The sequence below is a fragment of the Blautia sp. 210820-DFI.6.14 genome, assembly GCF_020558815.1.
GTDB classification, from domain to species: domain Bacteria; phylum Bacillota; class Clostridia; order Lachnospirales; family Lachnospiraceae; genus Blautia_A; species Blautia_A obeum.
Window position 1 is genome coordinate 57,672 of record NZ_JAJCKS010000007.1, and the last position, 57,671, is coordinate 115,342.

Annotated in this window: 58 protein-coding genes and 2 pseudogenes (2 of these 60 cut by a window edge); 10 read left to right on the plus strand and 50 right to left on the minus strand. The window is 40.0% G+C overall.

The features are described from left to right. The 14 genes from LI112_RS07655 to LI112_RS07715 form a co-directional block, all read right to left on the minus strand. On the minus strand, nucleotides 1-171 hold the 5' portion of the coding sequence (locus tag LI112_RS07655; RefSeq protein ID WP_227190479.1) for a helix-turn-helix domain-containing protein. The gene continues 186 nt to the left of window position 1, outside the view; 171 of the gene's 357 nt are visible here — the first part of the coding sequence; it begins with the start codon at nucleotides 169-171; its stop codon lies beyond the left edge, outside the window. Nucleotides 172-281: 110 nt separating this feature from the next. Beyond that, a complete protein-coding gene (locus tag LI112_RS07660; RefSeq protein WP_227190480.1) occupies nucleotides 282-620 on the minus strand; it encodes a DUF6050 family protein in 339 nt (112 codons plus the stop codon). 6 nt (nucleotides 621-626) lie between these two features. After that, nucleotides 627-1,802 (minus strand): DUF6017 domain-containing protein, encoded by a 1,176-nt coding sequence (locus tag LI112_RS07665; RefSeq protein WP_227190481.1) that lies wholly within the window; start codon nucleotides 1,800-1,802, stop codon nucleotides 627-629. Next, entirely contained in the window at nucleotides 1,783-2,688 is a 906-nt protein-coding gene (locus LI112_RS07670) for a ParB/RepB/Spo0J family partition protein (protein WP_002594290.1), read from the minus strand. Before LI112_RS07670 ends, LI112_RS07665 begins: the two co-directional genes overlap by 20 nt. Next, nucleotides 2,681-3,457 (minus strand): ParA family protein, encoded by a 777-nt coding sequence (locus LI112_RS07675; protein WP_226845024.1) that lies wholly within the window; start codon nucleotides 3,455-3,457, stop codon nucleotides 2,681-2,683. The genes LI112_RS07670 and LI112_RS07675 overlap by 8 nt, the downstream gene beginning before the upstream one ends. A 15-nt stretch (nucleotides 3,458-3,472) precedes the next feature. Then, nucleotides 3,473-3,637, minus strand: a complete 165-nt coding sequence (locus LI112_RS07680) for a hypothetical protein (protein ID WP_002594292.1) — start codon at nucleotides 3,635-3,637, stop codon at nucleotides 3,473-3,475. After that, nucleotides 3,624-4,091: a DUF6075 family protein gene (locus LI112_RS07685; protein ID WP_002594293.1), complete on the minus strand. Its 468-nt coding sequence runs from the start codon at nucleotides 4,089-4,091 to the stop codon at nucleotides 3,624-3,626. Before LI112_RS07685 ends, LI112_RS07680 begins: the two co-directional genes overlap by 14 nt. Nucleotides 4,092-4,377: 286 nt before the next feature. Next, nucleotides 4,378-5,745, minus strand: a complete 1,368-nt coding sequence (gene rlmD, locus LI112_RS07690; protein ID WP_227190482.1) for a 23S rRNA (uracil(1939)-C(5))-methyltransferase RlmD — start codon at nucleotides 5,743-5,745, stop codon at nucleotides 4,378-4,380. A 5-nt stretch (nucleotides 5,746-5,750) separates the two neighbouring features. Further along, complete coding sequence (locus LI112_RS07695) at nucleotides 5,751-6,698, minus strand: 3'-5' exoribonuclease YhaM family protein (RefSeq protein ID WP_055056663.1); 948 nt, start codon at nucleotides 6,696-6,698, stop codon at nucleotides 5,751-5,753. A gap of 20 nt (nucleotides 6,699-6,718) precedes the next feature. Beyond that, nucleotides 6,719-8,011 (minus strand): S1C family serine protease, encoded by a 1,293-nt coding sequence (locus LI112_RS07700; protein ID WP_138344483.1) that lies wholly within the window; start codon nucleotides 8,009-8,011, stop codon nucleotides 6,719-6,721. Nucleotides 8,012-8,265: 254 nt separating this feature from the next. Continuing rightward, nucleotides 8,266-8,388, minus strand: a complete 123-nt coding sequence (locus LI112_RS18160; RefSeq protein ID WP_255646912.1) for a hypothetical protein — start codon at nucleotides 8,386-8,388, stop codon at nucleotides 8,266-8,268. A gap of 130 nt (nucleotides 8,389-8,518) precedes the next feature. After that, on the minus strand, nucleotides 8,519-9,319 hold the full coding sequence (locus tag LI112_RS07705; RefSeq protein ID WP_138344482.1) for an AraC family transcriptional regulator: 801 nt from the start codon (nucleotides 9,317-9,319) through the stop codon (nucleotides 8,519-8,521). 351 nt (nucleotides 9,320-9,670) lie between these two features. Beyond that, nucleotides 9,671-11,068: an MFS transporter gene (locus tag LI112_RS07710; protein ID WP_118393364.1), complete on the minus strand. Its 1,398-nt coding sequence runs from the start codon at nucleotides 11,066-11,068 to the stop codon at nucleotides 9,671-9,673. A gap of 167 nt (nucleotides 11,069-11,235) precedes the next feature. Next, nucleotides 11,236-14,274, minus strand: a complete 3,039-nt coding sequence (locus LI112_RS07715) for a glycoside hydrolase family 2 TIM barrel-domain containing protein (RefSeq protein WP_227190484.1) — start codon at nucleotides 14,272-14,274, stop codon at nucleotides 11,236-11,238. 200 nt (nucleotides 14,275-14,474) lie between these two features. On the opposite strand from LI112_RS07715, the gene LI112_RS07720 reads away from it, so the two are divergent. Next, nucleotides 14,475-15,338: an AraC family transcriptional regulator gene (locus tag LI112_RS07720; protein ID WP_015559873.1), complete on the plus strand. Its 864-nt coding sequence runs from the start codon at nucleotides 14,475-14,477 to the stop codon at nucleotides 15,336-15,338. Between the two features lie 102 nt (nucleotides 15,339-15,440). Here LI112_RS07720 and LI112_RS18500 read toward each other — a convergent pair. After that, nucleotides 15,441-15,605 (minus strand): annotated as a pseudogene (locus LI112_RS18500) (nucleotidyltransferase domain-containing protein); the annotation flags it as partial. Between the two features lie 204 nt (nucleotides 15,606-15,809). Here LI112_RS18500 and LI112_RS07730 point away from each other — a divergent pair. Genes LI112_RS07730 through LI112_RS07740 form a run of 3 tightly spaced genes read left to right on the plus strand, consistent with a single transcriptional unit; the run spans nucleotide 15,810 to nucleotide 20,315 of the window. After that, a complete protein-coding gene (locus LI112_RS07730) occupies nucleotides 15,810-18,191 on the plus strand; it encodes an endonuclease MutS2 (RefSeq protein WP_227190485.1) in 2,382 nt (793 codons plus the stop codon). A 16-nt stretch (nucleotides 18,192-18,207) separates the two neighbouring features. Then, nucleotides 18,208-18,909, plus strand: coding sequence for a response regulator transcription factor (locus LI112_RS07735; RefSeq protein WP_005427317.1), 702 nt, complete (start codon nucleotides 18,208-18,210; stop codon nucleotides 18,907-18,909). Continuing rightward, nucleotides 18,906-20,315, plus strand: coding sequence for a cell wall metabolism sensor histidine kinase WalK (locus LI112_RS07740; RefSeq protein WP_227190486.1), 1,410 nt, complete (start codon nucleotides 18,906-18,908; stop codon nucleotides 20,313-20,315). The genes LI112_RS07735 and LI112_RS07740 overlap by 4 nt, the downstream gene beginning before the upstream one ends. A gap of 40 nt (nucleotides 20,316-20,355) precedes the next feature. On the opposite strand, the gene trmL is transcribed toward LI112_RS07740, so the two are convergent. From trmL to LI112_RS07765, 5 genes are all read right to left on the minus strand, one after another. After that, entirely contained in the window at nucleotides 20,356-20,856 is a 501-nt protein-coding gene (trmL, locus tag LI112_RS07745) for a tRNA (uridine(34)/cytosine(34)/5-carboxymethylaminomethyluridine(34)-2'-O)-methyltransferase TrmL (RefSeq protein WP_005427313.1), read from the minus strand. Beyond that, a complete protein-coding gene (locus tag LI112_RS07750) occupies nucleotides 20,843-21,457 on the minus strand; it encodes an AIR synthase-related protein (protein WP_173900050.1) in 615 nt (204 codons plus the stop codon). Before LI112_RS07750 ends, trmL begins: the two co-directional genes overlap by 14 nt. A gap of 255 nt (nucleotides 21,458-21,712) precedes the next feature. Continuing rightward, on the minus strand, nucleotides 21,713-23,359 hold the full coding sequence (locus tag LI112_RS07755) for a B12-binding domain-containing radical SAM protein (protein WP_055056660.1): 1,647 nt from the start codon (nucleotides 23,357-23,359) through the stop codon (nucleotides 21,713-21,715). A gap of 24 nt (nucleotides 23,360-23,383) precedes the next feature. Beyond that, on the minus strand, nucleotides 23,384-23,686 hold the full coding sequence (gene trxA, locus LI112_RS07760; protein WP_005427296.1) for a thioredoxin: 303 nt from the start codon (nucleotides 23,684-23,686) through the stop codon (nucleotides 23,384-23,386). Between the two features lie 72 nt (nucleotides 23,687-23,758). Further along, entirely contained in the window at nucleotides 23,759-24,664 is a 906-nt protein-coding gene (locus LI112_RS07765; RefSeq protein WP_022388935.1) for an NAD(P)/FAD-dependent oxidoreductase, read from the minus strand. Nucleotides 24,665-24,921: 257 nt separating this feature from the next. Here LI112_RS07765 and LI112_RS07770 point away from each other — a divergent pair, with 257 nt between their 5' ends. After that, nucleotides 24,922-26,106, plus strand: a complete 1,185-nt coding sequence (locus LI112_RS07770; RefSeq protein ID WP_227190488.1) for an iron-containing alcohol dehydrogenase — start codon at nucleotides 24,922-24,924, stop codon at nucleotides 26,104-26,106. Nucleotides 26,107-26,179: 73 nt separating this feature from the next. Here the strand turns inward: LI112_RS07770 and LI112_RS07775 are convergent, their stop codons facing one another. The 12 genes and pseudogenes from LI112_RS07775 to LI112_RS07830 form a co-directional block, all read right to left on the minus strand. After that, the gene (locus tag LI112_RS07775; RefSeq protein WP_227190489.1) at nucleotides 26,180-27,250 is read right to left on the minus strand and encodes a 3D domain-containing protein; all 1,071 of its coding nucleotides are present in this window, start codon (nucleotides 27,248-27,250) and stop codon (nucleotides 26,180-26,182) included. Nucleotides 27,251-27,523: 273 nt separating this feature from the next. Continuing rightward, nucleotides 27,524-27,703, minus strand: a pseudogene (locus LI112_RS07780) (tyrosine-type recombinase/integrase); the annotation flags it as partial. 127 nt (nucleotides 27,704-27,830) lie between these two features. Further along, nucleotides 27,831-29,402: a recombinase family protein gene (locus LI112_RS07785; protein WP_227190490.1), complete on the minus strand. Its 1,572-nt coding sequence runs from the start codon at nucleotides 29,400-29,402 to the stop codon at nucleotides 27,831-27,833. Then, complete coding sequence (locus tag LI112_RS07790; protein ID WP_026648814.1) at nucleotides 29,399-31,090, minus strand: recombinase family protein; 1,692 nt, start codon at nucleotides 31,088-31,090, stop codon at nucleotides 29,399-29,401. The genes LI112_RS07785 and LI112_RS07790 overlap by 4 nt, the downstream gene beginning before the upstream one ends. A gap of 1 nt (nucleotide 31,091) precedes the next feature. Next, nucleotides 31,092-32,783 carry a recombinase family protein gene (locus LI112_RS07795; protein WP_015568865.1) on the minus strand — a complete coding sequence of 564 codons (1,692 nt, stop codon included), beginning with the start codon at nucleotides 32,781-32,783 and terminating at the stop codon, nucleotides 31,092-31,094. 108 nt (nucleotides 32,784-32,891) lie between these two features. Further along, nucleotides 32,892-33,140, minus strand: coding sequence for a DUF6870 family protein (locus LI112_RS07800; RefSeq protein WP_015568866.1), 249 nt, complete (start codon nucleotides 33,138-33,140; stop codon nucleotides 32,892-32,894). Next, on the minus strand, nucleotides 33,121-33,501 hold the full coding sequence (locus tag LI112_RS07805) for a type II toxin-antitoxin system PemK/MazF family toxin (RefSeq protein WP_015568867.1): 381 nt from the start codon (nucleotides 33,499-33,501) through the stop codon (nucleotides 33,121-33,123). Before LI112_RS07805 ends, LI112_RS07800 begins: the two co-directional genes overlap by 20 nt. A 153-nt stretch (nucleotides 33,502-33,654) precedes the next feature. After that, nucleotides 33,655-33,828, minus strand: coding sequence for a hypothetical protein (locus tag LI112_RS07810; RefSeq protein WP_227190491.1), 174 nt, complete (start codon nucleotides 33,826-33,828; stop codon nucleotides 33,655-33,657). A gap of 253 nt (nucleotides 33,829-34,081) precedes the next feature. Next, the gene (locus tag LI112_RS07815) at nucleotides 34,082-34,555 is read right to left on the minus strand and encodes a sigma factor-like helix-turn-helix DNA-binding protein (protein ID WP_172677211.1); all 474 of its coding nucleotides are present in this window, start codon (nucleotides 34,553-34,555) and stop codon (nucleotides 34,082-34,084) included. Between the two features lie 326 nt (nucleotides 34,556-34,881). After that, a complete protein-coding gene (locus LI112_RS07820; protein ID WP_227190492.1) occupies nucleotides 34,882-35,313 on the minus strand; it encodes a hypothetical protein in 432 nt (143 codons plus the stop codon). Between the two features lie 4 nt (nucleotides 35,314-35,317). Next, nucleotides 35,318-35,530, minus strand: a complete 213-nt coding sequence (locus LI112_RS07825) for a sporulation initiation factor Spo0A C-terminal domain-containing protein (RefSeq protein ID WP_029732086.1) — start codon at nucleotides 35,528-35,530, stop codon at nucleotides 35,318-35,320. Nucleotides 35,531-35,680: 150 nt separating this feature from the next. After that, the gene (locus LI112_RS07830; protein WP_055282712.1) at nucleotides 35,681-35,998 is read right to left on the minus strand and encodes a helix-turn-helix domain-containing protein; all 318 of its coding nucleotides are present in this window, start codon (nucleotides 35,996-35,998) and stop codon (nucleotides 35,681-35,683) included. Between the two features lie 179 nt (nucleotides 35,999-36,177). Here LI112_RS07830 and LI112_RS07835 point away from each other — a divergent pair, with 179 nt between their 5' ends. Beyond that, on the plus strand, nucleotides 36,178-36,384 hold the full coding sequence (locus LI112_RS07835; RefSeq protein WP_008688150.1) for a DUF6219 family protein: 207 nt from the start codon (nucleotides 36,178-36,180) through the stop codon (nucleotides 36,382-36,384). A 76-nt stretch (nucleotides 36,385-36,460) separates the two neighbouring features. Here LI112_RS07835 and LI112_RS07840 read toward each other — a convergent pair whose 3' ends face one another. The 5 genes from LI112_RS07840 to dinB all read right to left on the minus strand — a co-directional run bounded on the left by LI112_RS07840 (nucleotide 36,461) and on the right by dinB (nucleotide 39,391). Continuing rightward, nucleotides 36,461-36,832 carry a hypothetical protein gene (locus LI112_RS07840; RefSeq protein ID WP_054356898.1) on the minus strand — a complete coding sequence of 124 codons (372 nt, stop codon included), beginning with the start codon at nucleotides 36,830-36,832 and terminating at the stop codon, nucleotides 36,461-36,463. Between the two features lie 9 nt (nucleotides 36,833-36,841). Next, nucleotides 36,842-37,414 (minus strand): hypothetical protein, encoded by a 573-nt coding sequence (locus LI112_RS07845; protein ID WP_008688147.1) that lies wholly within the window; start codon nucleotides 37,412-37,414, stop codon nucleotides 36,842-36,844. Nucleotides 37,415-37,664: 250 nt separating this feature from the next. Beyond that, entirely contained in the window at nucleotides 37,665-37,904 is a 240-nt protein-coding gene (locus LI112_RS07850; RefSeq protein ID WP_005344271.1) for a hypothetical protein, read from the minus strand. Nucleotides 37,905-37,916: 12 nt separating this feature from the next. Next, nucleotides 37,917-38,129, minus strand: coding sequence for a DNA-binding protein (locus LI112_RS07855; protein WP_024720752.1), 213 nt, complete (start codon nucleotides 38,127-38,129; stop codon nucleotides 37,917-37,919). Between the two features lie 14 nt (nucleotides 38,130-38,143). Further along, nucleotides 38,144-39,391 carry a DNA polymerase IV gene (gene dinB, locus LI112_RS07860; RefSeq protein WP_024728258.1) on the minus strand — a complete coding sequence of 416 codons (1,248 nt, stop codon included), beginning with the start codon at nucleotides 39,389-39,391 and terminating at the stop codon, nucleotides 38,144-38,146. Between the two features lie 194 nt (nucleotides 39,392-39,585). On the opposite strand from dinB, the gene LI112_RS07865 reads away from it, so the two are divergent. Further along, a complete protein-coding gene (locus tag LI112_RS07865) occupies nucleotides 39,586-40,317 on the plus strand; it encodes an XRE family transcriptional regulator (RefSeq protein ID WP_008688138.1) in 732 nt (243 codons plus the stop codon). 56 nt (nucleotides 40,318-40,373) lie between these two features. Beyond that, nucleotides 40,374-40,574, plus strand: a complete 201-nt coding sequence (locus tag LI112_RS07870) for a helix-turn-helix transcriptional regulator (protein WP_005344265.1) — start codon at nucleotides 40,374-40,376, stop codon at nucleotides 40,572-40,574. 102 nt (nucleotides 40,575-40,676) lie between these two features. On the opposite strand, the gene LI112_RS07875 is transcribed toward LI112_RS07870, so the two are convergent. Continuing rightward, entirely contained in the window at nucleotides 40,677-41,051 is a 375-nt protein-coding gene (locus LI112_RS07875) for an MmcQ/YjbR family DNA-binding protein (protein ID WP_054356897.1), read from the minus strand. A gap of 249 nt (nucleotides 41,052-41,300) precedes the next feature. On the opposite strand from LI112_RS07875, the gene LI112_RS07880 reads away from it, so the two are divergent. Together LI112_RS07880 and LI112_RS07885 are read left to right on the plus strand one after the other, a co-directional pair. Further along, entirely contained in the window at nucleotides 41,301-41,624 is a 324-nt protein-coding gene (locus LI112_RS07880; protein WP_015528451.1) for a MobC family plasmid mobilization relaxosome protein, read from the plus strand. Then, nucleotides 41,591-42,970, plus strand: coding sequence for a relaxase/mobilization nuclease domain-containing protein (locus LI112_RS07885; protein WP_015568876.1), 1,380 nt, complete (start codon nucleotides 41,591-41,593; stop codon nucleotides 42,968-42,970). Before LI112_RS07880 ends, LI112_RS07885 begins: the two co-directional genes overlap by 34 nt. Nucleotides 42,971-42,985: 15 nt before the next feature. On the opposite strand, the gene LI112_RS07890 is transcribed toward LI112_RS07885, so the two are convergent. From LI112_RS07890 to LI112_RS07945, 12 genes are all read right to left on the minus strand, one after another. Then, a complete protein-coding gene (locus tag LI112_RS07890) occupies nucleotides 42,986-43,222 on the minus strand; it encodes a hypothetical protein (RefSeq protein ID WP_015568877.1) in 237 nt (78 codons plus the stop codon). A gap of 123 nt (nucleotides 43,223-43,345) precedes the next feature. Next, nucleotides 43,346-43,714: a metal-dependent transcriptional regulator gene (locus LI112_RS07895; RefSeq protein ID WP_015528448.1), complete on the minus strand. Its 369-nt coding sequence runs from the start codon at nucleotides 43,712-43,714 to the stop codon at nucleotides 43,346-43,348. A gap of 11 nt (nucleotides 43,715-43,725) precedes the next feature. Next, nucleotides 43,726-45,474: an ABC transporter ATP-binding protein gene (locus LI112_RS07900; protein WP_227190493.1), complete on the minus strand. Its 1,749-nt coding sequence runs from the start codon at nucleotides 45,472-45,474 to the stop codon at nucleotides 43,726-43,728. After that, nucleotides 45,475-47,259, minus strand: coding sequence for an ABC transporter ATP-binding protein (locus tag LI112_RS07905; protein WP_015528446.1), 1,785 nt, complete (start codon nucleotides 47,257-47,259; stop codon nucleotides 45,475-45,477). It lies immediately after the preceding gene. 126 nt (nucleotides 47,260-47,385) lie between these two features. Then, complete coding sequence (locus tag LI112_RS07910) at nucleotides 47,386-48,852, minus strand: ABC transporter ATP-binding protein (protein WP_015568880.1); 1,467 nt, start codon at nucleotides 48,850-48,852, stop codon at nucleotides 47,386-47,388. After that, nucleotides 48,849-49,601, minus strand: coding sequence for an energy-coupling factor transporter transmembrane component T (locus LI112_RS07915; RefSeq protein ID WP_015528444.1), 753 nt, complete (start codon nucleotides 49,599-49,601; stop codon nucleotides 48,849-48,851). Before LI112_RS07915 ends, LI112_RS07910 begins: the two co-directional genes overlap by 4 nt. Continuing rightward, complete coding sequence (locus LI112_RS07920; protein ID WP_008395315.1) at nucleotides 49,601-50,197, minus strand: MptD family putative ECF transporter S component; 597 nt, start codon at nucleotides 50,195-50,197, stop codon at nucleotides 49,601-49,603. The genes LI112_RS07915 and LI112_RS07920 overlap by 1 nt, the downstream gene beginning before the upstream one ends. 130 nt (nucleotides 50,198-50,327) lie before the next feature. Continuing rightward, nucleotides 50,328-51,293, minus strand: coding sequence for an AraC family transcriptional regulator (locus tag LI112_RS07925; protein ID WP_015528443.1), 966 nt, complete (start codon nucleotides 51,291-51,293; stop codon nucleotides 50,328-50,330). Between the two features lie 299 nt (nucleotides 51,294-51,592). Beyond that, nucleotides 51,593-52,327 (minus strand): class I SAM-dependent methyltransferase, encoded by a 735-nt coding sequence (locus LI112_RS07930; protein ID WP_055222064.1) that lies wholly within the window; start codon nucleotides 52,325-52,327, stop codon nucleotides 51,593-51,595. After that, nucleotides 52,320-53,420, minus strand: coding sequence for a Gfo/Idh/MocA family oxidoreductase (locus LI112_RS07935; protein WP_015528442.1), 1,101 nt, complete (start codon nucleotides 53,418-53,420; stop codon nucleotides 52,320-52,322). The genes LI112_RS07930 and LI112_RS07935 overlap by 8 nt, the downstream gene beginning before the upstream one ends. After that, nucleotides 53,417-54,442, minus strand: coding sequence for an NAD-dependent epimerase/dehydratase family protein (locus tag LI112_RS07940; RefSeq protein WP_055282716.1), 1,026 nt, complete (start codon nucleotides 54,440-54,442; stop codon nucleotides 53,417-53,419). Before LI112_RS07940 ends, LI112_RS07935 begins: the two co-directional genes overlap by 4 nt. Next, a protein-coding gene (locus LI112_RS07945) for an amino acid adenylation domain-containing protein (RefSeq protein WP_156340263.1) crosses the window boundary here: on the minus strand, nucleotides 54,432-57,671 show its 3' portion. 567 nt of this gene lie beyond the right edge of the window; the window shows 3,240 of its 3,807 coding nt (coding positions 568-3,807); the start codon falls outside the window, past its right edge; its stop codon occupies nucleotides 54,432-54,434. The genes LI112_RS07940 and LI112_RS07945 overlap by 11 nt, the downstream gene beginning before the upstream one ends.

Consider the following 57,671-nt stretch of genomic DNA (forward strand, 5'->3'; position numbering starts at 1 on the left):
GAAAATCTCAACAGACATTGCCGTTTGCCCACCTTCAATCCTGCTGACCGTATTGACACTGATACCTGCTTTTTCCGCAAAAGATTCCTGTGACAACTTCATTTCCTGCCTGCGTTTTCTGATCCGTTCTCCCAATTCAATAAGTTCTGTGGAAATTGCACGATTGCTCAATACGGTGTCTCCTTTCCTGCAATTTGTCCCAACTTTACGCCATTGTGTCGCAAAGTTTCCCGAAAAAAAGCAGCTAATTTTTGTCTTAGCTGCTTTTCAAAAAATCTATTTCATTTTATTCTCGGTATTTTATGTATCCCTGTAAGAACTGTAATCAGAAAAACGCAGAGATAAATGATCGCCTGTCCAATCATTGCCAGAAGAACGATGCTTCCAATCAATCCTCCGATCAGAAGATTCATTGTCCAGACTGCCAGCGTTCCTCCGAGGTCAAAACCTCCTGGAACCATCCAGACACACATTTTTCCGATTCCAAACGGTATCCCCATCAGGAGTAACAGCAAGAAATAATTGCACTTCCCATCCTGGATACAAAACGGTCTTAATACTGCAAACAATACCGCAATCACCAACACTGGTGCTATTACTTTTTTAATCATCTTCTTCATGTCCCTTTATCCTCCATACATATCGTGATTAACCTCAGCCTGATAATAGCTGTTTATCGTTGCCGGAGCATTATACAGGGCGGTCAGAAGATAGGCTTTAATATTTCCAACCTTGGTCGTATTCCGGTTCAGGCAGAACAACACATATTCGATATGTGAATAGTTCAGTTTCATAAACCTGCTTTTCACCAAAGCAACTGGCTTTTCTACTCCCGCAATGCGAATCATACTGTCCTCCGGCATCATCATAACTTCCACTATCAGTTCTACCAGTTCATCTACATCTTCCTTTGCATGATATTGATAATCAATGTTTTCATGGATCACTTCACGATATGCTCTCATCTCCTCCATCACATCTTTTTTCTTTGGGAAATTATTTGATGTGATTGGATAAGATTGATTTATCTCAGTTTCACTAATATCAGTCTTGTTAATATCAGTATTATTAGATTGTGATTTCGGGTATTCTGGATTTGTGATTTCCACTATTCTGGAATGATGATTTTCACTATTTTGGAATTGTGATTCTGGAAATTCTGGATTTGTGGTTTCCACCATTCTTGAATTGTGATTTTCACTATTCTGGAATTGTGATTCCCCATAATCCTGAATTGTGGTTTTCACTACTCCTGAATGATGATTTTCACAATTCAGAGAAATGCCTGTTTTCCCCTTGTTTTCTGCTTCTTGTTGCAAATTTGCACATTCCTTACGTCTTTCCTGTTTCGATTGCAAATCTGCAATTTTTTTATGATCTTCCTGCTCAGATTGCAGATCTGCACAATTACCTGTCGGCTTTTGATCTGGAACCTCTCTGATCATAAAATTTTTCACATAAATAACATTCGGTTTTCCCAGTCCCAGACGTTTCTTCTCTATCAATCCAATCCCATTACTGCTGTCCAGCTCTTTTACCAGTTTCACTGCCTTTTGAGTTCCGCAGTTCATCAGCTCTGCAATTTCTTCCACAGTGAAGATAATGTATACTCTGTCCTCTGAATCCAGCCATCTATTTTTAATGCTCAGGCTCATACGGTCCAGCATCAGACCGTATAATACCTTTGCTTCACAAGAAAGAGTTTTAAAGCAGGATTCTGTAAACAGCACTTTAGGGACACGATAGAAGCTGTATTGTTCCGCTTCCATCCCTGTAAAATAATCAAACTGTATCTTCTGCATCTGCTACTCCTTCTTTGTTTTCTTTCCATTTATCCAAAAGCATGAAAATGACTTCTTCTATCTGTTCTTTAGAATATGTCTCCGGAAAATAATTTCCAATTTTCTTTGCCGGAATCGTCACATTGATCTTACTGCTTTCCTTTTTTAATAAAACAGCATAGATATAACTCTGGTTTAATTTTCCATTTGCACTGCATTCTTTTAACTGTTCTGCCTGTTGTTTTGTCGGAAAAATGCTGCTGTTGGTAATCACTTCCAGAAGCCACCCCTGTTCCTCTGGCTTCAGATAAGACAGCTTTTCTCCCACAATCATAGGAATTTTATTATTGTCCACATATTCCAGCAAAGCATCTGATAATGCCGCCAGACGGATATACCTCTGTACGGTTCTCCCACTGTCCCCGGCAGCTTCCCCAACCATATCTGCTGTATATTTCTCACCTTTACTTCCCTGATGCTTCATTGCATCATATTTCATCTTATAGGCATGAGCTTTCTCACTTGGCAGTAGATTTTCACGCTGAATGTTGGAATCGACCATAATAATGACCGCTTCATCATCCGTATAATTTCGGACAAGAGCTGGCAATGTAGTCTTTCCACACAGTTCACAGCCTCTTTTTCTTCTATGCCCGGAAATCATCTCATATCCGCCATCTGGTCGAGGTCTTACCAGCGCAGGAGTCAAAACACCGTATGTTTTAATGCTCTCTACGGTTTCTGCCATTTTTTCATCATCATTTACATGAAACGGATGATTTTTAAAGGGATAGAGCTTTGCCAGATCTATTTCCACAACCTGGTTCATACTCTTTTCCGGTGTTTCCTCTAATCCCAGTAATTCATCATAAGAGGTAAGCTGAATATCTTTTTTCGGTCTACGCATGTTTCAACACCTCCTGAACCAGTTCCAGATAGCTGTCTGCCCCCTTGCTTTTTCCATCATAGGCAAAGATACTTACACCCTCCGATGCTGTTTCTGCAAGGCTTTCTGTTCTCGGAATCGTCTGCTCAAAAATCCTAATGTCACTTCCGTATGTAGTTTTGATTGCCTGTTTGTTTCTCTTTGCATTATTGTAACGGCAATTATCCATTGTGAATAAAATGCCTTCTATCTGTAAATCCGGATTGAACCTCTGATGGATTCCCTTAATTACTTTCAGTAATTCCATGAGTCCATCTGCCGCATAATATTGTGGCTGCACTGGAATCAGAACACTGTCCGCTGCACTCAAAGCATTGAGCGTCAGCATTCCCAGGGATGGCATACAGTCAATCAGAATATAATCATACTCATCCTTCAGCAGTTCCAGATACTCTTTCAGCACCTTTTCTCTGTCCTCTACTGTAAATAAAGACATATCCATTCCGGCAAGCAATTTATTGGACGGAATTAGGTCAACACCTTCTTCATGGTGCAGAATTGCTTCTTTCGGATCAAATTCCAGTCCCATGATAATGTTCTCCATCATGCTTTTTAATGTTACCTTGAGATTTTTAGGGAATCCCAATCCCATTGTCAAGTGTCCCTGTGGATCAGCATCTACCAGGACTACTTTTTTCCCTGACTTCACCAGTCCGGCTCCCAGATTGATTGTTGTCGTTGTTTTGGCTACTCCGCCTTTCTGATTTGCAATAGCAATTACTTTACACATATACTTTCCTCCGATTTACTCTTTTTCTTCTACTTCAACATAAACACGAAAATATTTGCTTGTTCCTTTGTTCGCATAAGCATCCGATACTTCCAGAACATCCAATTCTTTATGCTTTTCCAAAATACGACGGAACCATTGAATATCCTTTAAAGTACCCTGTAATCTAATTTTCAGCATACATATCCTCCCAGTCTTTGTAAAAACAATACTCTGGATAACGGATTTTAATGGCTTCCCAAAAATACCGGGCATATCCGCAGCAAAACAGATCTTCTACGGTATAATACTGACACTCTTTTAACTGATCTTCCTCTGCTTCATAATCTCCGACACTTGGTGTCCCATTGCAGTAAAGATTAAATGCCATGCGGACGATCCGTAAACTTCCACTAGTCTGCCAACCTTCCTGCAGGGATTCCGTTTTTACACATCCAGTTTTAAAATTATAGATTTTATTCACATTTTCTCTTGTGTCTCTGTCGATACCCAGGCAATAAACCAGAGCCTGATGATAAACATCCTGATATCTGCATTTTTTCAGATATTCCATATAAAATTTTTCGTGTTCCTTGCTCTTGAAAGTAATTGTGCGAGAATTGCTATTCTCTGCTCTTAACGCTGTGTTTGTCATTTTCATTTTCCTCCTGAATTTTTAATATTTTGGTATAAAAAAGACACTCCATTTCTGGAATGCCCCATAAAAAATAGGGACACCCGCTTTTAACAAGTATCCCTATAATCTATCAATGATCTGATAGCTCTCTATTCATTTTCATATTCAAGATTCTTTGTGTTCCCCGTACCGAGGTCTAAGGCAACAACTACGGTTACTCTCTGCACAAGTATCTTTTCCTTGTGATTTTCACCGATTTTGTTGAAACTGAAAAACTCTACAAAGTGCGTAAATTCAAGGATTTCTAGGTATCTTTCCTTTGTAGTCCCACCACAGTCTCCACATGCACAGTCTGAGGGAATTGGTCAACTCCACACACTTTCTTTAACTCATATCCATTATCACACAAGAATCTCAAATCCCTTGCAAGTGTCGCACTGTCGCAACTTACATAAACCACTCGTTTGGGCTGCATCTTAAGAATTGTTTTAAGCAACATCGCATCACAGCCTTTACGTGGTGGATCAACAACGATCACATCCGCATAAACACCATTTTTCTCATATTCTCTCGGCAGAACTTCCTCTGCTTTTCCAACAAAAAATTCCACATTCTCGATATGATTGATCTGTGCATTTCTCTTTGCGTCTTCAATTGCTGCCGGAACAATCTCCACACCACGGACAAACTTTGCCTTCTGCGCAAGGAACAGAGAAATCGTCCCAATTCCACAATACAGATCCCATACCGTTTCTTCACCATGAAGATCCGCATATTCCAGTGCTTTGGAATACAACTTCCAGGTCTGCTGTGGATTTACCTGGAAAAATGAAAGCGGTGAAATCTCATAGGAAATATCGCCAATTTTATCTGTGATATATTCTTTTCCCCAAATAGTCTTGACCTTGTCACCAAGGATCACATTACTTCGCTTTTTATTCATATTCAGAGAAATACTGGTCATTCCTGGAATCTCACAAAGTTTCTCAACCAGTTCCCTCTGATGTGGAAGATCCTGTCCATTGATAATCAGACAAACCATCAGTTCGCCGGTAAAAAATCCATAACGGACAAAAATATGCCGCACCAGCCCCTTACCGGTTACCTCGTCATATGGCGCGATATTATATTTTTCCATATGTGCTATCACACGGTCAAGTACATCTTTATTCTCTGGGATTCCAAGCGCACAGTCACGGTTTTCAATAATAGCGTGTGTACGTCCAGCATAAAAACCAGTGACAATTTTTCCTTCTTTATTTCTGCCTACCGGAAACTGAGCCTTATTACGATAATGATAAGGTTCATCCATTCCAATCAATGGTTCCATCGGAAGATTTGTGAACCCACCAATACGTTCCAGATGACCTCTTAATTTTTTCTCTTTAAACACTTTCTGTTCTTCGTATGAGACTGCCTGAAGCTGACATCCGCCACATTGACGGGCAGACGGGCACACCGGCTCCACGCGATATGGTGAAGCATTGAGAATCTCCATCAGGCGTCCATAACCATAATTTTTCTTAGCCTTCATAATTTTGGCTGTAACAGTATCTCCAATGACTGCGTCCTTTACAAAAACAGTGAAGCCATCAGCTTTGCCAATGCCTTCACCATCTGTTCCGCAATCCACTATTTCTAACGTAACAATATCATTTTTACGAAATTCCATAAGGATTAAACGTCTCCTGTTCTTCTCAGATTAGATTCAAAAAGTCTGTTGTATCCAAGCCACTCTTTCTTACCTTTGTCCGCCGCAAAGATTTCCGTAAGTGTTTCCATACGTGCATCTGTATTATCTGCAAGGTTCAGAGCTACTGCCTCTGCAAGTGCCGGCTTCTTTGGAGAACCATATTCCAGTTCACCGTGATGAGCCAGGATACAATGAACCAGCTGATTTTCAAGAGTTACCGGAAAATCTGGAATTTCTTTAGCCAGGTCATGGATCATCTGAGCACCAATGATAATATGTCCAAGAAGCTGTCCTTCATCAGTATAATCATTCAGTGGAAAAGAAGAGAGTTCTTTTGTCTTTCCGACATCATGAAGCAGAGATGCTGTAATAAGCAGATCTCTTTTCAGAAGGGGATAAGCAGCTGCCATGTAATCACAAAGCTTGGTAACACTCAAGGTATGCTCCATCAAACCGCCGATAAAACCATGATGGACTGTCTTTGCTGCAGAATGCTCCTGAAATGATTTCAAAAATTCTTTATCTTCTACAAAAAGCTTGTTCAAAAGTGCTGACAGATATTCGTTCTTAACGCTTTTGATCATTGCAAGTAGCTGTCCGTACATATCATCTGTACTGTTTTCACTGACCGGAAGATAGTCTGCCGGATCGTACTCACCTTCCTGTGCTTTTCGAACTCTCTTAATGTTCAACTGCATAGCTCCTGCAAAAGTTGTCACATCTCCGACTACATCGATATAATCCAATGCATCAAAATCATCGATTCCCAATGAATTCGGATCCCAGATTTTGCCATCCAACACCCCTGTTTTGTCCTGTAAAATCAGATTCTCATATGGCTTTCCATTCTTTGTCATTGCCGACTGTTTCTGTTTGCAAAGGTAAATTCCGTTAAGACGGTCTCCCTCATGTAATTCGTTAATAAAACGCATATACTGTTTCTCTTTTCTTTCTATTTTTCTTTGATCAATACATTTAATTCTACATTTACATATGTACCATAGGGATTCTTACGATATACTTCAAGCTTGACTCTTGAGCCTTTGACCAGACTCTGAAGAATCGCCGAATACCTATTCATGGAACTGATTTCTTTTCCGTTCAATGCATGAACAATATCTGCATTCTGTACTCCTGCCGTCATAGCCGGTGAATCTTCTTCCACCGCATCTACATATACGCCTCGTGGAATGTCCAGATTTTCAGACTGATATTTTGAAATCGTTGTTCCCTGAATTCCAATATAGCAGATATCCTCACCATTTGCCATACCTTCCAGAAGTGGACGCAGCTGTGCTGCTTCAACAGCTCGAATCACGCTGCTGTTTTCATTTTCCTGACTGCAGATGATTCCTACAACTTCACCGGACATATTCAGAAGAATTCCTCCTCCGTCCTCACTTCCTACCATATTTGTTGTAAGCATTCCATATTCTTCATCCGCAATTTTCATGCTGCCCGTTACAGAAGTAACCATACCACTGACCAGTGAGTCATAATCCCCAGTTGGACTACCGATTGCAATAACATCATCCATTTGCTCCATGTTATCTTCCGTGGCAAGTACAGCCTCAGAAATCTCATCTTTTGTAGAATCGTTTAACTCTGTGAATGGAACGCGGAACACATAAAAGCCTGTCCGGACATCTTTCTTACACAGCTGTGCATCTGCCATATCTCCATTTGAAAATGTCACCTGAAAATTTCCTGCATCATTCATTCTGTCGGAATATGTCATGATGTAAAAAGCTTCCGTATTTTTTAGGAAAACAAAACCTTCTTCTTCTCCGTATTTCAAGAACGAATCATCCAGTAGATCTGAATCTGTACCGAGTGCTGCTATTCGCACAAGTGCTCTGCGCGGTGTCTCAGATACTTTTCTCACCTGTTCAGCCCATGTACCCGACTTTTCATCCTCTGCATCTATCTCTGTTGAAGGTTTAGTATTTGCCAGTGCTGTTGAAGCGTTTTCATCCTCTGCTTCATCCACACGTGAAGCAGCTGTAACAGATGGCACCAATGTAACATCGGTATACTGTTCCGAATGTTTTCTCAAAGACGGTGCTACTTCTGGCAAAATCAGTGCTACAGTGCCTGCCGCACAGCCACCAAAAATCACTCCACATACTGCTGCTGTCAGGAACTTATGCAGCAACATTTTCCTGTCCGCTGGACGCTCTTTTATTGTTTCCTTTATAAAAGGGTAATTCTCCGAAGATGGCTCTTTGTCATTTCGTTTTACCATAAGAATTCTCCTATAAATTCCAACCTGATAATTCGGGTTATATTTTAGCAAAATTTTATGAAGTTTTTATGAACAATTCTTTTCCATTTTTCGTCATGTTTTATCAAGTGCATTTTTCCTTGTATTTACGGGATTTTCTGGACTTTTCATTCGTCTTTTCGTTCCGTCTTTGTTCATCACGTTCCTTTTAAATGTCACAAAAATTGTCACAATGAAAAAAGCTATTGCCTGGTAAAGACAACAGCTTTCTGATTCTATCCCATTTTCACGACTTTTGCAGCCTCCGGATCTACTTCCAGCCTTCCATCTTTTCCTTTTTTATAGCCATATCTGGCATTTACCGGAAGGCGTGTACCATTTCTCGTTCTTGTCTGCAATGCTGATGAAATTTTCTTAATAGAATAAAACTCTTTTTTCTACAAATATTTTTATATTATATCATCCACACATGAAATCAAATACATAGCACTGTAAAATCAAAGTAAATATTTCGATCAACAGAACCTTTTATGACAACATCTCTTTCACACAAATACTTCGATAATCACTCGGTGATATTTTATATCTTTCTTTAAATACTCGGTTAAATGTTCTCTGACTTTCAAATCCACTATCCAGACAAATGTTTGTAATAGAATCACTCGTATTTTCCAAACGCTGGCATGCATAGTTCAGCCTTGCATCGTTAAGATATTGATTAAAGTTTCTATGGAATGTTTTGGAAAAGAGTCTGGATAAAACATATTTGCTCACCCCCAGGTCTTTTGCCATCTCTTCCAACGAAAACTTCTTCTTGAAATTTGCTGATATATAGGAAACTGTCTGGTAAATAAGATCATTGCTCCCCACACTACTCTTTTCTACCAAATTTAATTTTCCTATGCAGCGTGCCAACACAATTTGAAGATATGCCTGTGCAACAGTAATATCCGACTGTTCTGTCTCTAAAATTGCATTTATAACCCTATATACCTCCGGTTCAACCTTTTCCGCTTTGATGATTGGGTATTCAGGAGCCATGGATTGCATGATATCTGCAAATTTGGCTATCGTAAATGGCGATGCAATCAGATAAGTCGCTTTATTTACACCGGGTGTCAGTACCTGATAGTGATGAATAACATCTGGAAATACAAAGCCTATATCTCCTTTTTCCATATGGTATAGCTCCTGTCCGACACCAAGTTCTAATAATCCACTTGTTACACAAACGATCTCCAGTGCATTATGAAGATGTGGTTCAATATGTTTTGACTTTCTATTTATTGCTATAATCTCCTCTTTTGTGTCAACATATTTTAACTGCATGAAATACTCCCCTTTGCAACATTTGTCTATATCTTCTTTCGATTTGGCAAGCAATCCTTTTACACCTATCTTATAATCAACTTGTAAATAAGGAAAGGAGGAATTGCAAATGAGCAACCTAAAAAAATATCTGAATGACCTTTTAGTATTCTACATTGAATATTTTGAGCATCCTTACCATGTATAAATACTAAAAGGACTATTTTGTGAAAACTGAATATTTTCTTAAGGCCATTTCACAAAAATGAAGTGGTCCTTTTTTATTTTCAAAATACAGTTCTATCACTTTATATATAGAAAAAAGCACTGTCTCATCGAGCAACGACCAGACAACGCTTTCTCCTGTCAATTCTAATTTATGTCTAATGCATCTGTTACTTCATCTGCAGCAATTCCTTTTTCTGCTCTCAGTTTTTTATTTGCATCTTCTACATTCATTCTTGAAAGTACAAACATAATCAATACATCAAAGATTAACGGAAGCCAAAGATACATGAACTGCATCATATCAAGTGCAGACTGTGGCTGAGTTGCATTTGTTCCGACATATCCACTGAACTCAAGCATCCATCCAACAACAGCGGTTCCAATACCTCCACCGATTTTTACACCAAGAGAAGTACAAGAGTACATCGTTCCGTCAATTCTCTTTCCCTGCGTAAGATAAGTGTATTCAGAGCAAGATGCGATAACTGCATTCATATCTCCCTGCCATGGTCCCTGACCTAAGGCTGCAAGAGCTGTAAATGCCATCATCAGCGGAACACTGCCCATATATCCGGCAACAACAACAAGTGCTCTACCGATGACTGCTAAGACGTAACCTCTTAAGTTCAGTTTATACATACCTTTCCACTTACCAACTAATGTCGGTGTGAAAATCAGGGCAATGATCAGTGGAATATTTACTGCCCATGCAAATTGTCCAAACAAATTCTTATTTTTCAGTACCCATGTCATGTAATAAATGCCAGCTCCAATCATGGCACCATATAACTGCTGTAAAATATATGTTCCACAAATCATCATGTAATATTTGTTTTTAACAAGAAGCTTGAATGCCTGTACCATTCCGTACTTTTCATTATCATTCTTTACTTCTCCTTCATTAAGTTCTTCCTCCGGAAGTTCCTTAACAGAAAGTGCTGAAATCGTATTTACGACCAGACCAATGATTGCATAGATAATAGCAACCGTTCTCCATGCCGCAGCATCTCCACCACATTTATCTACAAATCCAACTGTAATCGCCTGAATCAGAAGACTTGTTGAAAACGCAAAAATAAAACGGTAAGATCCCATCTGCACACGCTCTTTGCTGTTCTTTGTAATCAGTGACGTAAGTGCTGAGTAAGCAATATTGTTTGCTGTATAAAACACACCATTTAACAGTGTATAAGAGATAAAGAACCATGCGTATTTAGCCGTTGTTCCAAAGCTGACTGGTATTGCAAAGCAGCAGACCAGCGTAATGGCACAACCAATGTATCCGTATAGCATCCATGGCTTCGCTTTTCCCATTTTACTGTGTGTTTTGTCAATCATTGATCCAAAAAATATATCCGTAAAACCATCAAATAGTTTTGATACGGCAATCAGGGTACCTACGACACCTGCAGCAAGTCCTACTGAGTCCGTCAGATAGACCATCATGAAAGATGTCAGGAAGGCATAGACTACATTACCTGCAATATCACCTGATCCATATCCAATTTTGTTATACCATTTCAAATACTTTTTTTCTTCCATCGAATTTCTTTACTCCTCATCTTCATCGCACTTAGAATCTCAATATGTCTAATCGTATGATGTCTAATTCTAATTTTTTCTCTGTTTTTGTCTGATTGCTCTGTATATCCGGACTTTACATTACAATCAGACTCTCTTTCCTTGTTTACGAGTTACATGAAACTTTATTATCCCTTTACATACGGTATCAGCGTAAACTGGAACCGGAATAATACATCATCAAATCGGTACTGATCCAATACAACTGGACCACAACTATTAGAACCAATGCCATTTAATGCGTAGTCAACGCAAAATACTACACTATCTGATTCTGTCAGTTCATAATTATGCGTTTTCTTCTCAAGTTCTTCCTGCGTATAATAAGAAGCATTGAATGAAAAGGCATTTTCCGCAGATACCACAATTCCATATCGGCTGTTGTTAAGCTCTACATATTCACAATCATAATGGCTTCCATTTTCCTGTGGACGGATATAGTCCTCATGTAAATCCCCTACATCTGCCCGGTACAAACCGTGGCTCGCAGCCTGATGTTTATCACAATAACTTTCCTGTGGTCCCATTCCAAAGTATCTTACAGCTGAAAGTTTTTTATCCAGGAACATCCTCACACCAAATCTCGGAAGATCCGGGAATTCATCGTCTTTTGTTACTGCAATATCTGCATCAATCTTTCCAGCAGCTTCTATTTTCCATGTAATCGTCACATCAAGAATCTTCTGTACTGTCTCTGCCACAACGGAAGCATGGCTTGTAATCTTCACACCATGTTTTCCCTGCACAACCTCTGTCGTATAGGCTCTTGTGTAAGCCTTATCATAGTGGGCTTTCTTCCATTCAGACTTGATGTACATATCATTATCTGTTGGTGCCCTCCAGATATTTAATTCCATCGGGTGGTTCAGATATTCCCGACCTGCAAATTTCATCTCTGTAAAGAGTGCAGTACGTTTGTCTATGGTATAAGCAAATTCACGCCCCTTGATATGGATCTGTGTATCATTTTCATTTACCTGTAACTCAGAGTCCACTGCTGTTTTTTGTAGCCATTTCTCAGCAAGTTTACATTTTGCACCGTCTTTGCTTACCTCAATTTCATCGAATCCAAGAATATGGTCTTCATCCAACAGTGGCAATTCCTTTTTCAGATGGTAAATAAATTTTAAATAACATTTTCCACTCTCTGGCACATTGATTTTAAGGTTTATTTTTCCTTCACTGTGTGGTGCTGCTGAAACTTCTGGAAGTTTACCTTTGCAGATTACAAGCCCGTCCTGCGTCAGTTCATAACTGATCTTCACATAATCTTTCAAGTCATCAAAATCCATGTAGTTATGAAGCACCAGTTCTCCGCTTTCTTTGTCATAGGAAATAACCCTTGCCGGGCGATAAACATTCTTGTATTCCAAAAGTCCTGTATGTACTGTTCTGTCCGGATATACTAATCCATCCATACAGAAGTTGCCATCATGAATTTCTTCGCCATGGTCGCCCCCATAAGCATATATAGTCTTTCCATTCTCAGCAGTTCCATGAGCAATCGCATGGTCACACCATTCCCATACAAAGCCGCCGCACATTTTATCATTATCCTGAATCATCTGGAAGTAATCTTCAAAATCTCCAGGTCCGTTTCCCATACTGTGGCAGTACTCTACCAAAAGGAAGGGTTTGCTTCCATCTTTATCCAGATATTCCTGAATTTCGGAAAGCGCCGGATACATCCGGCTGTACACATCCAGATTGCTGTAATCATATGTTTCATCATAATTACGGTATCTTGCACTCTCATATTGTGTGATGCGTTCTGGATCAAAATTCTTCGTCCATTCCAGTGCTTTTTCAAAGTTGCAGCCATAAGCACTCTCATTTCCCATTGACCACATAACAATACAGAAACGGTTTTTGTCACGTTCCACCATGAGTTTTACACGATCAACGATTGCCTCTTCCCATGCCGGATCATCTGCAATCATCTCATTCCATCGTTTGAATCGATTGTAATCGGTGTCTTCTTTTCTGTAGATCATACATGGACCATGAGCTTCAATATCTGCTTCATCTATCACCATGAATCCATACTTGTCACACATTTCATAGAAAAATGGTGCGTTCGGATAGTGGCTGGAACGGATTGCATTAAAATTATGCTGCTTCATTAACATAAGATCGGTTGTAAGCTGTTCCAGACTGATTGTAAATCCAGTAACCGGATCGGAATCATGTCGATTGACACCACGGAATTTAATCTTCTGTCCATTTAGGTAAATGACCTGGTCTTTAATCTCTATCTTTCTTAATGCAATGTGATCTACAATTACTTCATTCTCTGTTTCAAGAATCAGTTTATATAGATATGGATTTTCTGTATTCCAAAGTTCCGGACTTGCAATATCTAATACAGCTGTTCCTTCTTCAGCAATACTTCCTAGTGCTACAACTGCTCCGTTTCTATCTTCAATCGAAATTTTTACATTTAAGGGAGAGTAGAATTTCATTTCAATTTCTACTTTCGCAAGCATATCCTCAATTCTTGTTTTAATATGATAATCACTGATTGCCTGTTTTGGGCGTTTCAAAATGTACACATCCCGGAAAATACCACTCATACGGAATTTGTCCTGATCTTCCAAATAGGAACCATCACACCATTTCATTACCAACACTGCCACCGTATTCGTTCCATCCTGAAGTACATCGGTAACATCAAACTCACTGGTCATATGTGAAACCTGGCTGTATCCTATGTAAGAGCCATTGATCCATACATAAAAGCAGCTGTCTACTCCTTCAAAGTTCAAAAAAGCTTTTGATGCTTTCTCATCTCTACTGTACTCAAAATTATGTACATAAGCTCCACACGGAATATCCTGTGGCACATATGGTGGATCAAACGGAAACGGATACCGGATGTTTGTATACTGGTGTGTATCATATCCTGCCATCTGCCATACACTTGGAACCTGAATCTCATCAAAATTTTCTGTATCATAATTCTTCTCAAAGAAAGAATCCTGAATGTCATAGATGCTGTTAAAATACTGGAATTTCCAAGTTCCATTCAATAACTGCATACGATCTGATTCTTCTCTGTGTTCCACCAAGTTATCCATTCTTTTGGATGTCGGAATATAATAGGCTCTGGCTGGCATTGTATTTTCGTGCAGTACGCTTAGATTTTCATAATAACGTGGCACTATCATAAATAACTCTCCTCCAATACATATACTTTTTTGTTCTTTGTTTCCCTAAAGCAAACCTTATACTTTACTTTTTTGTTTACGTTCCTTATTTATGCTATATATAGCTTATCCTAATCCGCAAAATATGTCTATGAATTGGATTAGACAAAATATGCACTAAATGATACAATGATAAAAAGTGCGAAAAGAGGTGCTGTCCTATGTATTTGAACACCGGTTATTTGAACCACTCACATATGGATTTCAAAGACAAAAGTCGTCCGCTGATTGTAGGTAGCTGTGGTACTTACCGTCTTTCCAGACATCCCAAACTTCCTACCTACCGTCCAAGGGGTCGTCTGGATTATCAGATTATATATATCACTGCTGGTTGTGGGCATTTTCATTTTGATAATGTAAATAACGAAACGATTGTTCCAGCCGGCAACATTGTACTGTACAGACCGAAAGAACTTCAGAAATATGAATATTACGGAGAAGATAAGACAGAAGTATACTGGATTCACTTCACAGGAAGCAATGTGAAAAATATCTTACGTCAATATGGGTTTCCGGATAAAGAACGTGTCTTTCAAGTGGGTACATCTAATGAATATGAACAAATTTTCAAACGTATCATTATCGAGCTCCAACGCTGTCAAGATAATTATGAGGAAATGCTTGTCCTTTTGCTACGTCATCTTCTGATTAGTTTCCACCGGGAACTGACAAGAGAGCACATATTAAAAAATGAATATCTTGATCATGAGATGGATAATGCTGTTACCTTTTTCAGTGAAAACTACAATCAAAATATCAATATTGATGATTATGCTGCCTCACGAGGCATGAGTGTCAGCTGGTTTATCCGAAATTTCAAAAAATATACCGGTTCTACACCAATGCAATTCATTGTGGGAATCCGCATCAACAATGCTCAGATGTTACTTGAAACAACAACTTATTCCATCAATGAGATTTCTAAGATTGTCGGATATGATAACCAACTTTATTTCAGCCGGCTTTTTCACAAGCTGAAAGGATATTCGCCGAGAGAATACCGAAAGCTGAGAAACAAATTCTGAAATCCACAAAGAGGATACCACCGAATTATCAAAACAATGATTTGTAATATCCTCTTCTCACTTTTGCTATTCTTATTTTACAAACTCAGCCGAATAATAATACATGTCTGACAAGTCCAGGAGAATCATTATATCTATATCAGAATCTGCCTTATAATCTCCTCTTGCATAGGATCCATATAAAATTACTGTCTTTAAATGACTTCCATATATCTTCCGTAATATTTCGGTATACTGATCTAACAGCATCTTTATCGTTACCGGCATTTGTCACAACAATGTCACAAAACCCTCATTCCCCGCTCACTGCCTATTCCCGCAAGCCCTGTAAATACAATACTTAGGGGAAATCATACCCGGATTTTATGAAGTTTTTATGAACAAAATTTCACATTTTTCTTTTCATTCCTGTCAAAATCATGTAGAATAGAGACTGGTGAATTAAACCAATTTAAGCAACGAGGAGTTATTATGAATCAAAAAGCATTAAATGCATTGGAATATCCAAAAATCATAGAAAAACTTACAGAAAAAGCGTCTTCTTATATGGGAAAACAGCTCTGTAAAAACCTGGAACCATCTACAGATCTGGAAACGATTCGCCTGATGCAGGTACAGACAAAAGATGCTTTAACAAGACTATTCCAAAAAGGATCCATTTCTTTTGGAAATGTCAAAGATATCCGTGGTTCTCTGAAACGTCTGGAAATCGGCAGTGCTCTTAGTATTCAGGAAATTCTGGCAGTCTGCGGACTTCTTGAAAACACTTCCAGAGTCAAAACTTACTCTCGTAAAGAACGTAACGATCTTCCTGGTGACTCTCTGGACAGCATGTTTGATGGACTTTCTCCACTCACACCTTTGTCCACAGAAATCCGCAGATGCATTCTCTCCGAGGAGGAAATCAGCGATGATGCAAGCCCTGCTCTCCGCCAGATCCGCAAAAACATGAAGATCACCAACGATCGTATCCATACACAGCTTGCAGGGCTGGTAAACGGCAGTGCCCGCACCTATCTACAGGACTCTGTCATCACTATGCGAAATGGCAGATATTGCATTCCTGTCAAAGCCGAATACAAAGGGCAGGTTCCCGGTATGATCCACGATCAGTCTTCTACCGGCTCTACACTTTTTATCGAACCAATGTCCGTAGTCAAGTTAAACAATGACATGCGCGAACTGGAACTTCAGGAGCAGAAAGAAATCGAAGTGATTCTGGCTGATCTCAGCCAACAGATTGCTACTGAACAGGAAGCAATTTCACTCAATCTTGAACTGATGGTTCAGTTGGACTTTATTTTTGCAAGAGCAACGCTTGCGATGGAAATGAATGCAAGCGAACCTGTCTTTAATGATGAAGGACGCATCAACCTCAAAAAAGCACGTCATCCCCTGATCAACAAGAAAAAAGTCGTTCCAATCGATATCCGTCTGGGTGATGAATTTGATCTGCTTGTTATCACCGGTCCAAACACCGGCGGCAAGACTGTTTCCCTGAAGACAGTCGGTCTGCTCACTCTCATGGGACAATCCGGTCTTCACATTCCAACTCTGGACCGCAGTGAACTTGCTCTCTTCCACGAAGTTTATGCTGATATCGGTGATGAGCAGAGTATTGAACAGTCATTAAGTACCTTTTCTTCCCACATGACAAATATCGTCTCTTTTCTTGGAAAAGCAGACCGTCATTCCCTGGTTCTGTTTGACGAGCTCTGCTCCGGAACTGACCCGACGGAGGGTGCTGCACTGGCCATCTCGATTCTCTCTTATCTGCATGAACGCGGAATCCGCACCATGGCAACTACTCATTACAGTGAACTGAAAGTTTTTGCCCTTTCCGCTTCCGGTATCGAAAATGCCTGCTGCGAATTTGATGTAGAAACATTGAGTCCGACTTATCGCCTGCTGATCGGTATTCCTGGAAAAAGTAATGCATTTGCAATTTCTTCCAAACTCGGAATCCCTGAATCCATCATTGAAAAGGCACGCGAACAGATCAATGAACAAGATGAATCTTTTGAAGACGTACTGACCTCGCTGGAAGAAAGTCGTATCACAATTGAGAACGAGCGCACAGAGATTGCACAGTACAAATTGGAAATTGAAACGCTTAAGAAACAGCTGGAAAACAAACAGGAAAAACTGGATGTTCAGAAAGAACGTATCATCCGTCAGGCAAACGAAGAGGCACATAAAGTTCTTCAGGATGCTAAGGATTACGCTGACCAGACTATGAAGCTTTTCCATAAATTCCATAATGAATATGTAGACACCGCCGCTGTTGAACGTGAACGTCAGCAGCTTCGCCAACGTCTCAACAAAGCAGAACAGAAAATGGCTCAGCCAACCCCCAAAAAGAAACCAAAGAAAGTGCTCACAGCAAAAGATATCCACCTAGGCGATACTGTCCGTGTTCTCAGCATGAATCTCAAAGGTACAGTAAGTACCCGCCCGGATTCTAAAGGTTATCTGTTTGTTCAGATGGGAATCATTCGTTCCAAAGTCCATATTTCTGATCTGGAGCTGATTGATGAACCAGTGATCACCACTCCGTCTCTTTCCAAGACCGGGGCCGGAAAAATCCGTATGTCCAAATCAGCCAGTGTCTCTACGGAAATTAATCTTCTTGGAAAAACAGTCGATGAAGCAGTTGCAGAACTGGACAAATACCTGGATGATGCTTATATTGCGCATCTAAAAACTGTACGAATCGTTCACGGCAAGGGAACCGGTGCACTCCGCAAAGGCATTCACAATTACCTGAAGCGCCAGAAACATGTAGCCTCTTATCGTCTCGGCGAATTCGGCGAGGGTGATGCAGGTGTAACAATTGTAGAATTCAAAAAATAAGTGAAAGGCGAATACCATGGTAACAAAACAGAAAATCTTAATCGTAGATGACGACAACAACATTGCTGAACTGATTTCTTTATATCTTACAAAAGAATGTTTTGAAACCAGAATTGTAAATGACGGTGAACAGGCTCTGAAAGACTTTGCTTCTTTTCAGCCAGATCTGATCCTCCTGGATCTGATGCTTCCTGGCATTGACGGCTATCAGGTCTGCCGAGAGATCCGTCACACATCTGATGTGCCGATCATCATGCTTTCTGCCAAAGGCGAAACCTTCGATAAAGTACTTGGTCTTGAACTGGGGGCAGATGACTATATTATCAAACCGTTTGATACCAAAGAACTGGTTGCCCGTGTGCGTGCAGTCCTGCGTCGATTCAAAGTACGTCAGCCTGCTGGCAATCCGGATGAAAAATGTGTCAGCTTTCCAGATCTGACAATCAATCTGACAAATTACTCTGTCACATATATGGGAAAACAAATTGATATGCCGCCAAAAGAACTGGAGCTTCTCTATTTTCTGGCCGCATCTCCAAACCAGGTATTTACCCGCGAACAATTACTGGATCATATATGGGGATATGAATATATCGGTGACACTCGTACCGTAGATGTCCACATTAAAAGACTGCGCGAAAAAATTAAAGACCATCCTCAGTGGAGCCTCTCTACTGTATGGGGTATCGGATACAAGTTTGAGGTCAAAAACAAATGAAAAAGAAACTGACAACGGTGTTTTTTACCGCATATATACTGCTTGGTGTCCTTGGTTTTTTGCTGGTAACATATGTCGGTTCTCACCTGTTAGAAAATCGCCTGGAAAAATCCATAAGTGCAGATATGTACCAGACAGCTCACCGCATTGCAGAAAATAATCTGGTCAGTCACAACATCACTTCTTCTAATATGGAGGAGATTCGGAACAATCTTTCCCTTGCTGCAAACTATCCTGATACGATCATCTGGATCATCAACAGCAACGGACAGATCATCCTCAGTACACGCAAAGATATCTCACCGGATAATCCAATTAACTTAGAAGGCTTCAACCCAGCCTCCTGGGACAGCAATTACTATCAGATTGGTGATTTCTACGGATATTTTCCCGAGACACATCTCAGCACGATTGCACCAATCACCGAGAATATGACAACGCGGGGATACGTTGCCATTCATTATCTGATGAGTGACTTGTATCAGAACCGCAGCACTCTGCTCTGGATCATTCAGATTTTGTATATTCTCACTTATCTCGGTGTAGCTTTACTGTTTTTCTTGTATATCCGCTGTATACGCAGGCCATTTCAGGAAATCACAAAGGGAGCTTCAGAATTTGCAAACGGAAATCTCTCCTACCAGATTCCTGTCGATTCAGAAAATGAGCTGGGATATCTTGCCAAGAATCTGAATTATATGGCTGATAAACTAAATCGTAACGGTGAATACCAACGACAGTTTATTTCCAATATTTCACATGATTTCCGTTCACCGCTTACTTCGATCAAAGGTTACGTGGAAGCGATGATCGACGGAACAATTCCAGTGGAAATGCAGGAAAAATATTTAAAGATTATTTCATACGAAGCAGAACGTCTGGAAAAACTTACCCGCGGACTTCTGACTCTGAATGAACTGGATATCCAGAAACGTATGCTTCATATCCAGCCCTTTGATATCAACAGTGTGATCAAAGCGACAGCTACATCCTTTGAAGGCTCCTGTACCAGTCGCAATATTCTTCTGGAACTGATTTTATCCGGAAAGGAACTGATGGCACAGGCAGATATGGAACAGATCCAACAGGTGCTGTATAACCTTTTGAGCAACGCGATCAAATTCAGCCCGGACAATTCCACGATTACACTTGAGACTACCGAAAAAAACGGCAAGATCTTTGTTTCTGTCAAAGATCATGGCATTGGAATTCCAAAGGCAAGTCTCCAGAAAATCTGGGAACGATTTTATAAGATTGACCGATCCCGAGGCAAGGATCAAAAAGGAACCGGCCTTGGTCTGGCAATCGTCAAAGAGATTCTTCATGCACATGGACAACACATCAATGTGATCAGTACAGAGGGTGTTGGAACAGAATTTATTTTTACATTGGAAAAGGCAAAGTAGAGAATTCATCCACTTTGCCTTTTATCGTTTATATTTTTTCTTATTCCCACGTATGGTTATGAAGCTGTCCCTGAAGCTGCATATGATCAAAATGATTCTGCCGCAGTGCCTCATAAAGCACGATTGCCACTGAATTACTCAGATTCAGTGAACGGATCTCATTAATCATTGGGATCCGTACGCAGTTATCTTTATGTTCCATCAGGATTTCTTCCGGGATTCCGGCACTTTCCTTGCCAAACATAATATAACAATCTTCCTCGTATTGCACATCTGTATAAGTCTTCAACGCCTTCGTTGTTGCATAATAAATTTTCGCATTTGGATTCTTTTCCAGAAAATCTTCGTAGTCCAGATATGTCGTTACATCCAGATCTTTCCAGTAATCCATACCAGCTCTTTTGAGTGCCTTCTCACTGAGACTGAATCCCAGAGGCTCGATCAGATGTAGTTTCGTATCTGTTGCAACACATGTTCTTCCTATATTTCCTGTATTTGCCGGAATTTCAGGTTCCAGCAGTACAATATTAAGCTTTGCCATCTTTTCTGTCCTTTCCAGGTATAATTTCCGTCAAATGGAGTCTCGGACGTTCCAGATATCTGGTAATTTCTCCACTGTGAAGCAGACGGTCGTTTCCACTGTCTGCATATCCAATCACAGCTGCATGGATTCCATGTGCCTCTAATTCCCGCACCAGTGCATCTCCCTGTGCAGTGCCAATCAGCACAGATCCCTTCGCCTCCAGTTTATACGGATCCACATCCAGCCGTTCACAGACTTCTATCGTCTCCTGCCGGATTGGAATTCTGCGAAGATCTACATCCATACCAACTCCAGAAGCTTCTGCCATTTTCCACAGACCACTTAAAATTCCACCGTTCTCTGTAAAATACAATGCAGAAAACCCAGCTTCTTTCCAAAATACATCTTCTTCTGAAATCATACAATTTTTCAGTGTTTCCACCCCCATACGGAGAAAACTCTCTGAAAAATATGTTCTGAGCTTATCCCACTCCCGGCAGATCAGTTCCAACGTACCTGATATACCTGTCTCTCCTGCCACCACCAGGTCATCTCCCGGATATATTTTTCCTGTAATTTCCGCCTGCAGTGCTTCTAACGCCTGCTGTCCTAGTTTCATACTCTTCCTCCAGTGTTCTAATTTCCAGTTCTCCTTTTATAATAAAATAGAAAGAACACTTGGTACAACCATCGCAAGAACCAGTATCACTGCGATCACCGCTGTAATAATTTTTCTTTTTTTCGGGTCAAACATTCCCATCTTCGTCCTCACCTCTCCTATTTTCAAAAATGCCTCAGCATTTTTATTGCTCGCCACCTGCAGAGGTGTGAGTCATCTCACATCTGATATAATCAACTTTTTCCACTTAGCTATTTATAACTGAACAACCTCTGTATATGCATTATTCGACAATGGATCACGTTTCTCATAATCAAACAAAATCACCGTTCCATTCTCAAACACTTCAATATGTGCTGTTTTGGAAACCTGGTTATTCTTCCGGTAGTTCCATACTGCTGTCTCATACTGTTTCTGATCCGGAGCAAATACAGGGCGCTTCTTAAGTTTTTCTCTCAGGTAAAGATCATACAACATTTTCTGTGCAGCTACTTCTGTCGGAACATCTGTTTCTTCTTGCAGATATTCCAAAAGTATCTCATAACGCCGCATCCTGGAATGCGAGATCTCACTGTAACCTTTTTTCTCATAAAAAGAACCCAGTTTCTCGTAAAAAGTAAAAGCATCCTTTTCAAACGGTACCAAATATTCCAGTGTATGCCAAAACTGACCACTATTATAATACACTTCTACCATACTTTCCACCATTTTTAATTTTAGAACTTCTCCATAGGTAAGCCAGTTCGTGGAAAGCACTTCATATGGTTCTTTTTCTTTATAAACGATCCCGTAGACTTCGGCCTCTTTCTGCATCAGCGAGCCTTTCAGAACTTTCAGGAATCCAAGCTGAAGCTGATCCGGTTTCATCCGGTATACATCATTAAATGATTGATGAAAAGTATCATAATCCTCATACGGAAGCCCTGCAATCAGATCCAGGTGCTGATGGATATTTCGGAAACTGTGAACTCTGTTTACACAATGTTCCAGTTTTTTCAGATCCATATGTCGATGAATAGCCCGAATCGTCTCCGGATTCGTTGACTGCACACCGATTTCCAGCTGAATCAGTCCAGGGCGCATCTGTGACATCAGCTCCATCTCTTCCTCTCGAAGGAGATCTGCGGAAATTTCAAAGTGAAAGTTTGTCACACCATTATCATGTTCCAGAATATATTTCCAGATTGTCATAGCATGTTCATGTTTACAGTTAAAAGTACGGTCCACAAATTTCACCTGTGGAACTCTGTGATCCAGGAAAAACTGCAATTCTTTTTTGACCAGTTCCAAATCCCGGAAACGAAGTTTCTTATCTATGGAAGACAAACAGTAGCTACAGGAAAACGGGCATCCCCTGCTGCTCTCATAATAAATGATTCTGTTCTCAAATTTCTCCAGATGCTCATAAACAAATGGAATTGCACTTAAATCCATCAGTTCCCGCCAGCCGTTATGAATGATCTTATCACCAGTTCTGTATGCAATTCCCGAAATTTCTTCAAGGCTGTCTTTCCCATCTATGTAAAATTCCAGAAGATCATGAAATGTCTTTTCGCCTTCTCCTACCATAACTCCGGTCATCTCCGGCATTTCTGTCAGGAATTTTTCAGCATCGTAAGAGACCTCCGGACCGCCTGCCCAAAAAGCTGTTTTTGGAAGTATCTTAACAAGATCACGAATCAGTTCCCGTACAAAAGAAATATTCCAGATATAGCAGGAGAAGCAGACAACGTCTGCTCCACTGCTGTAAATATCTTTCAGTATCTCATCCTTTGGCTGGTTGATCGTATACTCCCTAAGGATCACATGCTCATCATAATCAGATGAATATGCTTTCAGATCATACACTGCCAGATTTGAATGAATATATTTTGCATTGCATGCTGCAAGTAAGATTTTCATGAATATACTAAACCCTTCCTGCTGTTATTCATCCAGAAGTTTCTTAAGGTCTTCTTTGGATGTCAGTCCAACCAGACGATGTACTTCCTGTCCGCCTTTAAAGATCAAAAGAGTCGGAATGCTCATAACCTTAAACTGCTGTGCAAGCCCCATTTCCTGGTCCACATCGATTTTGCCTACATTATAACCTTCTTCTGCCAGTGCTTCCACGATTGGGCCCTGACGCATGCAAGGTCCGCACCAGGTTGCCCAGAAATCAAGCAGGATTGGTTTTTCTGATTTTAAAACTTCTTCTTCAAAATTTTGTGATGTAATTGTTTTTGCCATACTAATTCTCCTTTTCTGTATATACTATTATTCAGTATTTTTACTTTGATATTTTATTCATTTTGTTATTTTTCAGTCTGCTGCCTTTTTTCTCTGACGAACATATTTACCGGCATTGATTCCCGCCATACTTCCCTCATAGACTGCCTTGGATACCTGCAGGAGTCCGCCTGTACAGTCCCCCGCCGCAAACAGACCCGGAATCGTTGTCTCCATCTCAGAATTGACTCTGACATTTCCTTTATCTGTCAGTTCCGCGCCCATCTGTCGTGCGATCTCAGTACTGCCGGCAGTCCCCAGTGCCACAAACACCCCGTCTGCCGGATAAAATGATTCCCTGTCTTCATTTTCCATTGAAGCAACATCATGTTCCATCCGAATACCCGAAACGGTATCTCCACCCTCGATTGCCTGAATTTTCATTGTGTTCACTGCAATCGGATGTTCTCTTGAAAACTCCGGTTCTCTGCCATTTGTATATATTGTCACTGATGAAGTTACATTTCGCAGTTCTTCCGCCTCATGAAGTGCAAAATCACTGTTTCCAATTACCGCCACATCGCGGTTTCTGTAGAAAAACGCATCACAGATCGCACAGTAACTGACACCTTTGCCTTCAAATTCCCGAATTCCCGGAATATTCGGTGCAGACCGCTTTCCGCCTGTTGCCAGAATCACACTTACTGTATCAAAGTTTCCAGCAGTCGTCTGGACTGTAAATGTATCAAATCCATTAATTCCAAGCACCTGTGCATCAATTATGCGAATGCCCAGAGCCTTTGCCTGTGCAACTCCTCTCTCATAAAGTTCTTCTCCTGAGAGTGGTCGTTCCAGACCATAATAATTTTCAATTTTTTCTGCTTTTGCCAGTGCTCCGATTCCATTGTTGAGCAACAGTGGGGTTAAATTACCTCTGGCAGCATACAGTGCCGCAGATATGCCTGCCGGACCTGCTCCGATAATAATTATATTTTCCATTTTATCACCTGAATTTCCCATTGCTTTATAATATACACCATTCTTTTGAAAATTTCAGCTTTTATTCTTCCATTTTTCTCTTTCTATTATACTGGACTATTGTTATTTTCTCAAGAGAATTTGTCTTATATAACTTTTTTGATACATAGTTTTTGCTGTTTTCTTAATTTTTTTACTGTTTTTTCTGTAATTTTTGTTACAATTATGATATATTTTTACTATGTTATGCTTGATTATAAACAAGGAGTTTAATCATCATGAGAAGTTTTGAATATTACACACCTACAAAGGTGATTTTTGGAAAAGATACACATCTAAAAATTGGTGAATTATTAAAAGATTATAACTGCCACAAAGTACTGATTCATTATGGCAGCGAAAGTGCTGTAAAATCCGGTCTGATTCACGAAATCAGTAAGTGTCTCACTGAAGCAGGAATCGACTTTGTCACTTTGGGCGGAGTTGTCCCAAACCCACGTCTCTCCAAAGTACGAGAAGGTATCTCACTCTGTCAGAAAGAATCTGTGGATTTCATTCTGGCTGTCGGTGGTGGAAGTGTTATTGATTCTGCAAAAGCCATTGGCTATGGTGTTGCCAATCCATGGACCGATGTCTGGAATTTTTTTCTCAAAACAGAGATTCCAAACGCCTGTCTTCCAATCGGCGCTATCCCTACGATTGCCGCTTCCGGAAGCGAAATGAGCGGTTCCTGTGTCATTACAAATGAAGATGGTTGGTTAAAACGTGGAAGCACCCGCAGTGACCTCTGTCGCCCGAAATTCACTCTGATGAACCCGCGACTCACCTATACTCTGCCGGAATATCAGACCGAAAGTGGCTGTGTAGATATTCTTCTGCATACCATGGAACGTTATTTTGTCAACATCGAAACCATGGAGATCACTGACAGTATCAGTGAATCCCTGATGCAGACTGTTATTTACAATGCACGAATCCTGCTGAACGAACCTGGTAACTACAATGCACGAGCAGAGATCATGTGGGCAGGAAGTCTTTCTCATAACGGATTGACCGGCTGTGGAACTGGTGGTGGTGACTGGGCCTGTCATCAGCTTGAACACGAACTTGGCGGACTTTACGATGTTACTCATGGTGCTGGTCTTGCTGCACTCTGGGGAAGCTGGGCACGTTATGTTTATGATGCCAATCCGGAGCGTTTCGCACAATTTGCCACCAACATCTTCGATATTCCATGTTATGCTGATTATGAAAATACAGCACTCGCCGGTATAGAAGCAATGGAAGACTTTTTCCGTTCAATCCATATGCCGACCACCCTTCATGAACTAGGTCTGGATCTGACCGACGAACAGATTCATGAACTGGCTTTCAAATGCAGTTTTGAAGATACACGTACCATTGGCGTTTTCAAACAGTTAAACATGAAAGACATGGAAAAAATTTATGCCATGGCAAGATAAATGATTTTACCTTTACTGATCACCAGACGATTAAAGGCAGGATGTCCTGAATTTTCAGGTTCCTGCCTTTTGTTTATTTTATCAAATATACTTCTGTATCATATGTACCTTTAGCCTCGCCCTCAGCATGCGTTGCAACATAAATATCGATACGATTTTTCTTGATTGCACCACCACAGTCCTCTGCAACATAAACCTGTCCGTTGATCACTACTTTGCTTCCATACGGAATCACAGATGGATCTACTGCAATCGTATGATTGGTAGTTGCCGTTACGCCAGTCGATGTAATTCCATTGGAATATGGTCCGCAACAGATACTGCACGGACAGTAATGTGTAATCTTAAATACGCCTAGATCCTGCAGATTTGCGTCTGAAGATGCCGCAACCGGTGTTCCGATCTGAACTCCGTTTTCTACTGAAACACCTGGGTCCACATCCTCCAGTGCATCTGCAAATACGCCCTCTCCACTGCCTTCATGGAGTGTTCCCGCATCTTTATCCTTATCAATTGTATCTGCTTCTTCTGTCACCGCATCCGGAAGGTCCAGACAGCTTGTTGGAATATAACCTTCTGCCTCTGTTCCATCATCATTCTGATAAGTAATCCGGCTCCATACTCCATTAACTGTTCCCGTCTGTTTCACTTCATCCAGCTGAAGAACTTCCCCTACTTCTTCCCCATCTTTCCTGCTTGGATAATCCAGTACCGTAGCATCACTTTTTACTTCAACATCTTTATCTGCAGGCTGAATCTGATCCGTATCACTGAGCATCTGATTCTGAATGTATCCAATAACTTTGCTTTCATTTACTTCACAGGATACTTTGCTCCATCCATTATCACAGACTGCACTTCTCTCCAATGTATCGCCCAATGCAACGTCCCCCATTTTTTCGCTGGATTCGCCTGGTTTTGAATAGATCCCGGCATTTTTAGCTGCAACATACACGGTATCCTGTATAGCTGCAACATTAACTGAATTGCCGCTTCCATCCTCTGTTGAAAATGCCTGAAAAATTTTATTGTCTTCCTTATCAGCTTCTGTAACTGCCTGATAATCCTGTACTGCACCATACACCAGCGGTACATGACATGTCAAAGCAGTCCCCAGTAAAAATGCACATACCTTTTTTTTCACAGGTTTTCACCTCATCTCTATAACTTTACGTTTCCCCATCTCTTACTCTGGCTTATTTTAGCACATGAAACGCATGATTTCAAATTTACACAGTTTTTTCACGAAATTTTAACAGGCTTTTTATTGTTCGTACTTATAAAAACTTATACCGACTTTTACCCGTAAATACAGCATTTTTGAAATTTAGCAATTTTCCTATGTCTTTATAACTCAACATATTTTAGCATAATTCTGCGTTCAATTATGCTAAAAGTATGCTAAATTATGCTAGAATCAATTTGCCTTTTCCGTAGCCTTCTCAACAGCCTCCCGTACTTCTTGTTCATCGTGTACGTGTGTATAGATGCGGAGCGTCGTTTCTATATCGGCATGTCCCATCAGATACTGCAACACTTTAGGCTGCACACCAGCTCTTGCCATATTTGTACAATATGTATGTCTGCAGACATGTGGATGTGTCAAGTATAGGACAAAAAAAATTTTATTTTTTTCTGCCGAAGACTATCTGACGCTTCCATCAGGTAGTCCCAGCACCTTTATTATCTTCTGGTAAGTCATTCTTGTCCTGCTCAAGTTACCTCTATTCTGAAAAAATATCGTCAAAATTCCATTCGATTTCGATTTCATCCTGACTATGAACACGGATCACCTTGATAATCTCACGCAGCTTCTCTGTATCGAACTTCTGAATTCCCAAGAAATCTTTTAGTTTTATTTTATCAGAAAGTTCATTTTGTTCAAGAAGCTTTTTACTATTCTTCGCATCTTCTATCTTTCGTTTTATTTCATCCAGCTGTCCGCTTATCTTTTCAGCTCTCTGCTTATACGAATCACGATCTATACGACCATCTTTGTAATCATCATAGAGTTTCATCTTTTCCGAGGTCAACTGTCGGCTCTGTTTTTGCAATTCTGCGGTATTGATCTCTTTGTCGTCGCATTGCCTGTTGGAAGATACTTTCTTTTCTTGTTCCAATATTGACGCTGCATACTGATGAACAAGCCCAAGGATATTCTCCTCCAACGGTTCCCGCCGGATCACCAGACTTCGACACACAGGATCTCCATTGGTTCGGGCATCTGAACATTTCAGCAAATGCTCTGTTTCTTTTAGCAGAGAATGCCCGCAGTTAGCACATAGCAACAATGCCGGCTGTTTTTTACGTCTTTCCAGAGTAAAATTGGTACGTGATTCCGCAACACTTCTCTTCTTTTTCGGATGCATTTCATTTGCTTTTTCAAACAATGCCCTGTCTATAATTGCCGTATGATGATTTTCCAGGCGAACCCATTCTGTTTCATCATTCAGAACTGCTTTATGACCGGTATGCATACTGCAACGTGTTTTTCCCCAGATTCTGGTTCCAATATAAATCTCATCCCGGACAATTGCCGCTACTGTCGTAGGGCTCCAGTGTTTCTTTTTGATCGTGTCAAACCTCTGGAACTGCACCTGATCCCCTCTTGATAATTTCTGCTCATCACAAGTGGCAATCGCCTGTCCGTTCAATTCCCTTGTAATATCCGCAAAACTTGTTCCTTCCGCTGCCATCCGAAAAATCATTTTCACGACTTTTGCAGCCTCTGGATCTACTTCCAGCCTTCCATCTTTTCCTTTTTTATAGCCATATCTGGCATTTACCGGAAGGCGTGTACCATTTCTCGTTCTTGTCTGCAATGCTGATGAAATTTTCTTGGACAAATCCAGGCTATACATATTGTATACCAGATTCTGCAATGCTACATTCATTCCACCAGTCATTCCGCTACTTGCTGCACTGTCATAGCTGTCATTAATCGAAATAAATCGAATCTGTAGAAGTGGAAAAATATATTCAATATAAAATCCAACTTCCAAATAGTCTCTTCCAAATCTGGAAAAGTCTTTCACAACTACACAGCCGATTTCTCCGCTTTTCATGTCATCCTGCAGCTGTTGAAATCCCTGCCTTTTAAAATGAGTACCGCTGACACCGTCATCCACATATTCCAGAATATCCGACTCAACTACACCCAGCTCATCAATTACAAATGATTTTAACAGAATTCTCTGAGAAGTTACACTGTCGCTCTCTTTTTTGGCTCTGCCATCTACATTGTCATCTTCTGCAGACAAACGGATGTAAACAGCTGTTTTTCTAAGATCTGTCATCTTGACTGCGCCTCCTTCTCTTTCTTTAGTTTCTGTAAATCTGCAAACTGATCGTCATATACCAGCTTGATCTCATAATCATACTTACCATGGATAATAATTGAATCCACAAAGGCATCTGCCATTTCTTTTGTCAGCTTACGCTTTGACATATAAGTATGTATCACATTTCCCCAGCCTTCTTCAATGTGGTAATCCTGGGAATACCGAACCTGTGCCGCCAATACTGTGTCCAGACGGCTCTTGATATTCTCAATTTCATTGGAATAGATCCGAGAAAACTGTATGTATTCTTCTTCTGTAATCAAACGTTCGGAATAGTCTTCATATAAATCCGATTTACGCTTACTGATACGGCTTAGTTCTCGTCGAAGTTTTCCTACCTCTTTATCCAAAAGCAGGTACTGTGTCTGATTTTTGGAAGCTGCATTCATTTTCTGAATCATTTTTTCTGTATCCAATACGGTTTTCATATGCGTTTGGATCAGGCGAAGAACATCGTCATCCACATATTCTTTTCTGACTCTGTGCCCTTTGCATTGCTTTCCTCCGGATTTATGGTTAGTATTGGCTCCGCAGATATAAAAGAATGTGCCATTTCTTTCTCTGGACAACGTCATGCGGTTGCCACAGCCTCCGCACCATATCTTTCCTGTATAGAAATTATGGTTTCTAATAGCCCCATTGTTCTGCTGATGTTTCTTCTTATAAGCTTCCGTATATTCCTGGATTTTAGATTGTACCTGTTGAAACAACTCTCTATCTATAATCCCTTCATGCGTGTTCTCCACATGCACCCATTCACTCTCTGGTCGATTTCTCTGTTTATTTCCCTGGAAAACACTTTGCTGATATTTTCCAAATACAGAATCACCTGTGCAATGAACATCCTGAAGAACTCGTTTCACTTCATAATTGTTCCAGGGTTTTGACTCCGGAAGCGGCTTCTCACCGGTTTTATAGAATTTTCTCTGTAAAGTCGGCGATAAAACTCCATCTTTATTGAGCTGTCTTGCAATATCACTATAGTTCCTGCCATCCATATACATAGAAAATATACTTTTCAAATGTTCTGCAGCTTCTTCATCAACGATCAGCTGATGATGGTCTTCTTCTGACTTTCTGTAACCATACGGTTCCCAGGCACTTGTAAATTTTCCTTTTTTCCAAAGAGCTTTTTTTGCGCTGCTGCTCTTTTTGGCAAGGTCTTTCGAATAGAACTCATTGATAATATTCTTCAGTGGAACTGTAAGATCCACACCCTCTCTGAAGGAATCGAAATCATCTGTCACAGCCAGGAATCTTACATGAAAAAACGGAAATACTCGTTCAATATAGTTGCTGGTTTCGACATAATTTCTTCCAAGTCTGGACAAATCTTTTACAATAACACAATTGATTTTTCCATGCTTGATATCTTCCATCATCTGTACGAATCCAGGACGGTCAAAATTTGTACCTGAATAGTCTGAGTCCTTATAAACTTCCGCAACCGAAATATCTTCCGTATCTGCTACAAAGTTTTTCATCAATTCCACCTGGGTTTCTATCGTCCCTCTTTCTAATGTTTCTTCTGTTTCCATTGAAATTCTGGCATACAATCCTGCCCGGAATGGTCTTCTCACCTCTGTCTGGACGGTTGCACTGCCGACTACTGTCGGAATGTTTTTCCTACTCTTTCGTGCCATTTTATACAACCTCCTTTACCTTGACCTGCAGATTATTATCATCATCTACTACCGTATCAACTCCCATAGCCGGTAATTGATTCAGCAATGTCTGATAACAATCATCAAAATCAAAAGTGATCTCTATATTCTTTTTATCATATACTCTGATTTTCCTGATCAGTTCTACCACCACTGTGCGGGACAGTTCTTCAATATCCTGATATTTCACAAAATAATCCAGCCAGGTATTGGCATTGTCTGCTTTTTCCAGCTCACTATCCATTTCTTTCTGGATTGCACGGATACTCTCTTCCGCATTTCTAAGCCTCTTTCCATAGGCTGCATGAAGCTCTACATAGTCTTCTTTTGATACAATGCCCTCTTTCATATCCGAATAGAGCATCATCCGTAACTCCTTACAACGTTCTGTCTCCTGTTTTTTCTTCTCCAGCCTGTCCTGCAGCTTCTTCATATTGATCTCCTGAAATGGCACAGTACCAACAAATTCCAGGACTCTTTTCAGGTGCAGGATATTCTGGATATGCTGTTTCAGCATCACCAGTACGGCATCTTCCAGATCCTTTTCCGGTATTCTATGACTAGAACAGCGTTTTGTTTCTTTATTTGCGGAACATAGATAATAAGCATATTTTTTCCCTGCCACAGTAGAAACCTTTCTTGTCATAGGTGCACCACAATCCGCACATACAGCAATTCCGGACAACAGATATACCTGCTTTTGGTAAGGTGAAGTACGTGTATCCATGCCCAGAAGCCTCTGCACAATTTCAAAATCACGGTCACTCACCAGTGGCTCATGATTTTTCTCAATCCGGATCCAGTCATCTTCCGGTTTCACATAAGTCTGCTTCACTTTATGGTTCGGTGTTGTCCTTTTTCCCTGCACAAGATTTCCGATATAAACCTCGTTTTCCAGTATCCTACGGACTGTAACGGAACTCCAAAGTGCCTGTTCTTTCTGCCGGAAGCCAGTTTCATAATGACTGCCGCTGCTGATTTTATATTCAAATGGGGAAAGAATACCCAGTTCATTTAAACGATTAGCGATCGCATCCTGACTCATTCCCCGCAGCTTCATCTTAAAAATATCCTGTACTACACTGCCTGCAGATGGGTCAATCTCTAATTTATGCTTATCTGTCTTTGTCTTCCTGTATCCAAATGCTACAAACGGAGTCACGCACTCACCTTTTTTCCTCTTAATCTCAAGATTACTCCTGATCTTAATAGAAATATCACGACAATAAGCATCGTTGATTAAATTTTTAAATGGGATAATGATTTCGTCTGCCTGATTCTTTCCCTTAAGACTGTCATAATTATCATTGATAGCAATAAAACGCACACCAAGAGCCGGGAATAATCTCTCGATATACTTCCCGGAATCAATATATTCCCTTCCAAATCGTGATAAATCTTTTACCACTACGCAGTCTACAATCCCACGCCGGATATCTTCCAGCATTGCCTGGAATGCAGGGCGCTCAAAATTAGAGCCTGAGTAGCCATCATCAACTCGGACTGAAACAACTTCTATATCTTTTTTGTCTTTCAGGAAATCCAGAATCAAAGCTTTCTGGTTAGAAATGCTGTTACTTTCCAGTTTTGCTGAACTAGAAATATCGCCATCTTCTTTAGATAATCTGACATAGATGGCGGCATGATAGATTTTATTGATATTCTGATACATATCTTACCTCCTTTTATTACGTCAGAAAATCCATGTAATAAAAGGGGGCTGCATAATTTGTCCTTACTGACATTCTAACACAGTCCCCTCAATCTTGCCAGTACTTTTTCAGACACTCAGAAGCATATTCTCAAATGCCTGCTCCATAGATATACCGTTATTGGCAAATCTGACTTTTACTTTCATATTGCCGATCCGGACCAAATATGGATTTCCTACTTTATTCAGAAAAATATCTCTCCGTTCCTGAAGCGATTTATTTCTGTCTGCTTTTATCATCCGTAGATCAGTCATTTCATTGATATCTACATCACTGAAATCCTGCTCCAGATAGTTTCTATATTCCTCTGCCGTCATGCCCTTCTCCTTCCATTCCCATCTGAATCTGTACTGCTTTCAGTACCCGATCCAGGCTCCACTTATTTACTCTTCCGCATTTCTCAATAATACATTTCGTAGAAATGCTCATAACCTGTTCAGCCAGTGCCAGGCTTCCTTTTCGGATTCCCGTCATATCATATTTGCTGATAAATACATGTGTTGGCAAATACCGTTTCTTATAAATTCTTGATGTCAGCGGAACTACCGTTATGACTGAACTGTATGTATTGGCTTTATTATTACTCACTACGATCACCGGTCTTACTCCACCCTGAACAGATGTTGTAGGAAACATACCGAGATCTGCCCATAAAATATCTCCTCTGCGGATTGTCATTTGTCCTCTCTCCAATCTATTATTTTTATTTGTAAAGCATCCATAGCGCTATATTGGCTCCACAGGAATACGGCAGAGTTTCTTTCCCATAGGGAAAGCTCTGCCGCATAACCTCTATAGCCAATTTGATTATTAAACAGTGCTCGCTCGATTCTATTTATCCTCGATACCCCGAATCGTTACTCCCGCATATGCAGGAAGGGAATAATAACCTGCCCAGATGCATACTCCGGACCACACCCCGGAAACTCTCGTTTCCAGGCTCCAGCAGTTCATAGGTTTACCAGTTACAGACTTCTCAGGATCTGCAAGTGTATCGCATCTCATACATATCATCGCATCACCAGCCTGCCAGCTGGCTTCGGTCAGTGCTTTTTCGCAGCATTACAGACTGAACTAAAAATCTTTGTTTTGTCTTATAATCCTATAGCGGCATCTTCCTCGTGCTCTTTGCATGAAATGTCACGTCAGTTATTATTGGATATTCAGTTATCATGGTTCATTTTAGGAAGTCCTTTAACTTCCTCTAATTACTAAAGTCAAATGACTTTGGCAAATGCAAAAGATTTTGAAAAATTTTTTAAAAAAATTTATTCATATACATTTCACGCATCTTATTAAGAGTGGATTTCAGCTTGTATGACAGCATCTGTCTGGAAATCCCCATAATCTCCGCCATCTGTGTCTGTGTCTTGTTTTCAAAGAAAATGCCATAAATAATCATGCGTTCCTCTGAGTTCAGTTGATTGATCACTGTGTGAATATCCTGCTGTTCCATTTTTGTCAGTACACAGTGCTCCACATCACAGTTCAGATCTGGAAAATCCTCAATCATGAAGCCTTCTCCATCAATGGACTGACCGCTGTAAGGTACTTCTCTCAGCATCTTATCCACAACCTCACCCAGTTCATTCTTAATCTCAACTTTTTTTGCCTTGCTGCTTCTGTAAAAATTATTCATCGCATACGCAACTTCTTTTGTAATCTCGATCATTTCTCCATCAATATTTGCGTAATACTTTCCTTCGTAAAAATATGGGTGTTCAATATACATATCCGTTCCTCCTGAATTTGAAATCTTGTTGCTCGTTTCAAATCCAGAAGGCGGACCTCTGTTTAGGATCATGCCTGCTCCGCCTTTATCCTGCCGGGATACGCCCGCAGTTATTGGCTGAGAAATTCAGGCACGAAAAAAAGCCCCAGTAGTTTTTTCTTAACTACTGAGGCTTTCGTCTCTTTCTTGTATTCAGTTATCTATGCCTTCTTTCATCAGCATAATCATTGTATCAGGATAAAGTTCACAAAGTATCCGCAATATATTCCCATAAGTTCATATCATTATTGGAATCGTACATATTTCAGTATAAAAAGTTCATCGTGTTATTCTTCTACTTCTTTTCCATCTATATATAGTTGAAATTTATCAGGATGATTGACTACATCATAGTCCTTTCCGTATTCTACAGGTCTATATTCGGCTGTCATTACCGATTCCCCATCTTCAATATCCTCTTTCCATAAATAGATGTTCATATCAAGGCTCGTCGCATATCCCCTGTCTGTGGAGAATTTTGTCGAATAAAATGAATCATCCTTGTACATCTGCAAAAGTTCTCTTGCAAAAGCTTCTTTATCCCCGATATGTCCCCGGTTAGCAACCACTGTAATATTTTCATCTCGATTTACGGAAAATGTTCCAACTACATCCGGTTCGCCTTCCTTATGACCAGATTCAGATTTCCCATAAATACTTCCTGCAGCAATTATCAAGATCACTGCTCCTGAAAACAATGCAATTATCTTTTTCTTCATATTTTTATTTTCCTTTTAGTTTTTTTACTGCGTAATTGATTACTTCTTCCGGTGTTGGTCTGTCTCCTTTAAGTGTCATTTTCTTCCATTCTTCCTGCACAGCCGGATCGGGATTATCAAATCCTGCATCTATGGCTATCTGCATTTCTCTGCGTACCTCTTCTGGTGTTGTGTTGTACTTTTCTGCAATCTTCTCATAAATAGTTTTCTCTCTCATTCATTTTCCTCCAATATATAAGTAGAATTACACCTTGTTCTATAGAACTAATTTAGCATATTTCTATTATCATGAAAAGACACTTTACAACTTAAAGCTGAATAAAAGGTCAAAAAAAGAAGAGCTACTCGCTCTTCCCAGTTTGTCATATCACTCTTCCAATAATGTGTGAATTACTTTGATCATTTTTTTCTGCTCTTTGATCGGAAGTTTTTCAATTTTTTCTGTCAGCTCATTGGTAACACCTGTAACTGAATGTGCCACAACATCAATCAAAAGAGTATCTGCTGAAACATCTAATGCATTTGCAATTGTAACAAAGGTATCCAATTTTGTAACTTTCAAGCCTCTCTCTATTACACTCACATGCGTTGGACTTAAATTTACTAATGCAGCCAGTTCCTCTTGCGTGAGATTTTTTGCTTCTCGTGCTGATTTGATTCGCTGTCCTACTGCTTTCAAATCCATCGTAACACCTCCTCCAGAACGAATAATCGTTCTGAATTTAGTATACTTGTGGATATCTTAAATATACAGAATCGCAAAGCCAAGTTCTAATTCTACAGAACTATATTCAAAGTTTTTCTTTGCATTTTCGTAAAAAAGCGTTATGATTGAATCAGTTAAATCAAAGGAGGTATCAAATCATGAAATCACATAAATACTGGTCCTTAGGCGCACTTTTCTGTATGTTGGGATGCATTTATTCTGGAATCAAAAAATCTATGACTGCACATAAATACTTTGCCTATTCTTCATTGCTTTGTATGGGCATGTCCATTTATTCCGGTCACAAACTGGTTTCTCCAAAGAAGAAAAAAATCACTGAATCAAATAATAGTGAGAATAGTTAAATAAAAAATTGACCTTTATTCATCAAAGACAAAGTTGCTGGAGAATATTTTTTCTCTCCAGCAACTTTCTTTATCTTTAAGCCATTGAGATACAATACTGTCCAATCAGCTTCATCCAACTATTATATTTATTCTTTTCGCACACCTTTCGGCAAATTTCATTCTCCATCAATACACAGAACATCTTATCATAATCAAATGCCCAAACAGCACCATTCACATGGTTTTCCACTGCTTTCTGATCTATGCTTTTCAAGCGTGTGACCATTTTTTCAATTTCTCCATTTCCCAAGTTACCGATATTTTTGCAGATAAACCGAAAGAAATTCAACGTTGCATATTCATCATGCCAATGGAAATCTTCTGGATTGTTTTTAATTTTACTGGCTCTCAGCTGTTCTTTGATTATCTGAGCAGCTACACCTTTCATCGAATCTTCGTATCTCATATTATTCACCTACTCTTCCTCAACGCCCAGTGACGGTTTAAATCTTTTATCCTTTGCCTGCGGTACCACGATCTCATAAAAATAAAATCCTAAATATCCAAGTGCCTGCTTCTTCATTTTATAAAAAGAAGTCCTGCCTATTCCTAACTCCTGCTGTACTTCCACATCTGTCTTATTATAATGACTGCAAAAACAGGAGTGAAGGATTTCACTGAGCATCACACCATTCGGTGCATAGAACTTCACCAAAGTCATTCCCCGATAGATCATGTCCGACAATCCATAAATAATCATCAGATTATTCATCTCCCGGTGCATCTTTGGCACATTCAGCTGGTTGTTATAAATGCTCAGATAACTCAATGCATATGCCATATCTTCATTGATTTTCTCCTGGCATTCCATATCCAGTTCTTCTAACACAATCTGATTTTCCAAAATCAATTTCTGATAGCTTGTCATCAATTCTTTAATATCAGTATAATGTCTTTCGATTGTAACTTCCAGATAATCCTGTGCATGACTTGCCATCTGGAAGGTAATTTCTTTCATTGATTTAATTGCATAATCTCTGTCTGTCATCAGTTTCAAAATCTCCTTATCATCATCACACTAACTGGCGGTCTTTCAGACCAGTTCGCTTTCCCCATGATTTTGATGGGAAGCAATTACTTACTACAACTTGCAGAAGCGGATATCCAAAAGGCATTGTGGGAGCTGCCTTTGCTGACCGGAATCCATCTTCTTATGTAAAACCTACAGGAATATAAAGGGAAAGTGACTATCCCTGCCGGTTAATAATCCAAATAATATCGTCTATACCAATCTCTCCTTATGCTGTTTTTCTCTCCATAAACCATTTATCCACTTCGTAAAACAAGTGGCTTTCCTGCCCCTGTATCATACAGGTGTACATCATTCCTACACCGCCTGCCTTTCTGCTGGCGCATCGCTCGATTTTCAAAATTCTGTCAATACTATATTTTCTTCCATCCTCCCATGTAAAAAATATGGGAACCAGCTGTCCGTCTTTCCGAAACTCTGCTACTACATCTACATATACTTTGTTCATGCCGACACCTCACTATAAAATCTCAATTGCTCTTGGCGATGCCGGGATTCTGCGGATATATCCATTTAACTCCAACTGCTTGATTCTGGAAAATGCTGATGATGTTGATTTCACCCCGATCAATTTTCCAAATTCCCGTATTGTCGGTGGATATCCATGTTCATTGGTATATCGTAAAATACACTGATAACTTTCTTCCTGTTTTCTGGTTAATGCTTTTTTCAAATCTATCCCTCCAATTACCCATGGAAATAACTATGTGGATGGATCGTGTGCGTACCAGCGTCTAAGTGGGATAAGACTTTATCCTGATACATTGCCGCTCGCTGTATACTGAAATAACCAAACCGTCGTCTGATCTCATCTACAGTACGATCCAGCTTCTCTAACTTTTCCTTTTTCTCCTGATTTCCAAATAAATCCAACTGCACGGGAATATCATCTAACACAAGATCCGCAGCTCGGATCCCCAGGCTTCTAATGGGATGTTCCCATTTGTAATTATCTTTAAATAGCTGAAATGCTGCAGTTACAATCTCGTTTGTAATATTCGTTGGCTGTCGTAAATGTATCTGTCTGGAAAAACTATACAATCGATTATCTCGAACTGTAATTTCTACTGTTTTGCATTTAAATCCATGTTTCCGCAATCGTGCAGCTACACTTTCTGCCAATGCTATTTGAATGATCCAGACATCCAGATCATTTTCCAGATCTCTCGGTGTTGTAGTGCTATTACCTATCGACTTTACTGGTGCTTCATATCCTTCCTTGCAAACCGGATCTTCATCCCAGCCATTTGCGAAAGCCCATAATACATTTCCTATTTTTCCAAAATGACTCTCTAACAACTTTTCGTCTGATTCCGCAAGTTGCCCGATTGTCCGGATTCCAAGTTTTTGCAATTTCTTATTTGTCTGTCTTCCGACATAAAGCAAATCTGACGCTGGAAGCTGCCATATCCTGTCTTTATAATTTTCTCGATTAAACTCTGTGATTGCATCCGGCTTTTTATAATCTGAACCAAGTTTCGCATAAATCTTATTCCAGGAAATTCCAATACTTACCGTTACACCCAGTTCGTATTTAATCCGATGGCTGATTTCTCTTGCAATCGTCATTCCGCTTCCTTTCAGATTTCTGCTGTCCGATACATCCAGCCAGGCTTCATCAATTCCATATGGCTCGATCTTGTCCGTATACTCCGAATAGATTTCTCTTGCCATCTTTGAAAATCTCAAATACAAATCCATCCGTGGTGGTACAAATATGATTTCCGGACAAATCTGTTTTGCCTGCCATAATGCCATTCCGGTCTTTACACCTTTTTGCTTTGCAATATAATTTGCTGTCAGCACAATCCCATGCCGGGCTTCCGGATCGCCACCTACTGCCAGAGGCATTCCTGCAAATTCCGGATGATGTAGCATTTCTACACTGGCATAAAAACAGTTCATATCACTATGCAGGATCACACGCTCACTCAAACTTTTCACCTCCTAGCTGTTTCCTTCAATATGATGTCTTATCAATTTCTGTATGTTTAGTATATATCGACATTCCGGAGATAGTCAAGTAACATCTTGGTTGTATTTTCTCCATTTTGGAGATTATTGTTGATTTTATTTCTAACATACGGTATAATGCATATAGAAAATTCAAATAGAAATGAGGCGAACAAATGCGTGATTTCGGGGAAATATTAGCAGAAAATAGAAAAAAGAAAGGATACTCTCAATCAGATCTGGTAGACCTGCTTTCTCAGGAAGGTATTCAGGTCACTACAAAAGCAATCTCCAAATGGGAGACCAATGCACGAGAACCAGCTTTACATGTTTTCCTGACACTTTGCCAGTTACTTGATATCGAAGATATATATGAATCTTTCTTTGGAGAAAATCCATATAACATTATGAGTGGATTGAATGAAGAAGGCAGAAATAAATTGATTGAATTTGCTGATATTTTGAAAGCTTCTAAAAAGTTTTCTCCACTGTCTGCAAAGATTATCCCATTCCATCATCCTGTAGAAATTACCTGGGAACCAGTTTCTGCTGGTACTGGAAATTACCTGGAAGATTCTGTAAAAGAAACTTATGACGTAGGACACCTTGCTCCTGAGCAGACTGACTTTGGTGTACGGATCTCCGGTGACAGTATGGAACCACTTTATCATACAGGCGATGTCGCATGGATTCAGAAAAAAGATTCTCTTGCTAATGGTGAAATTGGAATCTTCTATCTCAACGGTAATACTTACATCAAGGAATTACACGATGAGCCAGATGGTGTTTATCTGATTTCTTTAAATCAAAAATATCGTCCTATCCAAGTTTTGGAATCTGACTCTTTTAAGATTTTTGGAAAAGTAATCGGAAAATGCAAAGGTGCAGAAATTCCGGGATTTCATTAGATTTCAACAGCAGGTTCATGATCCTGCTGATAACAATAAGCAAAGGAAGTGATTGAATGGCAATCAATAATACATTAAAAGATATTCGTGAAGAACGGAATCTCATTCAAGCAGATTTGGCTGAAGCCATAGGTTCCTGCAGCCAGACTATAGGCCGCATCGAACGTGGAGAACGTAATCCCTCTCTTGAGATTGCAATCCGGCTGGCCCATTACCTGAAAGTGCCTGTAGAAGATATTTTTCAAGTTGAAGACTGAAGCATAACAGCCGAAAAACCGAGGAATAAAATCCCCGGTTTTCCTTTTGCTCAAAAATCAGTGTAATTCCATGATGCACAGATGCATATACGATTGCTTTTCTCATTTGTTTTCCTTTCTGCCTGCTCCATCAATCAGGTCATAACTCATATCTAAAAAGTCCAGTACCTTTGCTTCGCTGACCGAACCATCCAGTAAAATAGTGATCCAGTGCTGCTTATTCATATGATACCCAGGTAAAAATCCATAAGTCTGAATAATCATATTTGTCATGTCCGGATCACACTTTACGTCAATGATATCAACCATCTCTCTTCCTTCTAATCCCAGTTTCGATTTTTCAACCGTCATGATCACTGCATACCATTTCCCATTCTTATGTCGAAGTACTGCACTGTCCGGTAGTTTACTCCATAAATATTCCGGAATCGTGCCATACTGTTTCTGCACATATTCAAAAATTTCTTCTTTCTTCACAATCTATTCAACTCCTGATTCTTCTGATATCCTGCCCATAATCATACCACATTTTCGTATCCCGTACTACCTGCCAAATTCTTTTGCATTTTCCCGGTTCTCCTGACTTTAACTAATAGAGAGGTAAAACAGCAAGGACAGGAAGTGAGGATACACTTCCGGGAAATCCCAATTTAGGGTACCCTGCCCTAAATTGAAAAACGTTGAAAGCAACGATACTACTGTCCTCTCAGAAAGGAGAACCCACCAATGGCTGAAAGAAAGAGAAACAAAGAAATCCATTTTTATGTCACCGAAGAAGAAAGGAAGCTTATACGCAGGAAGATGATAGAATCAAAAACCAAAAACATGGGAGCTTATCTGCGTAAGATGGCAATCGACGGTTACATCGTCAACACCGATACCACCCCACTGAAGAAACAGTATGAGGAAATGCACAAGATTGGTGTAAATATCAACCAGATTGCAAAAAAGGTAAATACCACCGGAGATCTATATCCAGAAGAAATGCAAGAATTGAAAGAGATGGTGAAAGAATTATGGCGTATCTTAAAATCTTCCCCATTAAGGTAACTGACAAGAAAGCTCTGGACTATATTACAAATCCAGATAAGACAGATGAAAAACTGTTAGTTTCCAGTTTTGGCTGTTCCCCGGAAACTGCAGATCTTGAATTTTCTATGACAAGAGAAATGGCAAAAAAGAATGGAATGGATAAAGGCGATAACCTGGCATTTCATCTGATCCAATCATTTAAACCTGGAGAAGTTGATGCCGAAAATGCCCATCGCTTAGGTCAACAATTTGCTGACGAAGTGCTGAAAGGAAAATATGAGTACGTGATCAGCACACACGTTGACAAAAATCATATTCACAATCATATCATCTTCAACGCTGCAAGCTTTGTTGATCATCACAAGTATGTTTCCAATAAGCGGAGCTACCATAAACTCTGCAGAATCAGTAATCGTATCTGCCATGAAAATGGACTTGCCACCAGCATGCCAACCGGAGAAAAAGGTAAAAGCTATAAAGAGAACATGGAATATCATCGTGGCACCAGTTGGAAAGCCAAGCTACGTGTCGCAGTTGATAAATCAATCTGGACTTCCATCAACTATGAGGAATTTCTGCAAAAGATGCAGTTAGCCGGATATGAAGTCCGGCAGGGAAAGCACCTGTCCTTCCGTGCACCGGAGCAGAAGAACTTCACTTATATGAAATCTCTCGGAAGCTATTATTCCGAAGAAAATGTTCGCATCCGTCTGGCTAAAAATCGTAGCAAAGTAAAAACTCCAAGACATCTGTCCAGAGAAGCTCGCTTGTATATCAATATCTCCACTTATGTCACAACTGGAAATCGAGAGGGATTTGAACGATGGGCAAAGCTCAATAATCTAAAAGAGGCAGCCCATACCTTCAACTATCTTTCCGAAAATAACTTGCTGAATTATGACGATTTCAGGCAGCATGTATCTGACATTGAAGCTTCTGTGAAAGTTGCCGACCAAAGAATAGCACAAATCAACAGTGAGCTGAGCACGCAGAAAGTCATTCAGAAACACTGCGATTCTTACCGGCTTTGTCGTAAAGTAATTGAAGATTGTAAATCTGCTAAAAATCCAAAAGCATACCGCACCAAACATCAGGCAGAATACCAGCTCCACGATTCACTAAAAAAAGAGCTTCAGGATCTCGGTGTCACCAAAATCCCAAGCTCTAATAAAATCCAGAAGCGGATTGAAAATCTTGAATCTGAACAGGATGCTACTGTCCGGGAAAAACAGGAATTGCAGAAAAAGCAGAAAACCCTAGAGATCATTCAGCAAAATTTCACTGCACTGCTCGATGCTCCAGAGATCAGTTCAGACTTACTTCCGGCAAAAAAGGAACCTGTTTCTGTCACAAGAGAAAAATAAGATTGCACTGGCAACTCACTCATTTTCTTCCCAATCTTCCCAAGGTTTCAAATCCTTTTCCTCCCAGGTGACACCATACGGTGCACCTCCGGAGGTATAACCAGCAATACAGAAAAATCGGTCATCTTGCAAGATCTCTTCTTTGGTCAGATTATCTCTTGCTTCTTTTTTCCGTTTTGCTCGCCTCTGTTTCCTCTTTTGTTTCGCAACAGCTGCTTTTTCTTCCGGCGTTTTCCTATGTCCTTTTGCCATAAGTGTTTCTAGTGTAATTCCACTCTGAATGTCTTTTAGTATACGAGTTTCATACCCTGTTTCACGTTTCTCAACAATTCTATAGTATGATGAACATAAAAGATTCGGTGAATCAACATTGTACTAATACTTTTTTTCAACCGAAGTTTTCAATTTTTCAAAAGCTTCTTCACTGATTACATGTTCTATCCGACAGGCATCTCTTTCTGCAGTTTCCCGATCAACCCCGACAGCTACAAGCTGCTCCGTAAAGAACTGATGGCGTTCATAAATTTTCTCGGCAACCTCCCGCCCGGCATTAGTCAGATTGAGGTATCCATCTTCATCGACAGTCAGGAAACCGCCATTCTTTAACACACCTACTGCATGGCTGATGCTCGGTTTACTGAATCCCATGTGCCGGGCAAGATCAATGGATCGGACCATACCCTGCTTCTTTTGAAGAATCAGCACAGCCTCCAGATAATCCTCCCCGGACGCATGAATCTTCATCGGTTCCTCCTTTATGCAAGGCTCCAGCCGGAAGCCTTTTTACGGATATTTACAAAATCCTGATAAATCCCGGCTTTTGCCATAAGCTCGTCATGGGTTCCCTGTTCGCTGATCCGTCCATCAGAGATCACCAAAATCTGATCTGCCTGACGGATGGTATTCAGGCGATGTGCAATCACAAGTAATGTTTTACCCTTTACCAGCTCATTGATTGCCTCCTGGATATAGCTTTCATTATCGGTATCAACACTTGCAGTCGCTTCATCCAGAATGACAATCGGTGCGTCCTTCAAAATGCATCGGGCGATAGAGATTCTTTGCTTTTCGCCGCCGGACAGAGTAGAGCCGCCTTCACCGATGACTGTCTGGAATCCATCTGGCAGCGCCATGATAAAATCATAGCAGCGGGCTTTTTTTGCAGCCTCATAGACTTCTTCCTCGGTAGCGTCCGGTTTACCCATGCTGATATTGTTGTAAATGGTATCCTGGAACAAGTACACCCTCTGGAAAACCATGCTGATCTGTTCCATCAGTTCGGCGAGAGGTACATCCCGAATATCTGTACCACGGATTGTCACTTTGCCGGATTTCACATCCCACAGCCGCGCCAGAAGGTTCGCAATCGTGGATTTGCCACCGCCAGACGGTCCCACAAGTGCGGTCATGGTATTCTTCTGCATAGAGAAGCTGATGTTGTGCAGGACTTCCTTGTCCTGATAGGCGAAGCCCACATCGCTAAATTGTACTTCTGGCTGATCCGGCTGTGCCTGTGACAGAATATGTTGATTTCCGTTATCGGGAAGTTCGGGCTCGTCCAAAACAGCTTCAATGCGGTCTAATGCGGCATTCATCACGGTCAGTCGGGTTGCTTCTCCATAAAGAGCTTTCAGAGGTCCAAAGAGATCAAAGACAAACAGCAGCACGCCCAAAAGATAAGCCAGGGAGAGTACGCCTTCCTGATGTAAAAAAACGGATAAACCGAAGATAGCGGCAATACCCACGCCATAGAGAATGTTTAAGCCAGTGGTCCACGGTGTCATTTTCTGCTCAAACTTCGTATTGACATCCCTTGATTTTTTGAAGTTTTCCGTTAATTCGTCAGATTTTTCTCCGAGCAGATTGTAACTTTTGATAACCCCAATTCCTTCAGCAAAAGACAAGACCGCATCCGTCAAATTCTCGCTTTGGTTTTGACGCCCGACAGCCTCCTTGAAGGAAACCTTATTCATATATTTTGCAACCAGTGATGCCAGCAAGGTAATGATTACCGCAATCAGCCCAAGTCTCCAATCCAGTACGAACATAAAAACAGCTAAAACCAAAGTAGACAGCATATAGCTCATCATGTTGCCAATGGTACTCATAGAAACTTCCTCAATGAATACCATATCCGTACTGAGAACAGAGCTGATTTTGCCAATATTCCCCGATGTAAAGTAACCCATCGGCATTTTTCTTAAATGATTTCCCAACTCCATCCGTTTATCAGCAAAGATCATAAATCCAGCGGCACTTTGCAGACGGTCGCTCAAATAGTGAACCACTGTCTGAACCACTACAACAGCTAATAATCCAAGTCCGACAAACAGACAGGTCTTTCCAGTCAGCGTATTATCAGCAAACCCGGCCAAGACAATAAACGCCATGAAGATCGGCATTTTGGAGAGAATGGACTCGACAAATGCACATAGAAATGCAGCCTGAATACGGCTTTTATACCTCCCGGAGAGGTTCAGGATTCTTGAAATCAATGCAAACATTTATCTTCCCTCCTTTGCAGTAGATACTTTCCACTCGGCGCTGTCCTGAGCCGCTTTCCACAACTTTTGGTATTCTGGGCAAGCTTGAATCAGCTCCTGATGTTTTCCGGTTGCCACCATCTTTCCGTGATCCATAACGCATATTTGATCTGCGTTCATTATAGCGGGAAGTTTGTGAGCGATAACTACCAAGGTTTTTCCCTCCACCAGCTCCGCAATAGCAGCCTCCATTTTTTCCTCATTTTCTGGATCAGCATAGGCCGTGGCCTCGTCAAGCACTACAATCGGGGCATCCTTCAATATTGCCCGCGCCAGGGAAATTCGCTGGCGCTGCCCCCCGGAAAGCATTTTCCCCGCATCGCCCGCCATGGAGTGAATACCTTGCGGCAGCTTTTCCAGAAACTCCATACACCGGGCTTTCTTCGCCGCCTGCATTACTTCCTCATCGGTAGCATCCAAACGTCCAAGACGGATATTTTCCAGCAGGGAGGTGTTAAACAGGTACTGATCCTGAGCCACATAGGAAATGCGGCTGTTCAATGCCTCCAGGCTCATATCACAAAGTTTCTGCCCGCCAATGGAAATGCTCCCTTTCTGCGGGTCATAGTAGTGGATCAACAGTTTTGCAAGGGTGCTCTTGCCAGAACCGGATTCACCAACCAGGGCAGTTTTTTGTCCTGCTTGTGCCACAAAGGTAATATCGTGGAGGACTTCGTTTTCCGCTATTATCGGTTTCCCATCTGGGCCAGGCTGTGTCGTCTGATACGCAAAGGAAACATGATCGTAAGAAATGTTAAAATCCTGTCCGTGGAAATCATCCTCAGCAGCTTGCAGCGGTGCCGTATTTAACATCTGTTCAAGTGCCGTGATCTTATAATTCAGATTCGGAATCGTCTCCATAAAGCCCAGTGCTTTCAGGAGAGGAATCCCAATGCTGAGGGAAAGGCAGAGGACTAAAATCAAATCAGGTAAAGTGCTTATGCCACAGAGAACAAACCATGCCCCAAGAGGCAAAGTCAGAATAACAGTGCAGGGCAGTAGACTTCCGTATATCGCCATCCAGGGCCAGGCGGCCTTATACCATGCCAAGGTATAATCCCGATAGTCCGTTACATCCTTGCGGAAGTTCTCGTAAGATTCGCTCTCCCGGTTGAAAACCTTGACAACCTCCATACCATTGATGTACTCAATGATCGTGTTGTTCATTTTCTGTGCAGACTGATAGTAGGGACCCATGCGCTTCATTCCAACAGAGTACATAATGACCATGGAGAGCAGGCTGATCGGGATAGAGGCCAAAGACATAAGAGCCAGTTTCCAGTCCGCACAAAACATAGCAACATAAATCACCAGCGGGATCAGTAAATTTGCGATACCCTCTGGGACTGAATGAGCAAGGAGCAATTCCAAGCTGTCCACATCATCGACAAACAGCTTTTTGATTGTCCCTGTCCCTTTTTCCTCCACAATGCCAAGGGGAAGTTTCTCAAACTTCTTTTGCAGAGATACCCGCAGCCGGAACAATGTGTTATATGCTGCTTTATGAGAAATTGATAATCCCCATCCATAAAAAAACGCCTGCAAAACAAGACAGATCAAAACCCCTATAACACGCAATAAAACAAATTCTGTTTCAACAGAATCGCCCATAACCAATGGCGAAATGACCTGATAGGCCAGCACAAAAGGCAGGATGCCCATAAGAACGCTGACCAGTACGACAACCGTGGCCACATACATATTTTTCTTATATGGCCCTGCGTACTCAAAGATTTTTTTGAACATAAGCCCTCCTTATATTGAGCCGTACTGTCTGTGCTTCAAAAACAAGAGGCCGCCAAAGTAAAGCGGCCTCTTATCATTATCTTTCTGTCCAGTCAAGGCGGCCCTGACATTCATAATTTCTAAAATTCACTGGCGGATTCGGAAAAAATCCAAAACCTTTTTACTGCCGGATTCGTCCAATGGATAGCTTTCTTTTACTTGCCCTTTTTCCATATGGACTACATACGAACATCCCGCCATCACCAACTCCGGATCATGCGTAATAACAAGAAGCGTTTTGCCCTGATCCGCGAGTGACTTCAAACTCCGCGCAACTTCCCGCATATGTTTGAGATCAAGCCCGCTTGTTGGTTCGTCAAACACAATGATCTCCCGGTTACTCACAATGGCAGACGCGATCGCTACCCGCTGTTTTTGCCCGCCGGAAAGAGAAAGCGGGTGCCTGTCTTTATATTCCAGCAGATCAAACTGTTTAAGGATTTTATCCACAACAGTTTCATCCTTGTTGTCCATGCTCAGAAGCACTTCATCCGCCACGCTTTCGGTAAATAGCTGATGGCTGGTATCCTGCATTACCATGTAGCAATGTTTGAGCCGGGCTTTCCAATCAAGGGTTTTCCCCTCAACCTGCAAAAAGCCACACTTCTTTTCCAGTCCGCAAATACAGCGGGCCAGAGTAGATTTTCCAGCGCCATTCAGACCGATAATGGCAATCGTTTCTCCAACAGGCAGTTCTGCACTCGGAATATGGAGGCTTTCCGGTTCCCGCTTTTTATACGCAAAGCAGAAATTTTGAAATTCCATCTGTTTAGCTGTATGCGCCTGATACTGATTCGCAGGCTTCAACTTCGAGAGAGAAAACGGCCGCAGCCCCATTTCTTTTCGAGTGCCGTCCGATAAGCTGTCAAATTCAGCAGGCGTGTATTCCCGTTCAATCTCCCCATCTTTTACATACAGCATACGATCTGCAAGATCGTGAAGGTAGTAAAGGCGGTGTTCTGCGATCAGAATTGTTTTGCCCTGCTTTTTCCAGAGGCTTAGGACCTGCCGCAGGTCATCAATAGCAGCCATATCCAAATTAGAAGATGGTTCGTCCAGGACCATAATTCCCGGCAGCAATACACTTGATGAAGCACAGGCTATTTTTTGCTTTTCGCCTCCGGACAGAGCAAACACGCTTCGCCCCATCAAATCTTCAATATGATAATCGGAAACTGTCCGGTCAATCCTTTTCAGGATATCCTCCTGAGGATAGCCTAAATTTTCACAGGCAAAGGCTAATTCACTATCCGTATCCACGTTGAAAAACTGACTTTTGGGATTCTGGAATACAGATCCCACCATAGCAGCCAAGTCATAAAGCGGCGTATCTGATACGCTTTTTCCGTCCAGAAGGACATCGCCCTCTAATTTGCCCTCGTAATAATGAGGCACCAGCCCATTTACCAAACGGGTAATCGTTGTTTTCCCACAGCCGGATTCTCCCGTGAGTAAAACAAATTCCCCTGTGTTTATGGTGAGATTGACATTTCTAATCCCTCCGCCGCTGGATTCTTCACCATAAGAAAAAGAAACATTTTGAAAATCTATCATGGCAAAATCCCTCCTGCGGAAATTATCGGGGAAGCAATCGCCCAAAACACTACAAAGCAACAAAACAAGATCAGCACCACATCGGCAAAATTGAATTTAAGCTGGCAAATGTTTGTGCGTTTGACAGGAGCGCCGAGGCCACGGGTAATTGCCGCAGCGGAAAGTTCCTCACCGATTTTCACGGAGCAGGTAATCATCGGGATCAGCTTATACTCCAATATTTTTGAAGATTTTTTCCCTCCAAGTTTAATCCCACGCATTTTCATAGCGTCACTGATTGCTTCTGACTCCTGAAAGACAGTTGGAAAGAAGCGGAACATGACCGTTAAGGGGATCGTCACTTCTTTAGGCATATGGATTCTTTCCATGCCGGAAATCAATTCACTGACCGTTGTTGTTTTCACTGCATAGGCAGCAATCGCAACACTGGGAAGGATTCGGCAGAAGAATCCTGTTGTAAACAGAACAAGGAAATTCAATATCCCCGTAAGGTGCGGCAAAACATAAATTTGGACAGCATAAAAAACAGAAAACACAGCAATATAGCCCACAGCTTTTGCACATTGTTTCGAGGTAAGCAGCAATATAGCCGGAACCACACAAAGAACAAGGCGGATCAGTCCCATAGCTTCTCCGCCTGTTCCACCCATGACAAAAATGCTTATGATGAAGATGAGCAACAGTTTTGTACGCGGATCGAGCCGCAACCCTTGTTCTGTTTTTTTGCTGAGCAGAATTTCCCGCGCCATTATGCAATACCGGCACGCTGGAAGTGCTTTTTGCAAATGGCTTTCCCAATCATACCTCCGACAAGGCCAAACACAAAGCAGGCAACCAGCAAAATAGGCGCAATCCACATAGGCATATATGTATTAAGGGTAGCTGCATATTCAGTGCCGTATCCTTCAGTCAGCATTACCATATAGCTTTCACGGTTCAGGAAAATGGGAGCAAAGTTGCCAAACACCCAGATGCTGAACACACCGCAGGAAAGAACTGTACTCTTTGCACTTTTGTAGTCTGCCTTTTTCAGGATCACGTCAGCCAACAGGCCGCCAACAAGACCAGTTACCATAGTAAGATAGCCGTTGCCGAAGAACACCATGATTAGACCAATCAGGAAACCCATGATTGCAGTCATCCCGAATTTTTTAGCCTTTGTAACATACAGCATATAGGGGATGCCGCCAATCAAAGGACACAGCACCGCCATCAGCGGAATAAAAATGGGGATGAAGCCAAGCATCGCCACCAGCATAACAATGACGACATAGATGACGGTGTAGATGCCGATAGTAATTAAATCTTTTCCCTCAAGCCGGGAACTTTTTTTCTGGGAACTCATACCAGTATCCTCCTATCTAAAAAATGGTGTAGTTAGTATTTTCTAACTACACCACATATAATAACAATTTACGCCTACATTTCCAACCCAAAAACGGTTTTATTCTACCCAAAATCGGTATTTTTTAATTTTAACCAATCGTATTTTCCGTTTTATAGTTTTTAGGAATTACCCCATACTTCTTTTTGAATGCCGCAGCAAAGTTACTCGGTTTTGAATAGCCTACAAATGCTGCCACCTGACTTACGTTCAAATTACTTTCTAATAGTAGACTTGCCGCCTTTTCCAATCGCTGATCTATAATATACGCATGAACCGATGTTCCAAACAGCGAGGAAAAACCCTTTGACAATTTTGAAGTACTAATATTGACTTTTCGCGCCAATTCCTCACAACTTGGTGCCAAAGCAAGCTGACTGTCAATGATTCTCTTCGCTTCTATGATGGATTCTCGGTCACTTCTGGAAATTGCTATATAAGTTGACGCAAGAATACTCAGTTCCAAAATCTCACTCAAATATACAGATAACAACTCAAAAACTTTGCTTTCCAAAAACAGGTATCCCAATCCGCCGCGATATTGCGTGAAGTCTTTCAGTTCCGCAAAAATGTGCTCCATATAGGGAGTAATACCTACTTTTGATATACCTTCCAATAGTTTTTTCTGATAAACCTCAATCTCACCAACATCAAAATAGTCATTCATAATTTTACGGAAATACGACAGTGGTACTTTTACATTTTTGAAAAGGAAATCGTTTTGTTTGGAATAGCACAGATATTCCATTTTCCCGTGTCCACGATAAATACAGGACTCACCTTTTTGTATGCTGATACTTTGTCGGCTATCTGCAATATTCCAGGAAACACCATCATTGAAGCAGAACAACATTTGAATGTATTCTTCGCTACTCACTCCCTGCACGTTCATATCTGAAAAATAATTCATTTTCCAGTCCGAAACAACTGCTCCCTGTTTCGTGACCACCTGTAAAATCTGCCCTGTCCCCATGTCTGCTGGAATATCTATGGTTATTGTCTGCGGTGAATTAGAGAGCAGATCACGATAAAGATTATTCATGTATTGGTTTGTCATGTACAAGCATTCCTCCCGAAGTTAGATAAGACTAATTAAATTTTACAACTTCCAAAGTAAAAAGTCAAATTTTGTAATCATGTAAAAAGCAGACACTACTTAATGTAAATTACAAACTTCACTTACTTCCATTTCTTTCTGCATCTCACAAGACGATAAAGTCACTTTTAAAACCCATTGTACTGACAATTTAATATTAATTCTCATTGTTCTCCCTGCACATCGCTAAATTATCTTATAAATATGGCATTTTAGGAACACCTGACAGTTCGAGAGTTAATTTTATCTGAAGTTCATATTTATCGTGCTTTTATTGCAAGTAATAATGTTTCTGATAATTTAGCTGTTCTAAAGTGCATTTTTGTCAATTGGTTTAAAATTTTTTCCACACTCTGATAATTCCACGACATTAGGCTATCTACAGTACTAACTATGTTTTTACCACAAAAAACTTTATAGGTCAATCTCCATGTCCATTGATCCATCCCCACTTGCTTTATATCGGTAATATACGTCTCATAGCGCAATCTTCCTTGAGTAGCCACCGATATTCTACTTCCTACTGGCGCAACAAGAAATTTCGGTTCTAAAAGTTCTATCAGGATTGGGACATTTATATTCAAATTTTTATCTAATTTATACAATAATTTTTCTTGTTCATCCCTTTTTAAATGTCCAAGTACTCCCATGCACATTACACCACTTATTTTATCTCGAAATGAATATTTACCTACATCTATCGGCAATAGAGAAATTCTCTCTTTAACTTCATTATGCTCCATTAATCTTGCCATAAATGCTGTTCTCATATAAGCCGATGGTTCTAAAGCAATTATTTCTTTATCACATATCATATTAGCCATCTCTATTGTTGTTTTTCCAGTTCCTGCACCTATATCCAAAATGATTCCATCTAAATCCTTAACCATATCAGCAAATTTGTTTAAAACAATTTTTTTGTTCCCTATCTGTGAAAGAGCTGATAAATCATAAAATTCTACTGTCTCTCCGTATACATTCTCAATTTCATTCAATCCCGTCATTCTCCTTTTTTATTAAATGTCTTTTTTCCAAATCATAAAATATACTTTTTATGTCACCAAAATTGTCATAATCAACGATATTCATATAGCCCACTTTCTGACATATTTCAGACCATAATTTTGATACATATATTTGATATTGCGCCATGGACATTTTTTCTGTTCTATTTTGCTTAAATAAAATCTCTAAAGCTTTCTTTACTGCATCCGGCCATATTTGTTCAAACGTTTCTTTTACTGATGGTAACATTACATTTCCTATAGTAACACCAGAGGGTATATTTACTTCCTCTTCTACATTAATACTTAGTGTTCCATATTCATCTCTTGGCATATGCAAGAAAGGAAGCCATATTACCGGACCATGGGTATTGACCAGACAGAGCCGCCCTGTGGAAAATGTCAATTCTATTCTATGATATAAATGTAATGGATGGTCTATATCGTTACGATCCACATTGGTATTCACTATAAATGTTACCGGAACCATTCCAATTATACCACTAATAACTCTGTTACCCCCTCCTGCCATAGAAGTTGTATAAGATTCTGCTACATTTCCCAATTTCCATGTAGATAAGCCTCCCAACGCACACCCCAATATATCTATTCCATCATATAATACATGTATAGCGCATTCCAAGGATGCATTTATAAGATGAGCATGTTTACTTATTATTTGTGCCGCCTCTAAAAAATCTCGAATTGGCTTGATATACCGATAAAATGGATTCAACATAAAAGCGGCACTTCCGGATTCTCTTATACAATTAACAATTTCTACCTCATGAGCAGGATGTTCTAATAATGTTGGTATCCCTTTTGCAAGTATACTTTTAGCTATATTGGCACCGTTTCCACCTCCAGCCGCATTAGGTACAACTACACATGCTGCATCAACATTTTGATTTATTTCTTTAATATCCGTATACATTGGCACATTTAGATTCTTTGAAAGAAGTCTGGATCTATCGCTTCCTTTTCCCAATATACCCATAAGCTCATATTCTTTACTTTCTGCAATAGCTTTCAAATAAATTTTCCCAAATCCTGTTCCACATACTAAAATCTGTTTTTTCTTCATATCTTTCCCTCTGATTTGAACTTATCTATTTTTTTAAGTTCATCTAACACTTGATATTTTTCAAGATAACTTGCCATTGTATAAATTCCATCCTTCCTAGGCATTTCAAATATTGCATTGGCAGTAATCGCTAATATTTCGCCAGTTAAAACACTCGGATTTTTTCCTTCAAAATAAATGCATCTACTATCATTTCCTTTATTTTGTCTTACCCATATAAAAGCTTTTTGGTTGCTATTTTTCTGTCCCATTAATGCATTTACTAAATCTTTTTTTTGACAATGCGCCTTATTTACTATTGAAAATAAACTTACAGGTGCCGCCGTATATGAATCAATATTAAGCATATATTTCCCTTGTATAATTTCTTGAATTTCTTCTGTAACATATGGCAATATAGATAATTTCGAAATTCTTGTTGGAAGATTCAGCGGACTTCTTTTCTGAGCAGGTAAAATTTTTCCATTTCGCACACATGCCATAGGAATTCCAGCTTTATAACTTTTTATTTCTTCCACATAATCGATTGCGGCAGCTTTTGAAAAATTATAGACACCTCCAATAATCATCTCTATTAAGTCATCATTGAAAGCTTCTTTAAGCACAGAAGACAACATCCATCCTGATAACCCCGGAAATATTCCCGAACCAACTATAGCGGTACCTTTCATGCTAGAATTCCTCATTTTTCTAATTAAATGAATTCCTCCTGGGTCAACATACGGAATATTCTCTGCCATTGCTTCAAGTAACATTTTTTCACTATAGTCTGCGGAAGGTCCGATTGCTCCTATTACCAAATCACTTCCTTTAAAGAATTTTCCAATATTACTTTCCTTATCAATATCAAGTTCAAATAATTGGATGTTGGGAGCCATATACATTCCTGTATCTTTTATTGTTTCTATATTCCGTACACTGACTCTTAATGAATAGCCTAACTTACTTAAAACCTTACACGCTGTCACACCAACAGTACCTGTTCCGCCAAGAATACAGATTGTTCTGCGATTATTTATCATTTTCTAGTTCCCTCATAATAATATCAAAAATGTCATTACTATTAGATTCAAATTCTCTAACGTTACCTAAAACAGCCTTTTCCCAAGATTTAATAGCAACTGAATTTCCGTCAATTATGCTTATATCTCCTAAATATAAATCACTTTCTTTTGCTTTAGATGGATTTATTAAAAAAATGCGGTTAATAATAATGTTTTCCCCCAATAGTTCACTTGCCTTAGTTATGCATAAAGAAGCCATTTCGGAAAAGGCAATAATATATTTCTTTTTAACACTTATGTCTTCATGACATCTTTCAATTATTTCTTGCCCTCCCACTCTCTTACAACTTATGTTTGAAGCGCTCAACTTTTCTATAAGAACATCTCTTATTTCATTTTCGTTATCCCCAAATATATATACAACAGTATATGAATTTCTTGTTTGATTTCCTGCATTACTATGCATTTGATTTTTTGAAGGATTTTTACAATCCGATATATACTGAGCAATCCCCATAATTGTTGGCATCGTCAACGATGCCCGTAATATTTCATCAAATCTCATGCCTTGTGCTTCTTGTATGTCACTAACTATGCGCCCAGAAATCTGAGATAATAACAAAGAATCAAGTCCATTTTCTAATAAATTATCTTCATAATCAATATAATCATTTCCAGAAATAGAGCATACGATTTTTTTGATACTTTTAGCAAGTTCTACATATTCCTTCTTTTGCGAAATTAAAGTTGCTTTTGCATTATGCTTTACCTTGATGTTCTTTTGTATACTCTCTGCCAGTCCTTTTCTGTCTATTTTGCCATTAGTAGAAAGTGGAAACCTCTCTACATTTACAAACTCTGAAGGAATCATTGCTGGTGGCAAAAAAAAGGCTAACTGCTTTCTGTATTCTTCTTTCGTATAGGAAATGCTCGATATTTTATTTTTTATAAAAGCTATCAGCACACCCTTCCCTATACTTTGATTATAAACCACGCAACAATCTTCAATATTTTGCATTCCACGTATTGCATTTTCTATTTCCGCAATTTCTATTCTATGCCCATTGATTTTTACCTGATTATCTAATCTGCCTAAAAATTCAATGTCGCCATTCTCTACATATCTTCCATTATCTCCAGTGAGATAAATCCTGTTCTTTTCTTCTTCCACATAAACAAATTTTTCTTTTGTTAATGTTGTATCTCCTAAATAGCCTTCTGCCAAAGAATATCCTCCTATGGCAATTTGCCCCGAAACATATTCCGGACAAATTCTCAATTCCTCGTCTACAACTCCCATCCACTGTCCAAGCAAAGCTTTTCCATATAATATAGTAGGCCTTTCTTCTATTTCATCAATTTCATGATATATAGACCAAATCCCACCTTCCGTAGCGCCTCCCAAACTAATCATTTGAGCGTTGGTCATAATCTTTCTTAGTCTTCCTGGCAGACTAGTATTTATCCAATCTCCGGATAACAGTACTAATCTAACTGTCGGATAACTCTCCGATTTAGACGCAAAAGCATCTAACATTTCCGCCTGCGCTGGAACACTATTCCACAAGGTCACTTTGTATTCATTAAGTAATCTGCCCCAATGGGATGCATCTGGTCCTTTTTCTGGATTCGGTAATACTAATGTTCCACCAACTCCCAATACACTAAATATATCAAATACAGAAAGATCAAATGACAGTTCCGCAATACCAAGGATTGTATCCTCTTCCGAGATATTATACATATTTTCAATAGATATAAGAGTATTTTGTGCCGCAGTATGTGACATTACTACACCTTTAGGCTCTCCTGTAGAGCCAGAAGTAAATATTACATATGCAATAGGATTTTGGAATTCTGGATGCTTTTCTAATCGGTATTCCAAATTCTGAAGTATCATATTTACTTTTTTCTCATCCAATTCCACAATAACATTTGCTTTTGATAAAATTTTTTCTTGTCGTGCCAATGGCTGTTTTATATCAATAGGTAAATAAGAAAATCCAGCAATCAAAACACCCATTACTGCTGCAATTTGATTTACAGATTTTTTCATTCTTATCGCAACCAGTCCAGTTCTATTTTCCACAAATTCTTTTCTTAAATAACCTGCTATATATTCTGCTCTTTCCAACAATTCTCCATATGTCACTGTTTCAACAGCATCTATTACGGCAGTTTTATTAGAATTCTTTTTCGCATACTTAACAAATCTCTGTTGAATACGTGATTGATTCGTAATACCTTTATTTCGTTCGCAAATTACTTTTTTCTTACTCGCACTTGGCACTATAATTTCCAATGGATTCTTCCATTCTTCCGAATGTTTTATTCCAAGTATTCTTATTGTTTCAGTAAAAGACTCAAACATCTCCGTTACAATAGATTCTTTTATCGCACCTTTTCTTGTATCCCAGCTTATCATCAGGCCTTTTTCTTGATCTTCTGAATCTATCTCATCGACTATCTGACAATCAATCCATACTTGAGGGGTATGACTAAACCCATATTCAATAGTGCCTACAGTGCCATCAGTCTTCAAAACCCCTGTAAATACGATCGGCATTAATAATTCCTTTTCTTCAGACACTTTACTCAGTTCTCTTAGCACTTCGACACCAGAAAAAGAATTATGCTCTAAATCCTCCATCAATCTTTTTGTAATTTCTTTGACTCTTTCTATAAAACTCATATTTTGAGTTACATTTACTTCTAGCAAGTTCACTGCTGTAAAGTCTCCTACTATGGAATTAGTATTATTTCCGATAGTTGGTCTATTTTGAATTGGTAAATTGAGTGTAAAATGTTTATTCGAACTCCACCTTGAAATAACTTCTGCGTATATACCAATAAGCACCGATGAAACTGTTACTCCGTATTCTCCTGCAATTTCCTTTATACGTTTCCAGTCAGACTGATTAATATGTTTCTGAAATCGATAAAATTCATATGTATTTTCACACTTATCTGCGGCTCGTCCATCTTGTGGAAGAATTGGAGCCTCCGGCAATTTTTTCAGTCTTTCTAACCAATACATTCTATCCTGATGCCATTTTAAACTTCCTTTACGTTGTTGATTGAACATTGCATAATCTGAAAACTTATACCTTATTTTTTCTAATGAAGCTCCTTTCAAAAGTTCTCCCATTTCAGAAATCAGAAGTTGCACACTTGCAAAATCTGAAACAATTAAATCAACAAGTAGATGGAAAAAATTTCCTTCTATACGCTTCGTTATTAGCACTTT

What these genes read in the sequence shown, in the direction of transcription:
- LI112_RS07660 (WP_227190480.1), bottom strand. Translation starts at nt 620, where the DNA reads ATGAAGAAGATGATTAAAAAAGTAATAGCACCAGTGTTGGTGATTGCG.
- LI112_RS07665 (WP_227190481.1), bottom strand. Translation starts at nt 1,802, where the DNA reads ATGCAGAAGATACAGTTTGATTATTTTACAGGGATGGAAGCGGAACAA.
- LI112_RS07670 (WP_002594290.1), bottom strand. Translation starts at nt 2,688, where the DNA reads ATGCGTAGACCGAAAAAAGATATTCAGCTTACCTCTTATGATGAATTA.
- LI112_RS07675 (WP_226845024.1), bottom strand. Translation starts at nt 3,457, where the DNA reads ATGTGTAAAGTAATTGCTATTGCAAATCAGAAAGGCGGAGTAGCCAAA.
- LI112_RS07680 (WP_002594292.1), bottom strand. Translation starts at nt 3,637, where the DNA reads ATGCTGAAAATTAGATTACAGGGTACTTTAAAGGATATTCAATGGTTC.
- LI112_RS07685 (WP_002594293.1), bottom strand. Translation starts at nt 4,091, where the DNA reads ATGACAAACACAGCGTTAAGAGCAGAGAATAGCAATTCTCGCACAATT.
- rlmD (WP_227190482.1), bottom strand. Translation starts at nt 5,745, where the DNA reads ATGGAATTTCGTAAAAATGATATTGTTACGTTAGAAATAGTGGATTGC.
- LI112_RS07695 (WP_055056663.1), bottom strand. Translation starts at nt 6,698, where the DNA reads ATGCGTTTTATTAACGAATTACATGAGGGAGACCGTCTTAACGGAATT.
- LI112_RS07700 (WP_138344483.1), bottom strand. Translation starts at nt 8,011, where the DNA reads ATGGTAAAACGAAATGACAAAGAGCCATCTTCGGAGAATTACCCTTTT.
- LI112_RS07705 (WP_138344482.1), bottom strand. Translation starts at nt 9,319, where the DNA reads ATGCAGTTAAAATATGTTGACACAAAAGAGGAGATTATAGCAATAAAT.
- LI112_RS07710 (WP_118393364.1), bottom strand. Translation starts at nt 11,068, where the DNA reads ATGGAAGAAAAAAAGTATTTGAAATGGTATAACAAAATTGGATATGGA.
- LI112_RS07715 (WP_227190484.1), bottom strand. Translation starts at nt 14,274, where the DNA reads ATGATAGTGCCACGTTATTATGAAAATCTAAGCGTACTGCACGAAAAT.
- LI112_RS07720 (WP_015559873.1), top strand. Translation starts at nt 14,475, where the DNA reads ATGTATTTGAACACCGGTTATTTGAACCACTCACATATGGATTTCAAA.
- LI112_RS07730 (WP_227190485.1), top strand. Translation starts at nt 15,810, where the DNA reads ATGAATCAAAAAGCATTAAATGCATTGGAATATCCAAAAATCATAGAA.
- LI112_RS07735 (WP_005427317.1), top strand. Translation starts at nt 18,208, where the DNA reads ATGGTAACAAAACAGAAAATCTTAATCGTAGATGACGACAACAACATT.
- LI112_RS07740 (WP_227190486.1), top strand. Translation starts at nt 18,906, where the DNA reads ATGAAAAAGAAACTGACAACGGTGTTTTTTACCGCATATATACTGCTT.
- trmL (WP_005427313.1), bottom strand. Translation starts at nt 20,856, where the DNA reads ATGGCAAAGCTTAATATTGTACTGCTGGAACCTGAAATTCCGGCAAAT.
- LI112_RS07750 (WP_173900050.1), bottom strand. Translation starts at nt 21,457, where the DNA reads ATGAAACTAGGACAGCAGGCGTTAGAAGCACTGCAGGCGGAAATTACA.
- LI112_RS07755 (WP_055056660.1), bottom strand. Translation starts at nt 23,359, where the DNA reads ATGAAAATCTTACTTGCAGCATGCAATGCAAAATATATTCATTCAAAT.
- trxA (WP_005427296.1), bottom strand. Translation starts at nt 23,686, where the DNA reads ATGGCAAAAACAATTACATCACAAAATTTTGAAGAAGAAGTTTTAAAA.
- LI112_RS07765 (WP_022388935.1), bottom strand. Translation starts at nt 24,664, where the DNA reads ATGGAAAATATAATTATTATCGGAGCAGGTCCGGCAGGCATATCTGCG.
- LI112_RS07770 (WP_227190488.1), top strand. Translation starts at nt 24,922, where the DNA reads ATGAGAAGTTTTGAATATTACACACCTACAAAGGTGATTTTTGGAAAA.
- LI112_RS07785 (WP_227190490.1), bottom strand. Translation starts at nt 29,402, where the DNA reads ATGACAGATCTTAGAAAAACAGCTGTTTACATCCGTTTGTCTGCAGAA.
- LI112_RS07790 (WP_026648814.1), bottom strand. Translation starts at nt 31,090, where the DNA reads ATGGCACGAAAGAGTAGGAAAAACATTCCGACAGTAGTCGGCAGTGCA.
- LI112_RS07795 (WP_015568865.1), bottom strand. Translation starts at nt 32,783, where the DNA reads ATGTATCAGAATATCAATAAAATCTATCATGCCGCCATCTATGTCAGA.
- LI112_RS07800 (WP_015568866.1), bottom strand. Translation starts at nt 33,140, where the DNA reads ATGACGGCAGAGGAATATAGAAACTATCTGGAGCAGGATTTCAGTGAT.
- LI112_RS07805 (WP_015568867.1), bottom strand. Translation starts at nt 33,501, where the DNA reads ATGACAATCCGCAGAGGAGATATTTTATGGGCAGATCTCGGTATGTTT.
- LI112_RS07810 (WP_227190491.1), bottom strand. Translation starts at nt 33,828, where the DNA reads ATGAGATGCGATACACTTGCAGATCCTGAGAAGTCTGTAACTGGTAAA.
- LI112_RS07815 (WP_172677211.1), bottom strand. Translation starts at nt 34,555, where the DNA reads ATGTATATTGAACACCCATATTTTTACGAAGGAAAGTATTACGCAAAT.
- LI112_RS07820 (WP_227190492.1), bottom strand. Translation starts at nt 35,313, where the DNA reads ATGAAGAAAAAGATAATTGCATTGTTTTCAGGAGCAGTGATCTTGATA.
- LI112_RS07825 (WP_029732086.1), bottom strand. Translation starts at nt 35,530, where the DNA reads ATGAGAGAGAAAACTATTTATGAGAAGATTGCAGAAAAGTACAACACA.
- LI112_RS07830 (WP_055282712.1), bottom strand. Translation starts at nt 35,998, where the DNA reads ATGGATTTGAAAGCAGTAGGACAGCGAATCAAATCAGCACGAGAAGCA.
- LI112_RS07835 (WP_008688150.1), top strand. Translation starts at nt 36,178, where the DNA reads ATGAAATCACATAAATACTGGTCCTTAGGCGCACTTTTCTGTATGTTG.
- LI112_RS07840 (WP_054356898.1), bottom strand. Translation starts at nt 36,832, where the DNA reads ATGAGATACGAAGATTCGATGAAAGGTGTAGCTGCTCAGATAATCAAA.
- LI112_RS07845 (WP_008688147.1), bottom strand. Translation starts at nt 37,414, where the DNA reads ATGACAGACAGAGATTATGCAATTAAATCAATGAAAGAAATTACCTTC.
- LI112_RS07850 (WP_005344271.1), bottom strand. Translation starts at nt 37,904, where the DNA reads ATGAACAAAGTATATGTAGATGTAGTAGCAGAGTTTCGGAAAGACGGA.
- LI112_RS07865 (WP_008688138.1), top strand. Translation starts at nt 39,586, where the DNA reads ATGCGTGATTTCGGGGAAATATTAGCAGAAAATAGAAAAAAGAAAGGA.
- LI112_RS07870 (WP_005344265.1), top strand. Translation starts at nt 40,374, where the DNA reads ATGGCAATCAATAATACATTAAAAGATATTCGTGAAGAACGGAATCTC.
- LI112_RS07880 (WP_015528451.1), top strand. Translation starts at nt 41,301, where the DNA reads ATGGCTGAAAGAAAGAGAAACAAAGAAATCCATTTTTATGTCACCGAA.
- LI112_RS07885 (WP_015568876.1), top strand. Translation starts at nt 41,591, where the DNA reads ATGGCGTATCTTAAAATCTTCCCCATTAAGGTAACTGACAAGAAAGCT.
- LI112_RS07890 (WP_015568877.1), bottom strand. Translation starts at nt 43,222, where the DNA reads ATGGCAAAAGGACATAGGAAAACGCCGGAAGAAAAAGCAGCTGTTGCG.
- LI112_RS07895 (WP_015528448.1), bottom strand. Translation starts at nt 43,714, where the DNA reads ATGAAGATTCATGCGTCCGGGGAGGATTATCTGGAGGCTGTGCTGATT.
- LI112_RS07900 (WP_227190493.1), bottom strand. Translation starts at nt 45,474, where the DNA reads ATGTTTGCATTGATTTCAAGAATCCTGAACCTCTCCGGGAGGTATAAA.
- LI112_RS07905 (WP_015528446.1), bottom strand. Translation starts at nt 47,259, where the DNA reads ATGTTCAAAAAAATCTTTGAGTACGCAGGGCCATATAAGAAAAATATG.
- LI112_RS07910 (WP_015568880.1), bottom strand. Translation starts at nt 48,852, where the DNA reads ATGATAGATTTTCAAAATGTTTCTTTTTCTTATGGTGAAGAATCCAGC.
- LI112_RS07915 (WP_015528444.1), bottom strand. Translation starts at nt 49,601, where the DNA reads ATGGCGCGGGAAATTCTGCTCAGCAAAAAAACAGAACAAGGGTTGCGG.
- LI112_RS07920 (WP_008395315.1), bottom strand. Translation starts at nt 50,197, where the DNA reads ATGAGTTCCCAGAAAAAAAGTTCCCGGCTTGAGGGAAAAGATTTAATT.
- LI112_RS07925 (WP_015528443.1), bottom strand. Translation starts at nt 51,293, where the DNA reads ATGACAAACCAATACATGAATAATCTTTATCGTGATCTGCTCTCTAAT.
- LI112_RS07935 (WP_015528442.1), bottom strand. Translation starts at nt 53,420, where the DNA reads ATGAAGAAAAAACAGATTTTAGTATGTGGAACAGGATTTGGGAAAATT.
- LI112_RS07940 (WP_055282716.1), bottom strand. Translation starts at nt 54,442, where the DNA reads ATGATAAATAATCGCAGAACAATCTGTATTCTTGGCGGAACAGGTACT.